Here is a 56,578-nt window from a genome sequence, read left to right as displayed (position 1 = left end):
GCTGCCGGCGATTTCCAAGTCCGACAGGCTCCTAAGCGAGTTAACGCACCCTATAACGCACCCTTGGCGACCGCATGCGCTAGCATCCCTGCTTTCCCGTTTCCATTTCGATTGCAGCATGTCCTCAGCCCTACCCATCACCATCGCCACCCGAGAGAGCCGATTGGCCCTGTGGCAGGCCGAGCACGTCAAAGCGCTGCTGGAGGCTCGCGGTCATGCAGTCCAATTGTTGGGTATGACGACTCGAGGAGATCAGATACTGGACCGAACCCTCAGCAAGGTAGGGGGTAAAGGTCTTTTCGTGAAAGAGTTGGAGGCAGCTCTGGAAGACGGCCGTGCGGACATCGCGGTGCATTCACTCAAGGATGTCCCTATGGAGTTACCTGAAGGCTTCGATCTGGCCTGCGTCATGGTGCGCGAAGACCCTCGAGACGCCTGGGTCTCTTCGGATTGCGCCTCTCCAGCAGACCTGCCGCCTAACGCGGTGATAGGTACTTCCAGCTTGCGCCGCACAGTGTTGCTCCGGGCCATGTTGAGCGCGGCAGGCCGTGACGACGTGCGCATCGAGCCCCTGCGCGGCAACCTGGACACCCGCCTGCGCAAGCTGGATGAAGGCCAGTACGCCGCCATCGTGTTGGCGGCTGCTGGGCTCAAAAGGCTGGGGCTGGAAGATCGAATCCGACACATCTTCAGTCCAGATGAAATGCTGCCAGCTGCCGGGCAGGGCGCGTTGGGTATAGAAACTAGAACCTTGCGCCCTGAATTGGTGCAGGCACTTGCGCCCCTGGCTGATCAGACGACTTGGCTGGCAGTCGCTGCTGAGCGGGCAGTCAGCCGGGCCATGGGGGGAAGCTGCTCCATGCCATTGGCTGCGCATGCCACGCTGGATAACGGACAAATCCAATTGCGCGCCGCCTGGGGCGATCCGGAGGGTGGCCCCACTCTGGTGACTGCCCATGGCGTCGCGCCGGTTGGCGACTTGGCCAGTGCAGAGTCTTTGGGTACTCTGGTAGCCAGTCAGTTGCGGGCCGGCGGCGCGCATTGACCTGCAGCATTTCGAGGTTTTTGCATTGCCTGAGCTTCAACGGACAGCGAGCACCATGCCCCGCTTGATCGTGACGCGCCCTGCAAAAGAGGGAGTTCGCTGGGTATCAGACCTTCAGGGCAGAGGTTTGCAGGCGTGTGCGCTTCCTTTGATCTGCATTGAGCCGCCACTGGAGACCGAGCCTCTCAACCAGGCCATCGAAAAGCTGGCTTCTTATGCCGCAGTGATGTTCGTGAGCGCGAATGCGGTGAGCGGATTTGCCCATGCCTGCATGCAGAGCGGTCACCCCTGCATGGCCGTTCTCAGCCCAAGGGCCAGGGCATGGTCGCCAGGCCCCGGCACGACACGGGCGCTGAAGGAGTCTGGTTGGCCAGATTCCTCTATCGACGCACCAGACTCACACGCTTTGCAATTCGACTCAGAGTCTCTGTGGGAACAGGTTCAGCATCAGGCCACGCCAGGTCAGCGTGTCTTGATCGTACGAGGCGCTGATGCGAAGGGCCAGATCGCCGGGCGAGACTGGCTCGCCGCGCGCTTGCGTGAAGCGGGCGTTCATGTAGAGGAGGTGGCCGCCTACCGACGCGCGCCTCCGGTGCTGGATGAGGCGCAACGGGGCTTGGCAGAAAGTGCGGTGAGCGATGGCAGCATCTGGTTGTTCAGCAGTTCAGAGGCCATATCGAATCTGCGTTTGGTGCTGCCTGGACAAAACTGGGCTGTTGCGCGCGCACTCGCTACGCATGAGCGAATTGCACATTCTGCACGCCAAGCGGGTTTTGGAATCGTCAAACAAGTTCGCCCCACCTTGGATGACGTGGCAGCCTCTATAGAATCCTTTGCATGAACGACGAGCACCCGCTTGCCTTGCCGCCCCCTTCACCTGGCCCTGCGCCAGGTCCTTCTGTGTCCGCTTCTGCACCGCCCACCCCTCAAGCCGCGCCTCCGCTGCCGCCGTCAGGCTATATGCGTTCGCGCCGTGCGGTTTTGAGGCCCGGTTTGATTGTGGCTTGGGTCATGGCAGGGTTGGCTCTTGCAGCCAGCCTTATGCTGTGGCAAAGATTGTCGTCCATCCAGGAGCAACTGGCTCGGCAGAGTGGTGAATCCGGCGCTCGCTCCGTCGAGGCGCGCACCTTGGCGCGTCAGGCAGAAGAAACAGTGCGTGAAACCGCAGCCAAGGTGGCCATCCTGGATACGCGCATCGGTGACCTTTCTGCTTACAGGGCGCAGCTTGAAGATGCTGTACAAAGCGTTGCGCGAACACGTGATGAAAATCTGGCCGTCGACCTCGAAGCCGCATTGAATGTGGCTCAGGATCAGACACAACTGACGGGGCGCATCGAGCCTTTGCTGGCTGCACTTCGTACTGCGGAGAGGCGAATCGCCCGTTCGGGCGACCCCCGTCTGGTCTCGGTAAGCCGCGCTGTGACACGTGATCTTGAACGCGTCAAAGCGGCGAGCATTCCTGATACCGCCGGCCTGCTGGCTCGTATTGATCAGCTATTGCGGCAAATTGACGAGTTGCCTGCCGCTAACGATGTGGGCCGCACAGGAGCAGAAAAGCAGCATGTGGATGCCGTTCGCGATCCAGCCTCCGGTTGGTGGGCGAAGACTTTGCAGGTCGTGCAGTCCGAGGCACGCCAACTCCTCAGCGTGAGTCGGATTGAGCGGCCAGACGCCAGCATGATGAGTGCCGAGCAGGTGTTCTTCCTCCGCGAGAATCTCAAACTGCGTTTGCAAGGTGCACATTTGGCCATTCTGGCGCGCCAGTACGAAGCCGCGCGCTCCAATCTTTCGGCTGCCCAGTTTGCGTTGGGGGCGTATTTTGACCCCGCATCCCGCCGCACCCAGGCTGCTGCCACCTTGCTGCAGCAAATTCAGGCATCCACCAAGTCTGCGGATCTGCCGCGGGTGGACGAAACCCTGACTGCTCTGAGTTCGGCGATCTCGGCCACAGCCAATACCAACCTTCCGGGAGCCAGGTAAACGCTATGCGTGCAGCTCTTTGGTTGGTAGGTTTGTTTGCAGCAGCGGTGGCGCTTGCTTTGTTTGCGGGAGATAACCAGGGCACGGTCACTATTTTCTGGCCTCCCCACCGGGTTGATCTGTCCGCCAACCTGGTGCTGCTTTTGCTGGTGCTGCTGTTCGTCTTGATCTATGCGGCCCTGCGTGCGCTGGCTGCTGTGCTCGAACTGCCGCGTCAGGCGCGCCGTTGGCGGTCTCAGCAGCGAGAACGTGCTGCAAATGCCCAGTTGCTCGATAGCATGGTTCAACTCTCAGCAGGGCGCTATCTTCGCGCGCGCAAGGCCGCGGAAGACGCCTTGGAGCGTGAACACTCAATGGCGGCCTCAGGTGAGGCGCTTCCTCAGGCGGCTACTCTCCGGGCGCTTGCCCATCTGTCATTGGCGGCCAGCGCTCATTCACTTCAAGACCATAGCCTGCGGGATTCCCACCTGAACAAAGCACTGGAGGCCGCCGCACGGGGGTCAGCGCCGCAGGAGTTGCGCGAAGGCCTGCTCATGCGTGCGGCGCGCTGGTCGCTGGATGATCATGATCCTTCGACCTCACTTCAGTGGCTTGAGGGGCTCCCGCAGGGGGCTGGTCGGCGTACGCTCGCATTGCGCATCAAGCTCAAGGCGGCTCGTCAGGCGCGGCAAAGTTCGGATGCGCTTGAAACCGCGCGGCTTCTGGCCAAGCATAGAGCCTTCTCGCCCGATGCAGCGCGAAGCCTGCTGCGCAGCTTGGCGAGTGAGTTGATTGATAGTGCGCAAGACCCGGCACAGTTACGGACCATCTGGGCGTCACTTGATGCCAACGAGCGCGCTATGCCTGAGCTGGCCTTGAGAGCTGCTCAACGAATGATGGCCCTGGGGGGTGAAGGTGCGATTGTGCGTGAATGGCTGCAACCCGTTTGGGAGCAGATGCTGACTTTGCCGGATGGATTTGCTGACGCCCACGGAGCCCGTTTGATCCGAGTGCTGGAAGCCGGGGTCGGTCAAGATGAACCCGGCGAGCGCGATTGGCTTGCCCGGATAGAAGCAGCGCAGCAAGCCAACCCTCGTGACCCCACTTTGCAGTACCTGGCCGGAATGGCCTGTCTGCACAGGCAGTTGTGGGGCAGGGCGCAGCTGTTGCTGTCCCAGGCTGCTCGCCAATTACGCGATAGCGGCCTGCGGCGCAGTGCTTGGCGCGCGTTGGCTGAGCTGGCTGAGCACAAGGGCGACAAAGACGCGGCAGCAGAAGCATGGAAGAAAGCTGCGCTGGAGTAAACCCGGGCCCCCAAACCCCAGGCCACAGTGCCTGAGACTATCTTCAGAAGAAGTTACCCACGTTCAAGAGCGTGAGCACGCCCAGAATGGCAAAAATCGCTGCGGCCACGGAGTGCACCAGCTTCATCGATACTTTCTGGGCAATCTTGTCCCCCAGGAATACAGCAGGTACGTTGGCCAACATCATGCCCAGCGTTGTGCCCAGCACCACTTGGACCACGTCCGGATATCGCGCAGCCAGGGCCACCGTGGCAATCTGAGTCTTGTCTCCCATTTCGGCCAGGAAGAATGTGACCACGGTAGTTCCGAAAGCGCCGTAGGCACGCTTGGTCGTGGCCGAATCGTCATCGATCTTGTCAGGGATCAGCATCCACACTGCCATGGCGAGAAAGGAAATACCAATGATCCAGCGCAAAAGGTCTGGCCCGAGCGCCTGGGCCACCCATCCGCCCACGGCCCCTGCAACGGCATGGTTGACGATGGTGGCGACAAAGATGCCGGCGACTATCTGCCAGGGCTTACGAAATGTGGCGGCCAGAATGATCGCCAGCAATTGGGTCTTGTCGCCCATTTCCCCGAGCGCAACAACGCCGAGTGATACCAAAAATGCTTCCATGACGTGGGTTTTTTATAGGGGGCCGGAAAGACAAAAGACCACGCCGCTTCCCCGGCCCAACCGGAGGCGACATGGTCAAAGGTCTTGCCAGGCAATCAAGGCAACGAATACGATGCCTTAAAGCTGCTTGCGCCATAGCCAAATAAGCCAAGTGTGTTGACGCAAGCTCCTGCATTGCGCAGGTCAGCTACTCCCCAATGACGAGTAAGCTGATTATAAGGGTGCACAAGGCCAGCTCCAGTAACGGTTTAGGCCTGCCTTCGGTACAAGGCCAGAGAGCCGGCCAATACGAGCAGGGTGCCGCCACAAACTCTCTCCAGCCAGAGCGCGCCTTTTGTTCGTAGCACCTTCATTGCCTGGGCCCCGGCGCTTGCGTAGCAAAGCATGACGGCGAAGTCGATGAGTGCGAAGGTGACCGCGAGTGCTGTGTACTGCGGCCACTGGGGCTCCGAGGGAACAATGAACTGCGGCAGGAACGCAGAGAAGAAGAGATACCCCTTCGGATTCGTGACTGCGACGAGCAGGCTACGGAGAAAGACGGCACGCCCGCTGGGCGCTGGGGCTTCATTCTCCTCCGATGGAAGTGCAAAAGATCCGGTGGATCGAATCAGACGCAGGCCCAGATAGGCCAAGTACGCCACACCAACCCACTTGACGACCGAGAACCAGAACTCTGAGGCGGCTAGGAGGGCGCCGAGACCAAGTGCGACGGCGCCAATGAGCACGAAGTCGGATAACACCGCGCCGAACATCCCGGGTACCGACGCCCGGACGCCAAGGCGGGAGCCGTTTGTGAGCGCCAGCAGCATGGTGGGGCCCGGGGTTGCGATACCAATCAACGCGACGAGCGAGAAAAGGAGGATGGTTTCGGACATGTGGCAGGCCTAATTTGTGGTCGCTCCATGTTAACGATTTCTGCCCAACATTTAAGCATCCGTCCGCACAGCAAAAACGTCTGAAGTGATGTCGGCGCGGGCGGCGCACAAGAAGCGCACTGGGGATCGAGTCCACATGGGCAGCCCTGAGTTTCTTCTGCGGAGGAGCGTCGCCTGGTCGTAGCACGTTGAACCCAACCCGGCAGACGTGAGGCCGTTGCGGGTCTCCAGAGGTGGCGCGCCTTGACCTGGATGCGTGCCGGACTTCAGCTGGCGTGACGGGCTGGGATCTATTTGTGTGCGGCACAATACACGGATCCCCGAAGGCGCCTTGTGCCGATCCGCCCAGAACGAACTATTCTTTCGCGAAGGAACAAGCGCATAGCCATGACCATCCAGCTTCGGCACGAAACCCAGGGCGACATCGCGGCCATCGACGCGGTCACGATCGCTGCCTTCGCCAATGCCCCGCACACCAGCCACACCGAGCAATTCATCGTGCGCGCACTGCGCGCTGCGAACGAATTGACGCTTTCCATCGTTGCCGTGGAGCAAGGACGGATCGTCGGTCATGTGGCCCTGTCGCCTGTGACGATCACCGACCCAGAGGGCCGAAGGGCCGAACGCTGGTTTGGCCTGGGACCGATTTCCGTCCTGCCAGACAGGCAAGGACAGGGCATCGGTTCGCGCCTGATTGAACGGGCGCTGTCCGATTTGCGAAGCATGCAAGCCGCAGGCTGCGTTTTGCTGGGTGACCCCGCGTACTACGGGCGCTTTGGCTTCCGGGCCCATGCGGGCCTGCGGTTGCCGGGCTTGCCGCCTGACTACTTCATGGCACTGACTTTGCACGGGTCATTGCCCGAAGGCATCGCGCACTACAGCGATGCCTTCAACGCTACCGCCTGAGCCACAGCGGGTTTCGGGGCGGTCCGGCAATAAAAAGAGCCCGCTATAGGAGCGGGCTCAGGGGCAGAAAGAGGCTGCGCTCAGGCCGCCACAGCTTCTTTGTTTTCTTCTGAAGCGGCTTCCGGGGCAGGCGTGCGGATCAAGTAGTCGAAGGCGCTCAAGGCGGCGGTTGAACCAGCGCCTGCGGCGACCACGATCTGCTTGTACGGCACGGTAGTGCAATCACCTGCAGCAAATACACCGGGCACGTTAGTGGCGCCTCGCGCGTCAACGACGATCTCACCAAACTTGCTGCGCTCGACTGTCGTGCCCAACCATTCCGTGTTCGGCACCAGGCCGATCTGAACAAAAACGCCTTCCAAATCGACATTGGCGTCCGTTCCGTCACCGCGGTGCTTGAACTTCAGGCCGTTGACCTTGCCACTGGCGCCTGTGATCTCCGTCGTCTGGGCATTGGTGTGCACAGTCACGTTCGGCAAACTCTGGAGCTTCTTGATGAGCACCGCGTCGGCTTTCATCTCAGGCATGAATTCGATCACGGTGACGTGCTTGACCAGACCTGCCAAATCAATGGCTGCCTCAACGCCGGAGTTTCCGCCGCCAATCACGGCGACGTCCTTGCCCTTGAACAAGGGGCCGTCGCAGTGCGGGCAGTAGGCCACGCCTTTAGTCTTGTACTCCTGCTCGCCAGGCACATTGACATTGCGCCAGCGCGCGCCGGTGGCCAAAATGACTGTCCGGCTCTTGAGTGTTCCACCGTTGTCCAGCGTAACGGTGATGAGGCCGCCTTCAACTGCAGCGGGCGTCACGCCCGCTACACGCTGCGTATTCATGATGTCGACTTCGTAGCCCCGTACGTGCTGCTCCAGCGCCGAGGCGTAGGCAGGCCCGTTGGTCTCGGGGATGCCTGGGTAGTTGGCGATTTCCATCGTGTCATTGACCTGCCCGCCAAAGCGTTCACTCACGACGCCTGTGCGAATGCCCTTGCGAGACGCATAGATCGCTGCTGCCGCACCGGCAGGACCGCCGCCAATGATCAGCACCTCATAGGGCGCCTTGGCGCTCAGTTTCTCGGCGTCACGTTTGGCGGCACCGGTGTCGACTTTCTGAACGATCTCTTCCACACTCATCCGGCCGTTCGCAAAGAACTCACCATTGAGGAACACGGTAGGAACGCCCATGATCTCGCGTTCTTCGATTTCGTTCTGGTAGAGCCCACCATCAATGACGGTCACATTGATGCGCGGGTTGTAGATGGCCATGAGCGAGAGCGCCTGGACCACGTCAGGACAGTTGTGGCAAGACAGGCTCATGTAGATCTCGAAGGTGAGATCGGCATCCAGCGCTTTGATCTGTTCGATCGTGTCGGCTTCCACTTTCGGTGGGTGGCCGCCGGTCCAGAGCAGCGCCAGGATGAGAGACGTGAACTCGTGGCCCATGGGAATGGCCGCAAAGCGCAGTTTGCTGTCTGTGCCCTTGCGTTGCAAGGTGAATGAGGGCTTGCGTGTGTCGTCTCCGTCCGTGCGCAGGCTGATCATGTCCGGCCGGGCCGCCACGATTTCTTCCAGCAGTTCACGCATCTCGATGGCTTTTTCGCCATCGTTCAGGGAGGCCACCATCTCGAACGGTTCTTTCACGCGCTCGAGATAGGCGCTAAGTTGTTGCTTGATGTCGTCGTCCAACATGGTGATGGCTCCTTGCTTGGTTGCTGACCACCTTATTTGGGGGTGTTCAGCCGAATTTCAGTCAATAAAAAGCCGAACGGCGGGAATTTGCGATCCCCGTCGCGTTCGGCTGTCATGCGCTTACCCGAGGGTAGGCGCGAATGCGGGAATATCCGCTTAGATCTTGCCGACGAGGTCGATGGAAGGCTTCAGAGTCTTTTCGCCTTCTTTCCACTTGGCAGGGCACACTTCGCCGGGGTGGGCGGCCGTGTACTGAGCAGCTTTCAGCTTGCGAACGGTTTCTTTCACGTCGCGAGCGATTTCATTGGAATGCACTTCCATGGTCTTGATGGTGCCGCTTGGATCGATCACGAAGGTGCCACGCAGTGCCAGGCCTTCTTCAGGAATGTGCACGTCGAATGCGTTGGTCAGTGCATGAGTTGGGTCGCCCACCAGGAAGAACTTGGCTTTGCCCACCGCGTCGCTGGTCTCGTGCCACACTTTGTGGGAGAAATGCGTGTCAGTGGTGACGATATAGACCTCAGCATTGGCCTTTTGGAAATCGGCGTAGTTGTCAGCAGCGTCTTCGATTTCGGTAGGGCAGTTGAAGGTAAAAGCTGCTGGCATGAAAATCACGACAGACCAGTTTTTGCCGTTCGAGAGCGTTTGCTCGGTCACTTCTTCGAACTTGCCGTTATGGAATGCCTGTGTTTTGAACGGCTGAACCTTGGTATTGATAAGGGACATGTTTTCTCCTTGAGTTAGTGAAGAGTGATGAAATGATTGGCGATGAGTGAATTATAGGTATGGACTATTGAATCTGCGATTCATTTTGCCTAACCTATCATTAGTCTGAGCCTATGAGGCTGATAGCTGGCGCTGTTCCGACCTGTAGACAAGTCAAATCAGCCCTCTGCCGGAAGACACGCATTCGCTCCTCTCAGCTTACATCAGATCTGTGTGAGAGTTTTGTCAGCTCAGTTAATTCAACACTCAGAACTCTTCGCGGCCTTGGTCTAGTCAGATCTGCCGGAGTCCTTTAGCCGTCATGACCGCCACGCCGTCGAGACGCTCGTATCGGTCACACCTGAAGCTGCAACCAGGGCGCGCGAGCAGAAGAACACTCTTTAATGGTGTCGGCGGCAGGTCGGACGTGACGGCAGCGCTGGCGGAGCGTAAGCGTAGGCAGCGTTGGCTGCCCACCAGGCACTAGCGTACGCGCCGAGCGTGAGGCCCTTCAGAAGGGGCGCTGGCGTGCGGGCACTCGTGTCTCTAGAGAAGGCGAGGTGTAGTTCGGATCGAAGACGCAACCCTGGCCGAATTGCGCCTCAAAGCCAGGACAAGCATTGGCAATGTCGGCTGGCGTAGGCTTCGCGCCGGTGTCCACCCAGCGCAAGAGCGCGGTCATCAGGGTTGGATAGGTCGGATCCGTGATGAAGCTGTGCGTTCCTTTGGTGGTAAAGGTTTGAACCAGGCGCTCACTGCTGCCGCCCTGGAGCATCACGTCGCGAAAGCGCGAATCGAGTTCTACAAAGGCTGTGGGGTCACCGATCCATTTGGTCGAGATCACAGGCACGGGGATTTTTCCAATGGGGTCAGTGTCCGCGGCGAACTTCCGATAGGCCGCCTCGTCAGCCTTGTAGCGCAGCACGCCGGCGTTGAGCGCGGCATCATTGGACGAGCCCCGGTAGAGCACCCCCTCGTTTCCGAATGGACTCGCACCACCAGTGCGCTTGGCGGAGATATCCTGAAAATGCAGCGTGCCCCAGTTCATATGCGACTGGATGGAGCTCTCAGGTATCTTGATCACGTCGACGATGGTCTTGATCTTCGCGTTCTGCTCGGCCGATCGTTCGGCGGGGCGCTTGTTCAGCGCCAAACACTCATTGACACGCGCCGCCACCTCAGTTTGCTTCATGGTCGCATCGGCAGGCAAGCCCAGGTTGAGTGCATAGGGCGCTTCAGTCGGGCGAGGATGGTTGCCGCACAGATACTGGTAAACCACGCGCAGGTCGAGTCGGAAATCATAGGATCGCGTGCCGCCGCCGAGCACCCCGCTTGTGAGCAGCACTGCATCGTAAGGGCGCTCGCCCACAGTGTCTTTGGTGAACATTTCTGCGCCTTTGGCCGCCACGCCCGCACCCCAGGACTGGCCGTGCAGCACGGTTCGCTTGGGCACGGCAACATGCTTGTGGAAGATGCCGCGCAAGCGCTCGGTGTCTTCAGCAGCGGCACGCAATTCCACGCCCCCTTGGCGGTATGACGAGCCTGCCCATGCGTAGCCCGCCTTCACCATAATGGACCAGCGCGTGAGGTCTTCTCGCGAACGCTCCAGATCAGGTGCTTTGAGATCGGGGCCACCGTGGGCATGCATGACAAGCGTCCCGTTCCATTTTGCTGGCACTGCGATCATGTAGAACGCCCCCGCGGAGTCGCGTCCGGAGAGGCATCTGGCATCGAGCGGAACGTCAGCTGGGCAGGTGGCCGCCTGCGGAGCGGCTTCGTTGGATCTGGACGAGGGCTGCTGCACCATCGAACTGCCACCGCAGCCGGCGAGTACCAGGAGAGCCATCAGCGATGCTGGGGATGTAAGAGAGTGCAATGCCATGAAATATGTCTCCTTGGAGGCGGTCGGATTCCATCACTGGCTGCGAACAGTGGTAGAAGCAAATTGGAAGCCGCCGCGAGTTATGGAGACACATTCTGAGGAGTCTTTTGGGATATTTCAAAGATTTATAAAATATCGACTTCATATTTTCTGAATATATGGAACTCAGGCATCTGCGCTACTTTCTCGCCGTGGCCGAAAGCGGACACATCACACGGGCTGCGGAGCGGCTGGGCATCCAGCAGCCGCCGCTGTCCCTGCAGATACGGGCGCTTGAGACAGAACTTGGAACCGCACTGTTCCACCGCCATGCCAAGGGCGTTGATCTCACGGATGCCGGGCGCGAGTTGCGGGGGGAGGCTGAACGCCTGATGGCAGATTTCACTGCCATGACGGGGCGCATGCAGGCCTTTGCTCGCGGCGAGCGCGGCCAACTGCAGGTCGGCTTTACAAGTTCCGCCGCCGCCCATGCGTTCACGCCCGAGGTGCTTCGCACCTGCCGCAAGGAGCACCCTGACATCCTGCTGAGTGTGAGCGAAAACAACGCTGCTGAAATCACTGAAGCAGTGGCTGAGCGGCGCCTGCACTGTGGTTTTCTGCGCGTGCCGGTCGCCCAGCCCGAGGGGCTGATATTTGATGTGCTGCTACAGGAAGAATCGCTGCTTGCAATCCCTGTCGACCATCGGTTGGCGAAGGAGAGGCAGGCTCCGGTACAACTTGACGAGCTTCAGGGCGAACGTCTGGTACTTGTGCGTCGTCCTGGGGCACCGGGGCTCTACGCCAATTTGCTTGCGCTTTGCGCACGAAGCAACGTGCAAGTGGAAATTGCTGCCGAAGTCGAGCGCATGATGACCAACGTGAACCTCGTGGCTGCTGGCGTGGGGCTGTCTATCGTGCCAGCTTCTGTCAGGGGCTCTCACCAGGATGCGGTGGTGTACCGCTCGTTCGAGGCTTCAGTGAATCTGAGCGCGCCGCTCACGCTGGTCCATCGCGCGCAGGACGGCGACGGACCTCTCGGCTCATTTATCGCGCTGGCCAAGAGGCTTTCCCTGCAGCACAGGGTGCGGCCCCGCTAGAAAAGCGTCCTATGCCCACTCGCCGTACCCTATTGTTACTACCGTTTGCGGCAGGCGTGGGCGCGGTGTGGGCCATTCCGACCTGGCCGGTGGGTAGCATCCGCATTCTGGTGGCCTATCCCACTGGCGGAGTGAGTGATCTGGTGGCGAGGGCACTGGCTCGGGAATGGTCAGAGCGGTTGAAGGTGCCCGTTCTGGTGGAGAACCGGCCAGGTGCCGGGGGCACGTTGGCCCTCGAGTTGCTCTCGCGCACCCCCCCCGACGGCCACACGCTGGTTTTCACGGCGTCGGCCGCCATGGGCATGTTGCGTGACGCGGCGGCGAGCCGTTCCTCCAGCCAGAACATAGCGCCAATGCTGGCTGTGCCTGTGGCAGGAGTGATGCGCACGCCGCTCTTGCTGGTGGGGACTTCCGCGCTGGAGGGCCATACGCTGGCAGACATGGTGAGCTATGCACGTCGCCACCCCGGAAGCCTGCGCTGGGCGACGACGGGCGAGGGCACGACGGGTCACAGGGTGCTTCAGCGCATCAGCAGGCAGGCTGACCTGCAGATAGTTCACATTCCCTATAAAGGTGGGGGCCAGCAATTGACGGACGCGCTTGGTGGACATTTCGAAGTGTTGTCCACCAACGTGGCACCCACGCAATTGGCGGCCTTGCGCAAAGGGGGCTTCAAGGCGCTGGCTGTGGGTGCGCCTGCGCGCCTGCCTCTTCTTCCAGACGTGCCCACGTTGGCTGAATTGGGCTACCCCCAGGCCAATCTGGACTCTTTGTTCGGGTTGTTCGCTGCCCATGGAACTCCCCCCGAATTGGTCGAGCGAATCAATCAGTCGATTGAGCAGGCCCTGCGAGCGCCCGCGATTCGAGCCCGTCTGCAGGACGCGAGCAATCAGCTGTTTGAAGGCTCCGCGAAGGAATTTGCTAACCAGGTGGAGCGCGAAACCAGCCGCTGACTTGCTCTGTTCTCAGAGCATTTCCTCGGGGTAGTGGAGACCGCAGCTGAACGGGTTGCATATGTCAAAGATATGCAGATCGCACGTTCAAGATATTTTACTTTTGGGTATGCCGCGCATAGGATGCCTGGACCTGTTGTCAGCCGGCACAGCCATTCCAATAAAGAGACAAACATGAGAGCAAACTTCTCCTGGCGAGCGCTTCTTGCCCTGGCATTAATCATCCCGTCGTTGTGGACTGCTCCCGCATCCGCAGCAGCGTTTACGCCGGGCAACGTCGTGGTTTATAGGGTAGGGGACGGGAGCAGGGCGCTGGTGGCTACAGGTAACCCTGTTTTTCTTGATGAATTCACCCCGAGTGGAACGCTGATTCAATCGATTGCCATGCCGACGGTCGCCAATGGCCTTCAGCAGCCTTTCGCCGGTGGGGGCACCGCCACATCGGAAGGGTGGCTGACCCGATCGCAGGACAAGAGCTGTCTGGTCGTGCCGGGTTATGGGCGCGATCCTTCAGTCACCAGCGGAAATCTGGTGAGCGCGACTGGCATCCCTCGGGTCGTGGCCATCGTCTCCCGGACCGGGGATATCGATACATCCACAGCGCTCACAGATTTGAGCAACACCGGCGCCAACAATTTTCGCGGGGCCGCCAGCACCAACTGTTCCAGTGTTTGGGTTACAAGCAGTCTGGATGGCACGCGTGCAGCAGCATCTGGCGCGAGCACGTCAGCTCCAGTCGCATCGACGCCTGTGGGCGGTCGCTCGGTGGCGGTGGTTGACGGTCAGCTCTACAACAGCTCGAACACGGGCACCAACACCTTCAAGGGCGTCAATCGGATTGGCTCCGGCACGCCTGTAACGATAGCTACGGCCACGCGCTTGCCTGGCTTGAGTGATGCGCTCACACCGAGCCCGTACGCCTTTGTCTTGCTTGATCTCGACGGCTCGCCAGGCGCGGACACTTTGTATGTGGCCGATGATGACAAGGGCATCACCAAGTTTTCTCTCAAATCCGGAGCCTGGGTATCCAATGGAACTGCCGGCGTGGCAGACGATGATTACCGGGGATTGACGGCTACAGTGACAGGCAGCACGGTAACGTTGTTTGCGACCCGCGGTGCTGACACCCTGGTTTCGATGGTAGATGCCAGCGGCTTCGATGGAGTCTTCGCTGGCACTCCCACCATTCTCGCTTCAGCGGGCTCCCTGCGGGCGTTTCGTGGTGTGGCATTGGCTCCAGAGGTCAGTGTGACAGCCACTGCAACGGCAGGCGCAAACGGCAGCGTCAGTCCGTCCATCCGGACTGTATTTCATGGACAAACCACCACTTTCGATGTCACCGCCAACTCTGGCTACACCGCGGTAGCTGGTGGTACCTGTGCTGGCACGTTGAGTGGCGGTATCTACACCACCCAGCCTCTCACTGAAAATTGCACGGTCAACTTCAGCTTCGCCCAACAGGTCACCTATACAGTGACCCCGACAGCTACTGCAGGCGGCACCATTTCGCCTTCCGTGCCTATGACGGTAATCGGTGGCCAGACTTCCAGTTTCGTGGTTACGCCGCAGAGCGGTTATATAGCGCAGATTGGAGGCACCTGCGGAGGCACGTTGAGCGGCACCACTTATACGACCTCGCCAGTTAATGGCAACTGCACAGTCGATGTCACGTTCGCCCTGCAGAACTTCACGGTGACGCCGAGCGCCGGGGCAAACGGCTCGATCAGCCCCAGTACCGCGCAAACAAGGCCCTATGGCAGCACGGCTCAATTTACGGTCACGCCTCTGCCAGGGTATTCGGCATCTGTGGGCGGCACTTGCGGCGGGACGCTTTCTGGCTCGACTTATACGACCCAACCCATTACCGGTAACTGCACGGTCTCCGCTTCGTTCACAGCACTGCCAGTGTTCAGCGTCACGCCCACCAGCCAAGGACACGGAACTATCGCCAACAGCGCGCCCCAGAACGTGATCCAGGGCGATACGGCCAGCTTTACGCTGGTGCCCGATGAGGGCTATGCAGTCGCGGTGCGTGGCACTTGTGGTGGTCAATTGCAAGGCACCACCTACACGACCAAGCCCGTTACCGAAGCGTGCACGGTTGATGTCAGGTTTGCGAGAAAGGTCATCCTTTTCCTAGGCAACAGCTATACGTTCGGCCGGATGGATCCGGTCATGAGCTACAACACCAGCAATGTCACAGACCTCACAATGCCCATGTGGCAACGCGACGCGACGGGCTCCAACCCTGATGAGCCGCACCCCTGGGGCGGCATTCCCGGCGTTTTCAAGAAAATGGCGGATCAGGCAGGACTCGACTACGACGTGTCCATCTCGGCGCGCAATGCAGCCTCTCTTCGTGGACACTTTCTGAACTCCAATCCTGCAGGCTGGGATCTGCGGGGTAACGCTGCGTCGCAGCGATGGACTACCGTCGTGCTGCAGGATTTGAGCGACGAGCCGTTGCCTCCAGGCCGCAGCCACAATGCCAATCTGCCGTATTTCAACGCTTATGCCGACAAGTTCCAACAGTGGATTCATGAAGGCGCGGGCGGCTCTTTCACTGAAACCGAACTTTTCGGCCCGAATTGCCCGACCATCACCGGTGCATCACAAAACACCTGCAATGTCGTGCGCACGGTGCCGGGCTCGAATCTGAACGCCAATGCCAACGCAGATATTTATCTGTATCAAACTTGGGCGCGCCCCGACCTGATCGGGCCGAATGGCTCGAACGTGAACGGCACTACTTACACAGCGGCCGAAGGGCTTGAGGCCATGACGGCCGACTTCCACGCGGGCTACTTCGGTCGTGCCGCAGCGAACACACGCTTTCGCGGAGTCTCTCCAGTGGGAGATGCCTTCCTGCGCGCGGTGACTTCAGGCGTCGCGATGCGTGATCCGTACGTCCCCGACCCAGGCAAGATCAATCTCTGGTACATCGACTACTTCCATCCCAGCAAATATGGCTCCTACCTGAGTGCGCTGGTGCATTTGGGACGTATTGCCGGCGTCGACCCCACTTCGCTTGGTGCGGGTGAGCTCGCGGCAATCGATCTCGGTATTTCATCAGCAGACGCCGTTGCGCTGCAGCAGGTGGCCAAGGCGACGCTGGTTCCGCCTGCGCCGACCATCACCGGCGTAACCGCAGGCGACGGGCAGGTGCAAGTGGCATTCACCCCTGCAGACAATGTCGGAAATCTTGAGCTGCTGGGTTTTACCGTTACCTGCGGCACACAAACCGTCAGTGCTGTGGCCTCGCCGACGGTCGTTTTGGGCTTGACCAACGGTGAGCCTCTGAATTGCACGGTCTCCGCGCGCAACGTCATAGGTACGGGCGAACCATCGGTGGCATCCGTGACCGTCACTCCGGCCGCAGCAGCGCCAGCGCAATGCGGTAGCGCGCAGGGCGCCGCAAGTGTGGTGCCGCCGCGCTCCAATCTCTGCATTGGAGGCCATGCCACGGCGGTAACCTCGGCCAACGGCCAATACCAATGGGGTTGCGAGGCAGCTCCATGGCCATCTACGATGTGCTCAGCTCCCTGGGCTCAGACCCCAACGTCTTCCGGGCCAGCCACGGCTGACGTGAGCGCCGGATGGACGTTCCGCTCTGCGGCCTTCATCTCCGCAGCGTCTGTGGGCTCATTGCCAGTCAACGTATCCTTCCCACATGGCCTGTTCGATTTCGTGCTTGAGGGGGGTACTCCGGGCAGCGCCGCCGAATTAACGGTGACTTACCCCTCACCATTGCCTGCGGGCTCCGTGTACTGGAAATATGGTCCAACCCCGATCGGTCACGGATGCGTCGACGCGCCTTCCTGCGCGGCACCACACTGGTATAGGTTCCCTGGTGCAGTCATCGATGGAAACTCGGTGCGCTTGACCATTGTCGATGGAGGAATCGGTGACGACGACCTCAGCGCCAATGGCGTCATCGTCGATGCGGGTGGCCCCGGCCTGGTGGCTTCAGTAGCCGGCCCTGGCACAGTACCAGTGCCTACGGTCTCTCAATGGGCTCTGTGGGTGATGGCGGCATTGCTTGCGCTTTCAACTGGCGCGGCAATGCGCCGGCGACCTCCCACCACGCGCTGAACGAAGATTCAACAGAACCTGCCAGTGGGGCATCCTTGAGAATTGATGGGGACCCATCAACGGCAGAGGCAAGTGTCTTTGTTAGCTCAGTGAGGCAACCGACCGAAAGTTTGGAAGCGATGCGCCAGCGGTCGAACAAGCGATGCCTAAAACAAAAAAGCCGGGTTGGACACCCGGCTTTTTTGCTCTGAGCTTTTAAGGTCTCAGTTCGCTTGCTGCTCGAAAGGCAGTTTCATGTCCCGAAGGTCTTTGCGTGTTTCGACCAACACCAATGGGCCATCATCAATTTCTACCAGAGGCTGGCGCTCTCGTGGCACATGGATTGGACGAGGTTCAGCCGCAATCGCTGCTTGCACCGCAGCGACCTTGTCTGCATCAGAATTCACCCATTGCAAGCCAGCCGTGTTGGCAAGTTGAGCCAAGTCGGGCAGGGGCAGGTCAAAGGGCTGAACCTTGGGCAGGCCGGTCTTGCCCGCAACCTGTGTAACCGCAGCAGAAGCTGCAGCCCGCGCCGGTGCCTGTTCGCTCACGACGGGGGCGGGAGCAGGGGCGACAGCGGGGGCAGCCACGGGTGCCAGCGCTGGCGTTGCGATGGGCGCAGGCGAAGGAGCTACAGCAGCTTCAGGCCAAGGTGCTGGCGCTGGTGCCGCTGCCTCTGGTGCCTGCGTTGCCGCGGCTGGTGCCTCGTTTCCGCGATTGAAGTACGAGCGTCCGGCCGGACGATCTGCAACGGCTTCAGGCGAGAGGTCAGGCGCGCTGACTTCGGATTCACCATTGAACTCCGCCCGTTCGGTGCGCTCGGGACGTTCTGCGTTGCGTTCGCCACGATCCTTGCGGTCACGGCCATAACGATCCCTGGACCTGCGTTCGCGGCGTTCCTCACCTTGGACGCCGTTGCCATTGGCGTTTTCTGGCGAATCAGGGGATTCAGCGCTCAGCGTCTGCACATCAGCGATATCGGCTGGTTGTTCCGCGCGGGATTCAGGGGCACGCTCGTTACGGTCACTGCGTTCACGGCGGCCACCTTCACTGCGTTCACCCCGACTACGGCGGTTGTCGTTGCGTTCACCCCGCTCACCACGTTCGGCGCGCGACGATGGCGCTCCTTCTTGTGATTGGTTGGCAGTCTCTGGGAGCAGATTGTTGCCTGTATCCGAGAGGGCTGGAAGCTCGCGTTTCTCACGTGAACCTTGGCGGTCACCACGCTCGGCACGTTCACCGCGTTCGCCTCGCTCACCGCGTTCTGCACCGTTGCGACGATTTCCGTCTCGGCCAGGACCGCGGCCTTCAACTCGACCTTCACCCTGGCCTTCGCCGCGGCTTTCGCCTCGGTTTTCGTTACGGCGGGCTTCTCCGTTTTCATTGCGACGGCCTTCGCCGTTGCCAGAGCGACCCTCACCACGGCCACGTCCGCCACGGCTACCGCGACGCTCGCCATCTCGACCACCGCGTGCTTCACGCTTTTCTTCGGTCGGTTGAATGGCTGGCACGGGTGCCACAACGGGTGCGGGAGGCGGAGCGACGCCAAACAGATTTTTGAGCCAACCCACCAGACCGGCAGGCGCCGGAGTCGGTGCTGGAACGGCTGCCGCAGGGGGCGCCGCCTTGACGGGCTCCGGCTTTGGCACAGCTTGCGGAGCTGGAGCATCAGGGAGAACGCCTTTGATGACGGGTGTCTGGCGGTTCGTCGGTTCCTGGCTGCGACGCGTGACAGTGGTCGGGTCCTCAAACTCTTCCGCCATCTTGTAGCTGGCGTCCACGTCGTCCAGACGAGGATCATCATGCTTCAAGCGGTCCAGCTTGTAGTGCGGAGTCTCCAGCGTCTTGTTGGGGACCAGAGTTACATTCACACGCTGCTTGAGCTCGATCTTGGCGATCTCGGGGCGCTTTTCGTTCAGCAGGAAGCTGGCCACTTCCACCGGCACCTGTACGTTGACAGCTGCGGTATTGTCCTTCATCGATTCTTCTTGAATGATGCGCAGGATCTGCAGTGCGCTGCTCTCTGTATCGCGCACATGGCCTGAGCCACCGCAGCGAGGGCAGGGGATGGAGGCGCCTTCGGAGAGCGCAGGCTTCAGGCGCTGGCGGCTCATTTCGAGCAAACCAAACTTGCTGATACTGCCGAACTGGACACGCGCACGGTCCTGCCTCAGCGCATCACGCAGACGGTTTTCAACCTCGCGGCGATTTTTCGCCTCTTCCATGTCGATGAAGTCGATCACGATCAGGCCACCGAGATCGCGCAGACGCATCTGGCGTGCTACTTCGTCGGCAGCCTCCAGATTGGTGCGGTTAGCGGTTTCCTCGATGTCCCCACCTTTGATGGCGCGGGCTGAGTTGACGTCAATGGCTACCAGCGCTTCGGCGTGGTCAATCACAATGGCGCCACCTGACGGCAGCTGGACAGTCCGGCTGTAGGCCGACTCGATCTGATGCTCGATCTGGAAGCGGGAGAACAGCGGAGCGTTGTCGCGGTAACGCTTCACACGTGTTGCGTGTTCCGGCATCACGTGGCTCATGAACTGGTGAGCCTGCTCGTACACGTCGTCCGTGTCGATCAGGATGTCGCCAATGTCACTATTGAAATAGTCTCGGATGGCGCGAATCACCAGGTTACTTTCCTGGTAGATCAGGTAAGCGCCTTTTCCGCCTTTGGACGCCCCATCAACGGCATCCCAGAGCTTGAGCAGGTAGTTCAGATCCCATTGCAGCTCAGGTGCGCTGCGGCCGATGCCGGCAGTGCGGGCGATGATGCTCATACCTTTGGGGTACTCGAGCTGGTCCATCGCCTCCTTCAGCTCTGCACGGTCATCGCCTTCGATGCGTCGGCTGACGCCACCGCCGCGTGGGTTGTTGGGCATCAGAACCACATAGCGGCCAGCCAGGCTCACAAAGGTCGTCAGTGCTGCGCCTTTATTGCCTCGCTCTTCCTTTTCCACCTGGACCAGCAACTCCTGGCCCTCTCTGATGACATCGTTGATGCGCGCCTGACTGACGGACACGCCCTCAGCGAAATACTGGCGAGAGATTTCCTTGAATGGCAGGAAGCCGTGGCGCTCTTCGCCGTAATCTACGAAACAGGCTTCAAGGGAGGGCTCGACGCGGGTAACGACGGCCTTGTAGATATTGCCTTTGCGCTGCTCGCGCCCTTCAATCTCGATTTCGTAGTCGAGCAATTTTTGCCCGTCAACAATGGCCAACCGGCGCTCTTCAGCCTGCGTGGCATTGATCAGCATCCGCTTCATGATGCGTTCCTTTTCGTTATCTATCACGTTCGCGTGCCCCCATTGGGGCACAACGATGCCTGGGCATTCGCAGTGAAACGAAAGGAACTGCCGGGTGCGCTCGGGCAGCCGCGTGTACGCTGTTTGTCAGCGACCGAGTGGCGGTTTATCGAGCGGGGGCGCGTGGAAGAAAGCGGGGGCACAAGGCCGTGTGGTGACTCGGCGTGCAGCCATATGCCCATGCTTCACGCCGACAAGCAATTGGCTTGTCTCGCGGAGCTTGCAATTCAACCCGCGCCATTTGGCGGGTAGCGGCATCATAGACACGACGTAGGTCTCGCTTCGATCCGGCAGTGCAGAAGACTATTGAAAAGCAATCTGCACGCCTTGGGTATTCCGTATTCAGTGTTTCATCGCGTCGGCCCGTCCTGCGCTTTTCTTGGCGTGGCTGCCGCGGCATTTGGCTCGGGGCAGGGCGCTTTCTTGTGCAAGAGCGGCATCGACCTGTACTGGCGCTAAGCTAGGGGTTCTGTGGCTTTAAACTCCCGGATAAGGAATTCATTTCCATTTTCAGACATGACATGCGCTTATGAGGTTCATGCGAGGTGTCATTCCAGTGGAACCGACCCGCGTGCATTCCCGTTTGCGTAAGTCCTGTCAAATTCAACCCATTACTGCTGGTTGCCAGTGAATAGAATTATAAGTGTCAAAGACATGGCAATCGTGCCTAAGGAGAAACCCGAGGTTGGTTGGCTGACGGTAGACACCGAAAGTGCAGGCCAGCGGCTTGATAACTTCCTGATCCGCCACCTTAAAGGTGTACCAAAAACTCATGTCTACCGCATCATACGTTCGGGTGAAGTGCGGGTGAACAAAGGTCGGGCGGGTGCTGACACCAGGGTGGAGTCGGGTGACATCGTCCGAGTGCCACCAGTCCGCGTCCCCGAGCGATCGGTCGACAAGCAAGATAGGCCAGGCCCTGCGCGGGAATTTCCCGTTCTGCTGGAAGACGACGTTTTGATGGCCATCGACAAGCCCGCTGATGTCGCGGTGCACGGCGGCTCTGGCGTGAGTTTTGGCGTTATCGAACAACTGAGAAGCGCTCGCCAGTACGGCCAGGTCGGCGGGGTGCGTTTCCTCGAATTGGTGCACCGGCTGGATCGGGAAACCAGCGGCATACTGTTGATCGCCAAGCGGCGTAGCTCCTTGAAGCACTTGCAAGAACAGTTTCGCGAACGCGAAACCGGCAAGACCTATCTGACGCTTGTATTGGGTGAATGGCCTGAAAAACTCAAGGTCATCGATGCGCCGTTGCATAAATATCTGCTGGAAGGCGGGCAGGGCGATGGTGAAAGGCGGGTCAAAGTGGTTTCCAAGGACGACCCGGACGGAATGCGCGCCATCACCCTGGTGAAGGTGCGCGAACGGCTGCCAGGGTTTACTTTGCTGGAAGTGACCATCAAGACCGGTCGTACTCATCAAATTCGTGTGCATTTGCAGTCGGCAGGTCATCCCATAGCTGGCGACGACAAGTATGGTGACTTCGATCGCAACAAGGCGTTGCAAAAGCAAGGCCTCAAGCGAATGTTCCTGCACGCCTGGCGTTTACAGTTCACGCACCCGGTGAGCGCTGAGCGAGTAGAGTTGTCTGCTCCCTTGCCACCAGAGCTTCAAACCTTCATAAACCATGTCCAGCCGCCCGCGCCAATTTGATCTCATAGCCTTCGACTGGGATGGAACTCTTTTTGATTCCACTGCCATCATCGTGCGCTGTATTCAGCAGGCTGCGATCGACGTGGGTGGTGTCCGGCCAAGTGATGAGGCTGCCGCCTATGTGATTGGCATGGCTCTCGCGCCCGCGCTTGCGCATGCTGCCCCTGATGTGCCACCGGAAAAATACCCAGAATTGGGAAAGCGGTACCGTCACCACTATATGGCGCAGCAGAATGTCATCAGCCTTTTTCCGGGAGTTCTGCCCATGTTGGCCGAACTGAAGGCGAGGCACCATTGGCTCACTGTTGCCACAGGCAAAAGCCGCAGGGGATTGGACGACGTTTTGCAGTCACGGCAATTGCAAGGGGTGTTTGACGGCTCGCGCACCGCAGATGAAACTGCGGGCAAGCCAGATCCGCGCATGCTGCTGGAATTGATGCGTGAGTTCGGGGTAGAGCCTGAGCGCACCCTGATGATTGGCGATACGACGCACGATCTTCAAATGGCACGCAATGCTGGTTGCGCCAGCGTGGGCGTCAGTTACGGAGCGCATGAGCCCACTGATTTCGAGGCGCTGGAGCCTCGGCACATTGCCCATTCCGTGGCTGACCTGCATCAGTGGCTGTCTGAACATGCTTGAGCCATCAGGGCATCGCTCTCGGTGTGAACTTAAATAGTGGTTGCTTTCGCATGATTGACGAAGACTCTCAGACTATCGATCTGTGCAACAGTTCCGACTTGCAAGAGGGCGGACTGGCAGTGCCTTTTGACATTGTCTACGGGGGGCAGACCTGTCGCGCGTTTGCGATCCGCTTCGAGGGCGTGGTTCATGCCTACTTGAATCGGTGCACCCACGTGGCCATGGAAATGGACTACCAGGAAGGCAAGTTTTTCGACGACAGCGGCCAGTGGCTGCTTTGCGCCTCCCACGGCGCTGCTTACGCTCCAGACTCTGGCGAGTGCGCCGGCGGGCCATGCCGAGGCGGCCTGGTCAAAGTAGCTCTGTCAGAGAAGGATGGCGTGGTCTCTTGGCACACTTCCTACCTATTGAAGCCACTCGTGTTCTGATGAAATGCCTACCCCATTACCAGCCTCTGGTTGGAAAATTTTGAGCTTACGGAGAACTTAAGTTACCAAGTATGGAAAATGAATTCGCGGTGAAATCAGAATCGAGCTCCTGGGAGCGTGAAGCTATTGAAAAACTATTGCTGGCCGATGTGCGCGAAAGGCGGGCCGCGCGCCGCTGGCGCATGTTCAAGAGTCTGGTCTGGATGGGCCTGTTCGGTGCTCTCATCTGGATGCTGGCCTCCGACCGCCTTTCAACCAATGTTCCGACCGGCCCGCACACTGCAATCGTCAATATCAAGGGCGAAATCTCCGACGGGGGAGAGGCCAGCGCAGAAAATGTGATGACCGCCATGCGCGGGGCGTTGGAAGACGAAGGCTCAAAAGCCTTGGTGCTTCTGATCAACTCACCTGGCGGAAGCCCAGTGCAAGCAGGCATCATCAATGAAGAAATATCGCGTCTTCGCAAGCTTCACAACAAACCGATTTACGCCGTCGTCGAAGAGACGTGCGCCTCGGCTGCCTACTACATCGCGGCCGCGACTGATCGCATTTACGTTGATAAAGCCAGTATTGTGGGAAGCATCGGCGTATTGATGGACGGCTTTGGGTTTGTGGGCACCATGGAAAAACTCGGCGTGGAGCGTCGGCTGCTGACTGCAGGGGAGAACAAAGGCTTCCTGGATCCCTTCAGCCCGCAATCTGAGGAGCAAAGAAAATACGCTCAAGTCATGCTGGACAGAATCCACAAGCAGTTCATCGCCGCCGTCAAAAAAGGGCGAGGTGAACGGTTGAAAGAGACGCCCGAAACCTTCAGCGGCCTGTTCTGGACGGGTGAGCAGGCGGTGGATATGGGTCTGGCAGATAACCTTGGAAGCCTGGATTCCGTAGCGCGAGATGTCGTGAAGGCTGACAAGCTGGTGGATTACTCTAACCGGGACAACATCGCAGAACGCTTGGCCAAGCGTTTCGGAGCTGCCATGGGTGAGGGCGCCGCGGGCGCTGCTTTGCAATCGATGCCCAGATTGCGCTGAGTTTTTTCAGCAATCGTTCGGTTCTCGAGCCATGCGTTGTTGTGGCTCGCTGGTGTACAGCAGTAAACGCCGCTGGCCATGCCTAGCCTGGCGCTACCTGATTTGGCAACGCTTGGGACTTTTAATTGATGACACGCCCGAGAGATCACGAATAGTTTGTGTTCTTCAGATTATGATCCTGCGATTATTTTTCGTGCCCGCACGCAGGGCGTGAAAAAACAAAAATCAATAAAAACTTGAAAGGTCCCGAAAGTGCGCCATCGTTTCTGGAAAGCGGCTCTGCCGTTGGCAGTCCTTGCTACGGCCTCAGCGCCAGCCCTGGCGCAGTCAGACAAGGCGGAGGGTGCTGCGTCAGCTTTATCGGGATGGACCTTCAGCGCGTCCCCCTACACTCTGCATTTCTCCAAGGCCAAAAAAGAGAATGATTTTGAGCCCGACAACCAGGAGCACTCTTACGTGTGGCTCCTGGCGGCTGAAAAAAAGCTGAATGAACGCAACTTTGCTGGTTTCGCGTGGTTCAGCAATTCGTTCGGTCAACCCACACAGTATCTCTACTATGGGTGGCGTTTTCAGCCCCTGTCATCGGCACCCAAGCTGTTTCTCAAGCTGAGTGCTGGTGTGATCCATGGTTACAAAGAGCCATATCACAAGAAAATTCCTTTCAATTCTTCAAGTGGTTGGGGCTTCACCGCAATTCCAGCTATAGGCTGGCAGTTCACGCCTGAGTCCGCCCTGCAGATCAATGTGCTGGGTACTGCGGGCCTGATGTTCCAATACAACTACACCTTCAAATAGGCGTCGTTGGGCACATTAATTTTTCTCAGGGGCCGATAGCGAAGACGCAAGGCAGCTTCAGGTAAGTGTCGGCTTCTGACGCAGTGGCGCCGGAGCGCTTCCATTGGCTGATGGGGCGCATGGAGATCCGCGCGCTTTCCAAGGTGAGCCCGCTCGCCACTGCCAGCCGCGTATCCTCTCGCAATGCTCCTATCAAGGCTTGCAATAGGGCTTGATTCCGGTAGGGCGTTTCTATGAAAAGCTGGGTTTGCCCATATTTCCGGGCAATACCCTCGAGATCGCGGATGCGATGAGTTCGAGCAGTGGGGTCCTGCGGCAGGTAACCCACAAACGCAAAATTCTGACCATTCAATCCGCTCGCGGCCAAGGCTAGCAAAATCGAAACGGGCCCTACCAGGGGTATGACCTCAATTCCTAGCTCGTGCGCCGCACGTGCGACTGAGCTGCCTGGGTCTGCAATGGCTGGCATGCCGGCTTCGCTAACCAGCCCGACGTCCGTGCCTTGCAACGCTGCGGCGAGCAGTGGGCGTGCGTCAAATGGCGTTGAACTGGCACCCGCATGGTCACCTTTCTTATGCACTTCACGGGGGAGTTCCGTGATTTGCATATTTTGTAGAGGCTGGGTCAGCGGCGTGAGCGCATGGACTCTCTTGAGAAAGGCCCGGGTAGACTTCGCGTTCTCCGTAATCCAGTGCGTCAGGCTGGCTGCACGCTTGAGCGTGCCCAGGGGCAACACGTCATCGGCTTGCGTTTGATGTTCACATCCGTGGTCCAGCGGGACGGGTACCAGATAGAGCTTACCTTTCGGTGTGGAGGGTGCGCTCATGGCAGTGTCCTGCCGGCAGCGCGGAGCAGACGTGCGGTGCGAATCAAGGGCAGCCCTACGAGTGCTGTGGGGTCGTCGCTGTGGATCGCGTCAAGCAGCGCGATGCCCAAACCCTCGCTTTTGGCGCTGCCCGCGCAATCGTAGGGCTGTTCTGCCCGCAGATAGCGCTCAATTTCCGTGTCCGCCAGAGAGCGAAATCGCACTTCAACGGCAGCCAGATCGCTTGCTTCGAAGTTTCCATCCAGGCATACGACAGCCAATGCCGTCTGAAAGATCACGGTTTGACCGCTCATGCGGTGCAACTGTTCCACCGCCCGCTCGTGCGTTCCTGGTTTGCCCAAAGGTTCGCCATTCAAGTCAGCCACCTGGTCCGAGCCGATCACGATGGCGTCGGGGTGGCGAGCCGCCACATCACGTGCCTTGGCAAGGGCGAGGCGTTGTGCCAGGTCGCGAGGCGACTCTTTGGAATAGGGCGTCTCATCGACGTTGGGCGCAACGACGCTGAAATTCAGGCCCAGGCGTTCCAATAGTTCACGCCTGTATCGTGAAGTGGAACCCAGAATGAGAGGGCGGACCAGGCTTTGCTCCGCAGGAAGAGGGGAGAGCGGGGAGTTGGGGGGAATCGAAAGCATGAGCTTGATTTTGCGCGAACTAAGTTTGACGACGCGGGACGCAAGGGATTTTTTGCCTGTCGCCCATGCGGAGATCATAAGCACGCTCTTATACTGCTTCGATGAGCAGAATTTTCAATGCGCGACGGCTGGATGTCGCGGCATTCTCCCAAGCGAAAGCCCAATTGTCCGGTCACGATCCGGTGCAGAACTATGAGCGCCTGTCCAATGAGTTGCACGGTCCCGCGCCTGGCGTATTGATTGATTGGCAAGCTGAAGGCGGGCAGCGACGGGCGGTCGACGGGGGGACATATGTTGCACTTCATCTGAATGCAGGCGCCGATCTTCCGCTGACTTGCCAGTTGTGCATGGGCGAAATCATTGAGCCGGTGACGGTAGATCGCCATTTCTTATTTCTGGCAGACGAAGATGCAGCCGCTTCACTGGACGAATCCTCAGAAGAGGACGATGTGCTGGCTCTTTCCTCCGAGTTTGATTTGCAAGCCCTGATCGAGGATGAAATGCTCATGGCCTTGCCTTTGGTCCCGCGCCATGAACAATGCCCTGAGGCGCCTACGCTCGCATCTGACGATGCAGATTTCGAGGCGGCCCTGAAAGATAAGGCCAAGCCCTTTGCATCGCTGGCTTCTCTCAAGGGAAGCCTGAAATCGAAATAATCTCGCGTGTCACTGGCCAAACAAACAGCGTTTTTAGAAAATTCTCGTTTTTCAGGCTATAATCAAAGGCTTAGTGCGCTATAGGGGTGTATCCGTACAAGCCTACAACCCTTTAAGTGCCTTGAAAACTCCATTTCAACCTGGTCCCTGCTGTTTGATCAAAGTCTGATCCTATAGTCGGAGCCCGCATTAGACTTCGAAGGAGCCACCATGGCCGTTCAGCAAAACAAAAAATCGCCGTCCAAGCGCGGCATGCATCGTTCGCACAATGCACTCACCACACCAGGTACTGCTGTGGAGCCAACTACAGGTGAAATGCACCTGCGTCACCATATCAGCCCCAACGGTTTCTACCGTGGTCGCCAGGTGATCAAGTCCAAGGCTGAAGCCTGAGGCTGAATTTTTGACTATGCAGAGAAGTCTGCCGGCCCCGCTGGTCTGATTTCCTTGCATATACTTGCTGGGCCCGAGCCTACGCTCATACGTAGTTTCGGGCTCTTGCTGTTTTTGGGCGGCAAATATCTAATTCAAGGTATACGGCGCTTTCAGGCGCCGAGCTTCATGGGGAATGCATGATCGTTCTGGCAGTTGATTGCATGGGTGGTGACCACGGCCCCAAGGTCACGCTACCGGCCTGCCAGCAATTTCTCGAGAAGCATCCCGATGCAAAGCTTTTGCTGGTTGGTCAGCCTGAAGCTTTGGCATCCCTCAGCCACCCGCGCGCCCAAGTCGTAGCGGCCAGTGAGGTCGTCAGCATGGACGATAGCGTTGAGATCGCCTTGCGCAAAAAGAAGGATTCGTCCATGCGCATCGCCATTCAGCAGGTCAAGGATGGGGCTGCACAGGCCGCGATTTCTGCCGGCAATACCGGTGCACTCATGGCCATTGCTCGCTATCTTCTCAAAACCTTGGACGGAATTGAGCGGCCAGCCATCGCTACGCAGATGCCCAATGCCAAGGGCGGTGCCACAACCGTTCTGGATCTCGGCGCCAACGTGGACTGCACAGCCGAGCATTTGCTGCAGTTCGCCGTCATGGGGTCCGCCCTTGTTTCCGTGCTCAAAAATGATGACCACCCTTCGGTCGGATTGTTGAATATCGGTGAAGAGATGATCAAGGGGAGCGATGAAATCAAGCGGGCAGGGGATTTGCTTCGGTCTGCCGGACGGTCGAATGATTTGAATTTTTATGGAAATGTCGAAGGCAATGACATTTTCAAAGGCACGGTCGATATCGTGGTGTGCGATGGCTTCGTGGGTAATGTCGCACTCAAAACCAGCGAAGGCCTTGCCGGCATGATTGTGAGTTTCCTCAAGGAAGAGTTTTCACGCTCTATCTTTACGAAAATTGCGGCCATTTTTGCCTATCCTGTTCTTAAGTCTCTGCAAAAGCGCATGGACCATAGGCGCTACAACGGCGCGGCACTGCTGGGGCTGCGCGGCTTGGTCTTCAAGAGTCATGGTTCTGCTGATGCAGTGGCCTTCGAGCAGGCCCTCGAGCGCGCGTATGATGCCGCTAGTCGGCAACTGCTGAGTCGCGTTCAAGCGCGAATTTCTCAGGCGGCGCCTTTGCTGACCGCTTCCGCCGTTGGCGCGGGCGCCGAGACACCGGCTTAGCGCAAAGTAGCGCCCCACGTTTGCGTGGTCGCTGCCCCATGGGTGTATGGCTAGGGGCGGCGGCATCGCATGAGAGAGGCAGTTTCATCTCGTTTGAAGGCCACCAATAAAAAATGACCCGTCGCTATTCCCGTATCACTGGCACCGGCAGTTATCTGCCGCCGCGCCGCGTCAGCAACGAAGATCTGGTTTCAGAATTGGCGGAGCGGGGCATCGAAAGCTCTGATCAGTGGATCGTTGAGCGAACCGGTATCCAGGCTCGTCACTTTGTCGACCCCGAAATGATGTGCAGTGATCTGGCTGTTCCCGCTGCTCAAGCTGCCATTCAGGCGGCGGGGCTGCAAGCCTCTGACATTGACTTGATAGTCGTTGCGACATCTACGCCGGACATGGTATTTCCTGCTACGGCTGCAATCGTGCAAAACAAGCTCGGCATCGCGGGCTGTCCAGTGTTTGATGTGCAGGCCGTTTGCAGCGGATTCATCTATGCATTGGCGGTTGCCGACGCCATGATCGCCAACGGCACGGCCAATCGGGCCCTGGTGATCGGATCAGAGGTTTTTTCGCGTCTGCTCGATTTCAACGACCGTACGACCTGCGTATTGTTTGGTGATGGCGCAGGCGCAGTGGTGCTGGAGGCCAGTTCCACGCCAGGAATTCTGGCTACAGATTTGCACGCCGATGGCAAGCACGTGGGCATCCTTTGTGTTCCAGGCCATGTCTCCGGTGGCAAGGTCACCGGCAGCCCGTTGCTCACCATGGATGGGCAAGCCGTCTTTAAGCTGGCAGTTGGCGTGCTCGACAAGGCTGCGCGGGCTGTTCTGGCAAAAGCTGGCAAGACCGAAGCAGACATCGATTGGTTGATTCCGCATCAGGCCAATATCCGCATCATGCAGGGAACAGCCAAGAAGCTGCATCTACCCCCCGAAAAGATGGTAGTCACCGTGCATGAGCACGGAAATACCTCGGCGGCGTCGATTCCCCTGGCGCTGGACCATGCGGTGCGTGCAGGCAAGATATCCAAAGGCCAGACACTTTTGCTTGAGGGTGTCGGTGGAGGCTTCACATGGGGAGCTGTCCTCCTGGAATTCTGATATAGCCCGGGGAAATAGCCCTTGGTACGCCTGACGCGCGGCGATAGTCAGATGCAGCGCTGATAATCGTCTAGCTTTTAGATTTTCCAAAGATTCCATAGAAGATCCAATACTGGGTCCTAGCTTTCATGAAACCTGTAGCATTCGTTTTCCCTGGTCAAGGTTCTCAGTCGGTCGGTATGCTGGACGCCTGGGGCGATCATCCAGCCGTCATGGAAACGCTGGCAGAAGCGTCTGATGCTTTGGGTCAGGACGTTTCAGCCCTCATTCACGACGGCCCTAAAGAGGCTCTCGCTCTGACCACCAACACCCAGCCGGTCATGCTGGTCGCCGGAATTGCTGCCTGGCGTGCCTGGAGGTCTGAAGGCGGGGATCTGCCTGCTGCTCTGGCAGGTCATTCTCTGGGTGAGTATTCGGCACTTGTGGCTGCAGAGGCGCTCACACTTGCCCAGGCCGCTCCACTTGTGAGATTTCGTGCCGCTGCCATGCAGGAGGCAGTACCCGTCGGTACTGGTGCCATGGCCGCCATCCTGGGGCTTGACGCCGAGAAAGTCATCCTCGGCTGCGCTGAGGCCACTCAGGCCATGGGCACAGAGTCCGAAATTGTCGAGGCTGTCAATTTCAACGACCCGGCGCAAACCGTCATTGCCGGTAGCAAGGCGGCAGTTGAGAAGGCTTGCGAAGTGCTGAAAAGCATGGGGGCCAGGCGTGCATTACCGCTACCGGTCTCTGCGCCTTTTCATTCGACCTTGATGAGCCCGGCAGCGGAAAAGCTGAGAGAGAAGCTATCTGAAGTCGAATTGGCCACGCCGCGCATCCCCGTCGTCAATAACATCGACGTGTCCATTGAGGACGAGCCCGCTCGCATCCGCGACGCTCTTTATCGCCAGGCGTTTGGTCCCGTGCGCTGGGTGGAATGCGTTCATAAGATCAAGGCCATGGGAATAGGTACACTCGTTGAGTTTGGGCCAGGTAAGGTACTGGCTGGAATGACGAAGAGAATTGATGCCGGGATGGAGGGCCTTGCGGTCTACGACCCCGCATCCCTTGAACAAACCAAGGCGCTGGTGGCCAGCTTGGCCGGGAGAGACTGAATGTCGGGCAATACTACGGGCCAAGTGGCCTTGGTCACGGGTGCTTCGCGCGGCATTGGTGCGGCCATTGCGGCTGAATTGGCGGCGCTTGGCTTCAAAGTCGTGGGTACAGCCACCACTGATGATGGCGCTGCGCGCATCAGCGCCTCGCTTTCGTCTCATCCTCACTGCCGTGGAGCCCGCCTTGATGTCAATGACGCAACGGCTGTAGAAGCGCTTATCGACAGCATTGTCAAAGAGCACGGAGAGCTGCACGTACTGGTGAATAACGCAGGCATCACGCGCGACATGTTGGCCATGCGTCTGAAAGACGATGACTGGGACGCCGTACTGGATACGAATCTGAAAGCCGTATTTCGCACAAGTCGTGCTGTAATACGGCCCATGATGAAACAGCGTTATGGCCGCATCATCAACATCACGAGTGTGGTGGGTGCGGCAGGCAATCCTGGTCAGGTCAACTATGCAGCGGCCAAAGCCGGTGTAGCCGGTATGACAAGAGCACTTGCTCGCGAACTGGGAAGCCGCAACATTACAGTTAATTGTGTGGCCCCAGGCTTTATCTCTACAGACATGACGGCAGCGCTATCAGAAGAACAGCAAAAAGCCCTCGCAGGGCAAATTCCGCTGGGTCGCTTAGGGCAACCTGGCGACATTGCTCATGCTGTGGCCTACCTTGCCAGCCCTCTTGCCGGCTACGTGACGGGGCAGGAATTGCACGTGAATGGCGGGATGTTCATGGCCTGAACTTGCCCTGCAAGCCAGACCTTATTCAATCCTTTTTATCCATACCGCGGCTCCATCTGAAGTCACTGTAACTTTCTCTACCGGCGCGTCTCAGACCCCAGGCTCTGTAAGCGCGGGTAAAATCCTTTTTTTTATAACCCTTAGAGGGAATCCATGAGCGATATCGAAGCACGTGTCAAGAAAATCATCGCCGAACAACTCGGCGTGGAAGAGTCACAAGTCACCAACGAAAAGGCCTTCGTGGCTGATCTGGGTGCAGACTCGCTCGACACCGTGGAACTGGTGATGGCATTGGAAGACGAGTTCGGCATTGAAATTCCTGACGAAGACGCCGAAAAAATCACTACTGTGCAAGCGGCGATTGATTACGCCACCTCCAAGAAGGCCTAAGTACTGAGATGAGCTTTCCGATGAGCCGGCGCCGCGTTGTCGTCACAGGTCTGGGTTGTGTGAGCCCCGTGGGTAACACAGTGGCTGAGAGCTGGGCCAATTTGCTCGCGGGCCGGTCGGGCATAGATTTGATTACCCAGTTCGATGCCAGTGCGTTCGCGTGCAGGTTCGCTGGAGAGGTCAAGGGATTCAGTGTCACTGACTACATGCCCGAAAAAGAAGCGCGCCATATGGATCGCTTCATTCATCTGGGAATTGCTGCAGCCACGCAAGCGATAAGCGATGCGGGCCTTCCAACGGGAGACGCTCTGACGCCAGAATTGGCAGAGCGAATCGGTTGCAATATTGGCTCCGGCATCGGTGGGTTGCCCATGATTGAAGCCACGCACACCGAGTTGGTCAATCGCGGCCCTCGTCGGGTGTCCCCGTTTTTCGTGCCAGCCTCGATCATCAACATGATCTCTGGGCACGTCTCTATTCAAAATGGCTTCAAAGGCCCCAACATTTCTGTTGTGACAGCTTGCACCACAGGTCTGCATGCCATTGGTGTGTCGGCGCGACTTATCCAGTGCGGCGATGCCGATGTGATGGTGGCGGGTGGCGCTGAGTCCACCGTATCTCCTTTGGGGGTCGGGGGCTTTGCAGCTGCCAGAGCTTTGTCTACCCGCAATGACGACCCCAAAACAGCTTCTCGTCCCTGGGACAAAGGTCGCGATGGATTTGTCCTGGGTGAGGGCGGCGGAGTCATGGTGCTCGAAGAGTACGAGCATGCTCGTCAACGCGGTGCAAAAATTTATGCCGAGCTGATTGGCTTCGGCATGAGTGGTGATGCCTATCACATCACCGCCCCCGATGTCGATGGCCCCAAGCGTTCCATGCAATCTGCGCTGCGCGATGCAGGCGTGAACCCCGATGCGCTTGATTACATCAATGCTCACGGCACATCTACGCCGCTAGGGGACCTCAATGAAACCAATGCCATCAAGGCAGCGCTGGGCGATCACGCCAAACGCGTGGTGGTCAACTCTACCAAGAGCATGACCGGACATTTGCTCGGTGGCGCAGGGGGTATTGAAAGCGTATTTACTGTGCTGGCGATCCATCATCAGAAGAGTCCGCCAACTACCAACATTTTTGAGCAAGATCCGGAATGTGATCTTGATTATTGTGCCAACACCGCTCGCGATATGAAAATTGATGTGGCGTTGAAGAACAATTTCGGATTTGGTGGCACTAACGGGTCATTGGTATTCAAACGAGTCTGATACGACCGCTTCGCGGCTGCTTGAGTGGTTCAGTCTCTGGGCTGGATCGCTTTCAAGCCGTCTGCCGTCTGAATACTCACTCCAGCCTTTTCTCTATCCCATTCTGCGGCTTTCAGTTGTCAAGAAGTACCGCTTGCGGTCCGTTGGGCGCCTGGGCTGTGCTGGGTTAGGTCAGGACAAGGCCACTTGAATCATGCAAGATGAACGAAGTCCCTTTGGTGGTTTATCCAGTCGGGCGCACTCGCCTTCTGGCTGGAGCGCTTCTGGGGCTTTGGCTCATCGCAGCCTTGGTGAGCTTGGGGTGGTTGCTGGCACAGGTTTCAGACCGGGCTTCCTTCATCTGGAGGATAAGCCTGCTTATAACGGTACTGCTTGCCTGCGGCTTTGGCCTGATTTTTTTCTGGCGTGCGCAAATATCTCAGCGGCTGGTCTTCGATGGAGGACAATGGTGGCTTTACGGGCCAGACATGACCCCGCAGGCCAACCATGGCGAGCCTGTCGCCGTCATGCTGGACGCATGGGGCGGAATGCTTTTACGTTGGCCAGGGGTGGGGCATGGTCTCAATTCCCAGGCAAAGTGGCTGTGGGCCGAGGCGACGAGTGTCCCGTCTCGCTGGCATTTACTGCGCTGTGCGCTTTATTCGCCTGCCAATCGGCCTGTGGCCGAGGTGTCCGGTGACCCTACCCAACCCTGATTTTTCAAGCTGCGCCCGCGCAGGTAACTTTATCCTTGTCTCTACCATCTGAACCTCCCGTTTCCGCTGCCGACAGCGACGCCCGGCTGGTCGAGCGCGCCGCTGCGGGTGATCATCGGGCGTTCGAGCTGTTGGTCATCAAGTATCAGCGTCGCATCGAACGACTGATCGGCCGCATGGTACGGGACGTCGACCTGATCCCGGATATTGCGCAGGAAACCTTCATTCGTGCCTGGCGTGCCTTGCATCAATTCCGGGGAGATGCCCAGTTCTACACTTGGCTGTACCGCATTGCAGTCAACACAGCCAAGAAAACGCTTCTGGAAATGAAGCGCGATCCCACCGTGACGGAAGCCGCTTTGTTATCTGCTGAGAGCGAAGATGAAACTTCCCGGCCGCAAAACGAACTAACCTCTGAAGCGACCCCTGAAACTGAGTTGGCAGCGCGTGAAATTGCAGCAGCTGTCAATGCAGCAATGGAAGCTTTACCCGAAGATTTGCGCCAGGCAGTGACTTTGCGTGAAATCGAGGGTTTAAGTTATGAAGAGATTTCGGAAGCTATGAATTGCCCCATTGGAACGGTGCGTTCCCGGATTTTCCGGGCGCGAGAAGCTATCTCCGTGAAGGTCAAACCTTTGCTGAGTCACCAGATGGGCAAACGCTGGTAATCTCAGATTGCCGGTAAACATGGGCTCATGAGGCGGGAATTGATGCTGAAGTGCTAATGATGGTCAATATGAAAACTCAAGAACAAACCCAACTGTGTGAACAGGTGTCGGCATTGATGGACGGCCAATTGAGCGGTGCCGAATTCGATGCTGCAGCGCAAAACGCTTCACTAGGCGAGATGCGCGAGAGTTGGCACCTATACCATGTGATCGGAGACGTTCTCAGATCCCCCGAGTTGGCCGATTGCCGGCGTGATGCGCTCTTCCTGGAGCGTCTGGGCGAGCGTCTTAAGCTCGAAACCCCCGTGCCCGTCGCAGTGATGCCGGTCGCTCTCGATGCTTCAATACCCGTTGCGGTCGAAGAGCGCATGGGCCGTTCAGCGGCCAATGATGGGGTGTTTCGCTGGAAATTGGTGGCTGGATTTGCCTCTTTTGCGGCAGTCGCAGCCATAGGGTGGGGCGCTTTGGGCAGCCTGGGGCCGCGACCTGCAGGTCCTCAAATGGCTCAGAACGGAACGCCAGGTCTCAGCTTGGTTCAACCAGCTGTCTCGGTGGCCGAGACTGAACCTCCGGTCATGCTGCGTGACGCCCGTCTTGATGAATTGCTGTCAGCCCACAGGCAAGCCTCCGGTGCATCTGCACTAGGCGATGCCTCCGGTTTCCTGCGCAATGCCACCTTCGAAGGGCCTTCTCGTTGATGATCAGCGTATTGGCGGCCCCGCACCGTATCGCGACCGAATGTGGTCGCACCCCTGCTGGCAATTTGGCGCATACATTACTGCGCGCTGCGTTGGCGTGGGGCGCCGGAGGCATTTTGACTTTGGCTTGTGCCCAGGCTGGAGGGCAATTCGGTCCCGCTGGCACGCAGCCTGCCGGATCGCAACGTTCCAGTCCGTCCACTGGTGCGGGGCAGTTTGGACCTGCGGGGGCGCCCGTCGCGGGTGCTCAACGCTCCGCCCCACCTTCAGGCGTGGGGCAGTTTGGGCCTGGCGGAGCGCAGCTTGTCGGGCCACCAGAGCGCACCGTCTCTGAATGGTTGGTACGCTTGCAGCAGGCGTCACGTTGGCCGGCTTATGCCGGCACTTTCGTCGTTTCTTCCGCGTCCGGGGCGCTATCCAGTGCACGTATCTGGCACGTGTGTGAAGGCGACACCCAGATCGAGCGTGTGGAGTCCTTGACCGGTGCACCGAGGTTGACCTACCGGCGCAATGATTCAGTGGTGACGTTCTTTCCTCAGACACGTGTCATGCAAAACGAACGACGCGAGTCGAACGGAGCATTTCCTTCACTGCTGAATTCGTCTGAGGAATTCGAGACCGAGAATTTTTATAGCGCCCGTCAGCACGGGCACGGCCGTGTCGCGGGCTTTGATGCAGACATCGTGCAGCTCTTGCCACTTGATGAACTGCGTTTTGGCTACCGCATCTGGAGTGAAAAACGCACTGGTCTGGTAGTGAAGATGCAGACGCTCGCCAGCGATGGGCGTGTGCTTGAACAAGTGGCATTTTCGGAACTTCAGCTCGACGCGCCACTCAGTATGGACAAGCTCAAGCAAATGATGGCCCAGACTGATGGCTATCGGCTTGAGAAGTCGGACAAGGTCAAGACCACGGCTACCTCTGAAGGATGGAGCCTGAAATCTCCCGTGCCGGGATTCAGTGCCCAGAGTTGCTACAGAAAATCCCCCGCATCGGCCTCGAGAATGGTGCAGTGGATCTTCTCTGACGGCTTGGCTACGGTCTCGCTGTTCATGGAACCTTTCAATCGCGAACGCCATGTCCGCGAAGGCCAGTCTGCCCTTGGTGCTACGCATACTCTGACGAAACGCCTGGCCGACAAGACTGGTGACTGGTGGGTAACCGCCGTAGGCGAAGTCCCGATGGTCACGCTTAAAGCCTTTACCGACAGCTTGGAGCGTAAGAACTGATGCACCTGTGCCTGCGTCTCGATGACGCGGTCGGTACCGCTGCAAGCGGCCTTGCGACTCTTGCTGAGTGAAGGCCATTGTTTATTCGCAGGGCGAAGTCAATAGGCCAAGCTTTAAGGCTTGAAAACTCGGTCAGAGGGGCAACTTGAAGGTTCATGCCCTAGGCATGCAGTCGTTGGTTCGTTGCGCCACGTATTTTTTGCTATTCATGAGAAGAGAGCATCCTGATATGGTGAATCTGAAAATCAAGAAGTTGGCTTTGGCAACATGGGTTGCTCCGTTGATCGTGAGCGGCACCATGGCAGGCTTGGCAGCTCCTGCGCAAGCTCAGCAGACTCCAGTGGCTGCATCGGTACGTGGGCTGCCTGATTTCACTGACCTGGTTGAGCAGGTCGGGCCTGCTGTAGTGAATATCCGAACCATGGAGCGAGTGCGCGCGGGCTCTGATGGCGCGGGCGGACCGATGGATGAAGAAATGCAGGAGTTTTTCCGGCGCTTCTTTGGTATTCCCATGCCTAATGCGCCACGCCAGCCTCAACGTCCCAACCGCCCTCAACCCGAGCAGGAACAGCCACGCGGCGTAGGTTCAGGCTTCATTCTTTCCGGCGATGGCTTTGTCATGACCAATGCCCACGTGGTCGACGGAGCAGACGAAGTGATTGTCACCCTCCCTGACAAACGCGAATTCAAGGCCAAGATCGTGGGCGTCGACAAACGCACAGATGTCGCAGTAGTCAAGATTGAGGCTACAGGGCTTCCATTCGTCAAGATCGGGGATATCAACCGTTTGCGCGTGGGGGAATGGGTGGTCGCCATCGGGTCTCCTTTCGGGCTTGAAAATTCAGTCACTGCGGGCATCGTCAGCGCCAAGCAGCGAGACACGGGTGATTACCTTCCGTTGATCCAGACCGATGTCGCAGTCAACCCGGGAAATTCCGGCGGCCCGTTGCTGAATATGCGCGGGGAAGTGGTCGGCATCAATAGCCAGATATATTCGCGCTCAGGCGGCTATATGGGCATTTCCTTCGCTATTCCAATTGACGAAGCGATGCGAGTGAGCGAGCAATTGCGCGTCAGCGGAAGAGTCACCCGCGGCCGCATCGGCGTTCAGATTGACCAGGTGACCAAGGACGTTGCCGAATCGATTGGACTGGGTAAGCCACAAGGCGCCTTGGTACGCAGCGTGGAGGCTGGCTCCCCGGCTGAGAAAGCAGGCGTTGAGGCAGGTGACATCATCACGCGCTTTGAAGGCAAGCCGATAGAAAAAGCGTCTGACTTGCCCCGCCAGGTGGGCAATGTCAAACCCGGTTCTCGCAGCACTATTACTGTGTTCCGCCGCGGGGCCAGCCGTGATCTGTCCATCACGGTCGCGGAGTTGGAGCCAGAGAAGACTGCTCGCCGCACTCCCGAACGCGCAGAGACGCCGAAATCCACGGCCTCCGTGCAGGCGCTTGGCCTGACGGTCACGGCACTGACTGATGCTCAGCGCAAAGAACTCAAAGTCAAACGCGGCGTTCGGGTTGAATCTGCTGCGGATAGTGCAGCTAGAGCAGGTTTGCGCGAAGGCGATGTGATCCTGTCGGTGGGCAACACCGAGATCGATTCTGTGAAGGAGTTCGAGGCGGCAGCGGCCAAGACGGACCGAACCAAGCCTGTCACCGTGCTGGTTTTGCGTGGTGACCTGGTCCAATACGTCATCGTGAGGCCCAACCGCTGAAGCGCTTATTACAGGCCTGAGTCCCTAAGGCAGTAGGTGAACTGGCGGCGTTCGGTACCACCAGCCCCTTGAAATTACGGAGATGACGGCTTGAGAAAAGCCCCAGCCCCCAGTCGGGATTGGGGCTTTTTTGCGACGTCCAGTTTGAACAACTGGGTTTGCGAAGGCGGATCACCTAATTGTTTCAACAGGTTCTCATTTGGCTTACATATTGTTTTAGATAGAATCACGCCTAGATTAGCCAACCAACACGCATATGGAGGCACCCTAAATCCACAATGCGGAAATTGGCCTCACCACATTACATGCATTCCACAAAAAGACCACAGCTTGTCCAAAGGGAAGTCCACCCAATCTGTTGATAAGCTGTTGATAAAATTCCGTTGCTGCGTCGCAACGACCGATGATTCGTGATTTGAGGCTTCGAAAAAGGCGCTTTTTGCCTACAATGAAGCTCCAACTATCGCAGTTGCCATAGATTGTTGGTTGAGGGCGCGTCACTTCTTTGGCGCGCCCTTTTTTCATGCGCACTACCCGTTATTTCAAATACTTGGCTCGACTCCTTGATGGACCACATCAGAAATTTCTCGATCATCGCGCACATTGACCATGGCAAATCCACGCTAGCGGACCGCTTGATCCAGCGCTGCGGAGGTCTTGCTGACCGTGATATGGAGGCGCAGGTACTGGACTCGATGGACATCGAGAAAGAGCGGGGGATAACCATCAAGGCACAGACCGCAGCGCTGCAATACAAAGCACGTGATGGCAAGGTCTACAACCTCAATCTCATCGACACGCCAGGCCACGTCGATTTCTCCTATGAGGTTTCCCGTTCGCTTTCCGCGTGTGAAGGCGCACTGCTCGTGGTTGACGCTTCTCAAGGCGTTGAAGCGCAAACCGTAGCGAACTGCTACACCGCTTTGGACCTCGGTGTTGAGGTGGTGCCCGTTCTCAACAAGATGGATCTACCGCAAGCGGATCCAGAAACAGCCAAGCAAGAAATCGAAGACGTGATTGGCATAGATGCCAGTGAGGCCATCGCAATTTCTGCGAAGACAGGCATGGGTATCGAAGACGTTCTGGAGCAGATCGTCGCCAAGGTGCCTGCACCACGTGGCCAGCCAGAGGCGCCATTGCGCGCGATGATCATCGACAGCTGGTTCGATGCTTATGTGGGCGTCGTGATGCTTGTGCGAGTGGTCGACGGGTACCTGAACAAAGGCGAACGCTTCCGAATGATGGCCACGGCCGCTGCCTACGAGGCCAACACGCTGGGTGTATTCACTCCTGCTCCGCAACAGCGCGAAAGGCTGTCTGCGGGCGAGGTGGGCTACATCATCGCGGGTATCAAGGAGCTGAAGGTTGCCAAGGTTGGCGACACCATTACGCTGGAGAAAAAGCTCCCGGGCAATCTGGGGCCTGCTGAAAAAGCCTTGCCAGGTTTCAAGGAAATCCAGCCGCAGGTTTTCGCTGGTCTTTACCCCACCGAAGCCAACCAATATGACGCACTTCGGGACAGCCTTGAGAAGCTGCAACTCAACGATGCCTCCCTGCATTTCGAGCCAGAGGTGTCGCAAGCCTTGGGCTTCGGTTTCCGTTGTGGATTTCTTGGCTTGCTTCACATGGAGATCGTGCAAGAACGATTGGAGAGGGAATTCGATCAGGATCTGATCACCACTGCACCCAGCGTTGTGTACGAGGTGGAAAGGGCGGATGGCGAAGTCATCATGGTGGAAAACCCATCCAAGATGCCGGAGGCGAGCAAGATCAACGAAATTCGTGAACCCATCGTGACCGTGCACTTGTACATGCCGCAGGAATACGTGGGACCAGTGATGACGCTCGCCAATCAGAAGCGAGGTGTTCAGCTGAACATGTCCTATCACGGTCGCCAGGTCATGCTGACTTATGAGCTGCCACTCGGCGAAATCGTGCTCGACTTCTTCGACAAACTGAAAAGCGTGAGCCGAGGCTATGCCAGCATGGACTACGAATTCAAGGAATACCGAGCTTCGGATGTGGTGAAGGTCGACATCATGCTGAATTCGGAGAAGGTCGATGCTTTGTCTATCATCGTTCACAGAAGTCAGTCGCAGTACCGCGGGCGTGCTGTAGCCGCCAAGATGCGTGAAATCATCAGCCGTCAGCAGTTTGACGTGGCTATCCAGGCAGCCATTGGCGCTAACATCATCGCTCGTGAAAACATCAAGGCGCTGCGCAAGAACGTGCTGGCCAAGTGTTACGGCGGCGATATCTCGCGTAAACGCAAGCTCTTGGAAAAGCAGAAAGCGGGCAAGAAGAGAATGAAGCAGATTGGTTCGGTTGAAGTGCCTCAAGAGGCGTTTTTGGCAATCTTGCAGGTGGAAGAATGATGCCGTTTTTGACTGCCATCGTTTTGGCCGGATTCGTCGCTTACGCCGGCTCCTGGTATTTCGGAATGATCGAAGGCAATTTCGCGTTGCTTTTGTTCTTGGCGACCGTGGTGACCGGCTTGTACTGGTTGGCCGAACGTTTCATTTTTCTACCCCGTCGGCGTGCCGCAGCCAAAACCCTTGAGGGGCAGGACGAGAGCCGTCGTGCCAAATTGGCTGCGCAAGGCATCCAGGATGCAGACGGAGATGTTTCGACCGCGCGCGAGCGAATCATGGCGCAACCGTGGTGGCTCGATTGGACGGCAGGATTGTTCCCCGTCATCTTGATCGTTTTTCTGCTGCGCTCCTTTGTTTTCGAACCCTTCAAGATCCCATCGGGGTCCATGATTCCGACTCTGTTGATCGGTGATCTGATTTTGGTGAACAAATTCACATACGGCTTGAAGCTTCCCGTACTCAATACCCGCATAACACAGGGAAATCCGATACAAAGTGGAGATGTGGTTGTGTTTCGCTACCCGCCCAAGCCCAGCGTGGATTACATCAAGCGCGTAATTGGTGTACCGGGGGATGAAGTCTCTTATCTGAACAAGAAACTCACCATCAACGGCAAGCCCGTGGTTCAAACTCCCGGTTCGGATTTCTTTGACGAGTCCATGATGAAGTACTACCAATATTTTGACGAGCAGCTAGGCGTCAAGAAGCACGGCATCATCGTAGACGAGACCAGATCCGCTTTTGTTTCCGGGGTCGACGATTTCAAGTTCAAGCAAAATTGCCGCTACAGTGTTGAGGGCGTTAGCTGCAAGGTGCCTGAAGGGCATTACTTTGTGATGGGGGACAATCGCGACAATTCAGCGGATTCACGCTACTGGGGTTTCGTGCCTGACGGCAATGTCGTCGGCAAGGCTTTCTTAGTGTGGATGAATTTCAGCGATCTGAAACGAATTGGCGCGTTCAATTAATCAATGGCACAAAAAACCAAAATGATCAGAAGGCGCATGAACACCGGGCGCATCTCTTCTCAAAAGGGAATATCTTTCATTGGCCTGCTTTTTCTGGGAGTGGTCTTTGCCTTCCTGGCCATCGTGGGAGCCAAGGTAGTGCCCACGGCCAGTGAATTCATGTCCATCCAGAAGGCCGCCAAGAAAGCCGCGGCAGACGGAGATACCGTTCCTGCCGTACGTGCTGCCTTCGATCGCACTGCATCGGTGGACTACATCAGTTCCATTTCTGGCAAAGACCTCGATATCACCAAAGAAGGTGACAAGATTGTGGTCAGGTTTGCCTATGAGAAGGAAATTGCGCTGTTTGGCCCGGCCTATCTTCTTATTAAATACGCCGGCTCCTCTGCTGGGGGCTATAACTGAAGCCGCTTTTGTATCGTTATGCAGTCCGCGCTTGATACCCTGCAGGCGCGCCTGCAGCACCGTTTTAAGGAGCCAGCCCTGCTGGCTCGAGCCCTTACGCACCGCAGTTTTTCAGCCGACCACAACGAGCGGTTGGAGTTTCTAGGCGACTCGGTTTTGAATCTGTGTGTGGCTCATTTGCTTTATGAAGCCTTGTCCGATCTGCCGGAGGGCGATCTCTCCCGGGTACGCGCCAACCTGGTCAAACAGGACACTTTGCACCGCCTCGCCCTGGAGCTGGATTTGCCTGAACAACTGCGTTTAGGTGAGGGTGAATTACGCTCTGGCGGTCAAAAGCGACCTTCTATTTTGGCCGATGCGGTGGAAGCACTGATTGGCGCGGTGTATCTTGATTCAGGCTTTTCAGCAGCGCAGGCTCTTGTCGGCAGACTGTTTGATCAGGTGGAAATCAATCCTGGAATGCAGGCTGCGGCCAAAGATCCTAAAACTGCCTTGCAGGAATGGCTGCAAGGGCGCAAGATGCAGTTGCCTCAGTACAGCGTGGCAGGAATCCACGGCGCTGCTCACCGTCAGACCTTTGATGTGCAGTGCACCATCGTTGAATTGAATCTTCACCAAATCGGCAGCGGCCCGTCGCGCCGCGCGGGTGAGCAAGCTGCAGCAGCAGCCATGCTGAAGCTCGTGAACCAGACCCAACATGACAGAAACAAAAAAAAGCACAGCTGACGGCCAGGAGCCATCAGAAGTTCAAGCCCACGTTGAACCTGCCGGTACGCAAGGTGCCACCCAACGCTGTGGACTGATCGCCATCGTTGGTAAGCCCAATGTCGGTAAGTCGACACTCCTGAATGCGCTTGTCGGCCAGAAAATCAGTATCACCAGTCGGAAAGCGCAGACGACACGCCATCGCATCACCGGCATCCGTACATTGCCTACGGGTGACGGGGGAGGGACACAGTTCGTCTTCGTGGACACACCAGGGTTCCAGACTCGACACAGCACAGCGCTGAACAAATCGCTCAACAAGACTGTGGTCGGGGCCATTGATGGCGTCGATCTCGTGCTGTTCGTTGTCGAGGCCGGAAGCTTCACCTTGGGCGATGCCAAAGTGCTGGCATTGCTGAACGAACGCACGCCAACGCTATTGGTCGCCAACAAGCTCGATAACGTACACAGGCGCGCTGAAATTGCCCCTTGGCTGAAGGATATGCAGGAGCGGCACGCTTTTACAGAGTTTGTGCCCATGTCGGCCAAGAACTCCAAGGATGTGGCACGCCTGCTCACGATCTGCGAACGCTACCTTCCGGAGCAGGGCTGGTGGTATTCCGAAGACGAGCTTACCGACAAGAGCGAGAAGTTCCTGTGCAGCGAAGTAGTGCGTGAGAAGCTGTTTCGCTTGACGGGCGATGAGTTGCCCTATACCTCGACGGTCATCATCGACAAATTCGATGAAGAAAAGAGCAAAGCTCACGGGCGCATGGTGCGCGTGGCCGCAACTATTGTGGTTGAACGCGACGGACACAAGGCCATGATCATCGGCGAGAAAGGTGAGCGGCTCAAGCGCATAGGCACGGAAGCCAGGCAGGAACTTGAGAAGCTTATGGATTGCAAGGTGTTTCTTGAGCTTTGGGTCAAGGTCCGCTCCGGTTGGGCAGACGATGAGGCGAGACTGCGCAGCTTTGGATATGAGTAGGCCCATCCTGGGACCCTTTGTGCCTTCCCGCTGCGCTAGGGCCCCCTATGCCGGGCGCCCCCATGCCGGGTGCCCTTACACAAAAGCAATCAGCTCTACGGCCACCGCTTCCGGCCTGCTCCGCAGCTTCCTGATTTTTACCCTCTCTCCCGCCGGCGGGAGAGGGCAGGGGTGAGGGCCAGTGCGTTCAATTCCACACGCGTGCCACCCATGCACGCACGTCCACCTCGTTAGCCCATCGAACCCTAACCGGCTGACGTATCGGGGTGGAGCTCGAATGCACATACGGTGAAACGCGTCAATCACGAACCGGGGTTCGTCCTGCACCACTATGACTGGAGTGAATCCAGTGTCATAGCGGAGGTCTTTACCCGCGCCTATGGTCGGATGGCGCTGGTTGCCAAGGGTGCCAAGCGCCCGTCTTCGAACTTCCGTCCGGTCCTGTTACCGCTGCAGCCTCTGCTGCTCAGCTGGGGTGGAGATGCGGAAATCCGGACCCTCAAGAGCGCCGAATGGGCAGGTGGCCATGTCATGCCGACGGGTGATGCCTTGCTCTCTGGCTATTACGCCAATGAATTGCTCATGCGCCTGCTGGCGCGTGAGGATGGGCATGCTCGGCTGTTTGACGTTTATTCCGCTCTAGTTCATGTGCTTGCAGCCGAGAAAGGCGAGACGCTTCATGCGTCAGCTCTGCGAGCGTTTGAATTGCTTCTGCTTCGCGAAACGGGACATCTGCCTGCGCTCGATGCTCAGACTCTCACATTTGAGCCTTTGGCACCTCAAGATCGGTACAGCCTGGTTGCTGAAGGTGGGTTACGCAGCGCACAGGGTGAGCAGAGTGGGGCGTGGCTGCTTGGCCGCCATTGGTTGAGCCTGGCTGCCGCATTGGATGATGAAGCACCTTTCACTGCCGCGCTCAACGTTTGCGCCGGCTTGCCTGGTGAATCGCGTTCAGGCCTGCGGCAGCAGTTGCGCGAATTACTGCACTACCATTGTGGGGGTGGCATTTTGCGCACCCGCCAGATGATGATCGACCTGCAATCCTTTACATCGTGAAAACCAACCTCTCCGTCAATGTCAACAAGGTCGCCCTGGTGCGCAATACGCGCCATTTGGGCATTCCCAGCGTCACTAAAGCTGCTCAAGCTTGCCTGCAGGCGGGGGCGCATGGCATTACGGTGCATCCCCGCCCCGATGAGCGCCATATCAGAGCTCAGGACGTGCATGAACTGGCTGCGCTAATGAAGCAATGGCCGGGGCGTGAATACAACATTGAGGGAAATCCGACCCAGAACCTCATGGAATTTGTCAGTGTCGTGCGTCCTGATCAGTGCACCTTTGTGCCTGACAGCGAAGACCAGTTCACAAGTGACCATGGGTGGAATCTTGAGGACACCGCGACAAGAGAGCGACTCGCGCCCTTGATTGCGGCGGCCAAGGCCAGCGGGGTTCGAGTGAGCTTGTTCATGGATCCGTTACCCCAACAGATGGCGGCGGCACGCGCGCTAGGCGCTGATCGCGTCGAGTTGTATACGGAGCCCTATGCGGCAGCCTGGGCGAGTGAACGGGAATCCCAGCGGACAGAGCAACTGCAGCGCTATGCAGCCGCTGCGCGCGCCGCATTGGACGTGGGCATGGGTGTCAACGCCGGCCACGATTTGAATCGTGACAATCTTGCTGAGTTTCTCAAGCAGGTGCCCGGTGTGGCTGAAGTGTCCATTGGCCATGCGCTTATCGCAGACGCTTTGGATCTAGGCTATGCCCAGGCGGTTGCCGAATATCTGCGCTGCATTGAAGCAGGCAACCAGGTCGCGTGAGCAGCATGACTCACGCTGCACTCGTTGTCGATATTGCGGGTCACACCTTGACCGCAGACGATCGCCGTCGGCTGGCACACCCGCTGGTGGGTGGCATGATCTTGTTCAGTCGTAACTGGGAAAGCCGAGAGCAACTTACGCAACTGACGGTCAGTATCAAAGAACTGCGTCCCGATTTGCTCATCTGCGTGGACCACGAAGGCGGCCGTGTGCAGCGTTTTCGTACAGATGGCTTTACTCATCTGCCGGCCATGCGCAAATTAGGTGAAATCTGGATGCAGGACGCCATGCGTGCCCAGGAGGCTGCTACCGCCTGCGGATATGTCCTGGCAGCCGAACTGCGCGCTTGCGGCGTGGATTTCTCATTCACACCTGTGCTCGACCTCGACTGGGGGCCCTCGGGCGTGATCGGAGACCGCGCCTTCCATGAAGACGCTCGCGTCGTCAGCATGCTGGCCAAAAGCGTGATGCACGGGTTGCTGCGAGCAGGTATGGGCAACTGTGGGAAGCATTTTCCCGGCCACGGCTTTGTGGCGGCGGATTCCCACACCCACTTACCACGAGATACACGTGGTCTGAAGGCCATACTGGGCGCGGATGCCGCGCCCTATGGCTGGCTTGGCACTGCCCTGGACGCCGTGATGGCTGCCCATGTGGTTTATCCGAAGGTGGATTCCAGACCGGCAGGATATTCTGCCCGGTGGCTACAGGCCGTGCTGAGGGGCCGCATGGGGTTTGAGGGTGCCATTTTTACGGACGATCTGAGCATGGAGGCGGCGCGGCATATAGATGGGCGTACCGTCACCCCGCTGGAGGCCATACTGGCCGCCTTGACCGCTGGCTGCGATCTTGCTCTGTTGTGCAACCAATCTTTGCATGGAGGGCGGGTCCTGGATGAGGCGCTCGCCGGCCTTGCTGAGGCGCACGCTAGTGGGCAATGGGTACCCTCTGAGCAAAGTGAATCAAGAAGGAAGGCCTTGTTACCTAGGCAACCCGCCCCCAACTGGGAAGAGCTGACGCGGTCTTCGGAGTATTTACGCTCCCTGGCATTGATTGCCGGTTAATGAAACGCGCCAGAAATTGAACTTCAAAGCCTGAAAGTGGTCCATTTCTTATGAGCCAGATGTTTTCCCAACAATTGCCGCCCCCTTACAACCGCAATACCAGCAGCCTGGAGCGCATTGCTTCGCGCGTGCTTGGACTGATGGTGTGGGCTACGCTGGCGCTGGTTGGCCTGCTTTTTGCACTTAGCCTGCTCGTTTGGCTGGCGTTTGGAGTCATTGCCAGCCTGGTCATGAGCGTATTCACCGGCCGCCCGGCCACAGTGACCTTGCTTTGGCGCCGTTACCGTGAGATGACCCGCCAGCGTTGGCCGTCGCGCCAACCAGCGGCAAGCGCCACCCCGAGAGCAGATACTGCCAGTGCGACGGGCGCTTCAGTGCCGACAGGCGTGCAAGATGTATCGTGGCGTGAAGTCTCTGAGAATCAGACGGCAGAGCCGCCCGCTCGCTGAACGCTGTTAAAACCCAGGCGGGAAGTGAAGGGCTCATTCAAAGCCTCTTTCTTCCGGTTTACCGCCTATGTCGAGTCTCGGTCGATCACTACGAAAGCCGTTCGGGCTGAGGCTCTATGGTTTCTGTCAACCGAAGAGTGAAGTTGAAACAGGAAAACCGTTTGGCCTGAGCCTGTCGAAGGCTTGCGCAACGCTTCGACCCTTCGTCAAGCTCAGGACAGGCCAAGCTCAGTGTGAACGGTTTGTTGGTTTTGAGAGCAAATCAGGCTTCCCGGCGCAATGCGGGGAACAGAATCACATCGCGGATGCTCGGCGAATCGGTCAACAGCATCATGAGACGGTCTATTCCAACGCCGCAGCCACCTGTGGGAGGCATGCCGTATTCCAGTGCACGCACGAAATCTGCGTCATAGAACATGGCTTCATCATCCCCGGAATCTTTCGACGCCACCTGTGCTTGCAGACGAGCTGCCTGGTCTTCAGCGTCATTCAGCTCGCTGAAGCCGTTTGCGATTTCACGGCCGGTGATGTAGAGCTCAAAGCGCTCCGTCACTTCAGGCCGCTGATCGTTGGCGCGCGCCAGAGGGCTGATCTCCGTCGGGTGCTCCATGATGAAAGTAGGCTCCCACAGCTTGTCTTCCACGGACTCCTCGAAATACATCACCTGCAGCGAAGGCAGGCTTCGGGTCGAAAGCCTGTCCTTTTCTTCTGAGAGTCCAAGTTTTTTCAGGCGGTTGATCAACTCTGCAGAGTCATCTACCTGGGCACCGATGTCTGTGTGGGTGTTGATGGCTTCGCGGATGGTCATGCGCTTGAATGGTTGACCCAGGTCCACACTGCGGCCTTGGTACTCCAGCTGCAAAGTTCCCACGGCTTTCTGGGCCGTGTTGCGCAAAAGCGCTTCGGTAAAGTCCATCAGGTCCAGGTAGTTCCAGTATGCGGCGTAGAACTCCATCATGGTGAACTCAGGGTTGTGCCGCACGCTGATGCCTTCGTTGCGGAAACTCCTGTTGATTTCGAACACGCGCTCAAATCCGCCCACAATGAGCCGCTTCAGATAGAGCTCAGGCGCAATGCGCAGGAACATTTCCTGTTCGAGCGCATTGTGGTGCGTGACAAAAGGCTTTGCATTGGCGCCACCGGGGATAGGGTGCAACATGGGTGTTTCTACTTCCATGAAGCCGCTTTCGGTCATGAAGGCTCGCATGGCGGCCAAAGATTGGCTGCGCGCCACGAAACGGGCCCGCGCAGACTCGTCCATGATGAGATCTACATAGCGCTGACGGTATTTCAGTTCCTGGTCCTGCATGCCATGGAATTTGTCAGGCAGGGGACGCAGGCTCTTGGTGAGCAGGCGAATGCTGGTGGCATGGATAGAGAGTTCGCCCGTCTTGGTCTTGAACAGATACCCTTCGGCCGCGACGATGTCACCCAGATCCCAATGCTTGAAGGCCGTATAGGCTTCTTCGCCTACTTCGTCCCTGGCAATGTAGAGCTGCATGCGTCCTGAGGCGTCTTGCAGTGTGGCAAAGCTGGCTTTACCCATCACGCGCTTGAGCATCATGCGGCCCGATACGCTGGCTGCAATTTTCTTGCCTTCCGCGATGTCCGCGTCCATGGCTGGCTTTTCAGCAGCGCCGTGGGCTTCATGAAGTTGCGCCGCCCTGTCTTTGGGCTTGAAATCGTTGGGGAAGGTCACCCCGCCGTTTTGCGCCTGGGCTTCCCGCAAGGCCTTGAGCTTCTCGCGGCGCTCTGCAATCAGTTTATTCTCGTCTTGTTCGGGGGCGGCTGAGCTGAGTGCGGTGGGTTCTGACATGATCTACAGATTGGAATGGGGTAGGGCGCGGGGATAATCCCTGGCTGGCAAACCCATCATTTTAGGCGCCGTCTGCCAACTTCATGTTCTTGGCCTACTTCAACCGCATTGCTGGAGCTTTCTTGAGCGCACGCTCGGGGAAATCGCTGCGCGTGTTCAAGGCATGAAAACGCCTTCTTCCTCACTTTTACGGGCTACCGTCACACTGTTGACGGGAGGCGCGCTGGCACAACTGCTGCCACTGCTGCTGGGCCCGTTCATTGCCCGCATTTTTTCACCGGAAGCGATGGGTCTTTTCACCCAGTTCACTACCGTTGCCGCGGCCATTGCAGTGGCGGCTTGCCTGCGCTACGACTGGGCGCTGCCCATGGCCAGGCAAGACGACGAGGCGAGCGCATTGCTCGCGCTGGCTTTGCGTATTGGTTTGGCAGTGGTTTTACTTTGTATTCCCATGGCCTGGGGCCTGCACGGGGCGGGCTTGCTGCCTTTGCCAACCCTGTTGCCGCTGGCCGTGGGGTTCTCGGCAGCGTTGCAGTTGCTCATGATGTGGGCGACCCGCGCCCAACGATTCCAGGCGGTCGCCGCGGGACGAGTGGTCCAATGGGGCGGAGCGGCGGTGGCTCAATTGGCTCTGGGTTACCTGCTGTGGCGCGGGGCCGGTGGGCGGCCTTTGGGTGCGGACACCGCGTGGGCCCTTGTGGTGGCGACGTTGTTGGCCCAACTGATAGCCAGTCTATGGCTGTTGCGGCCCAGCCCCTTGGGGGGGTGGCGCTCGGTGTTGAAGCCCGCGTCCGCCTCCATGAAGTCCGCCATGCGCGCCACGGCCATCAAGCACAAGGATTTCGCGCTCATCAACACGCCCCATGCATTTCTGGGGACCTTGCAAGACGCGGTGGCCGTTGCGCTTCTGGTGGCCTGGACCGGTGAGGCCGCGGCTGGTTTCTGGGGCCTGGCCTTGCGTTACCTCAAGGCGCCTTCCACGTTGGTCGGTGCGGCCGTGTCGCAGGCGCTTTATCCCCGGCTGATCGGCGCTGAGCCAGATGCGGCAAGGGCGATGGTGCGCCAGTTGATGGCGCTTCTGGGCGTGCTGGGGTTGGCTCTCATGGGGCTGCTGCTGATAGCCGGTCCATGGATTTTCGAGTTGATATTTGGACCCACCTGGCGGGAAGCTGGTGAGTTGGCGCGGGCGCTTTCCCCCTATATTGCAGCGCATTTCGTCGCCGCTCCACTTGCCGTGGTAACCATGGCATGGCAGGCACAGAGATGGGCATTTCGTTGGGCCCTGGTAGGACAGGTCGCTTTTGTGCTGGCAATGGCGCTAGGACTTCGCGCCGGTGGGTTGCAAGGGGGAGCGTGGGCCGTTTCGGGCGTCATGCTGCCTTACTTTGGTTGGTACTTTTATCGGTTGGCTCGGTGGCCTCACGTCCCGACTCCTCGCGAAGCCTCAGAACAAAAGGGTGATCACTCATGAACGCGATCCGTGCGTGGGTCAACCGATGCCGAAGGAACTTATGGCACGGTTTATTTTTCCGTATTCTTTTTGGTGAACGTCACCAAGGCCTGATTCTGCCAGGCACCCGCATTTCACCTAGCACCTGCATTGAGCATGAGCAATTCCTGCATCTGGGTGATGACGTGTTCATTGGCCACTTCAACTTCATAGAGGCCAGTGCCGGCGTCAGGATAGGGCGTGGGACGCAAATTACCAATTTCGTGAGCATAGTCAGTCACAGCACCCATCGCAGCGTTCGCGTGGCAGCAGAACTTTCAGGGCAGGATTTGAAAGAGGCGGAGGGCGCTGTGCTGCGGGCGCCCATATCGATTGGCGAGCGGTCTTTTATTGGTCCACACAGCACCATTGAGGCGGGCAGCACACTAGGACATGGAACCTTGGTTGCTTCTCACAGTCGTGTGCGCGGTGTGTTTCCTGATTTTTCCGTGCTGGCGGGCAGTCCAGCAGAGGTGGTAGGTGACACGCGGGAGGCGGATGAAGTCTGGCTGGAGCAAAGACCGTCCTTGCAGGCCGCCTATGCGCGGTGGCGTGCGGCGCTGAGCTCTGAAGGTACTGATCGATGAGCCATCATTTGTGCTTGCTAGGCGACGCCAACAGCGTGCATGTCCAACGATGGGCAGGCGAAATGCTGGCGCGGGGCTGGCAGATTTCACTGGTCACTGCGCGCCCGCAACCCATTGCCGGTGTTCGGCAAATCGTGTTGCCCCCGGTCACTCGTTCACTGGATTGGCTCGCACGCGTGTCTCCCGCGCGGCGGGCCATCGCAGCTTTGAATCCCGACATCGTCCATGCACACTATGTCACTTCCTACGGATACCTGGCTGCACGTTGTGGCACGAGGCCGCTGATCATGACAGCCTGGGGCAGCGATTTACTGGTAACACCCCGGCGCAACCTCGCATTGCGCCTGTTGACTGGGTGGACTCTGAGTCAGGCCGACCTGATTACAGGCGATTCGCCAGACCTTCTGGCTGCGGCTCGCAATCTGCGACATGGATTGCGTACAGAGCTGATTCATTGGGGCGTGGATCTGAATCGGTTCAAGCCTGAACCATGGGAAGCCAAACCCAGCTTTGAAGCGGTCAGCCTTCGCAGTTGGGAGCCCAATTACCGCATTGACGTGATCTTGGAAGCTTTCGCAAAAGTCCACGCCGAGCGAAGTGAAGCGCGCCTTCATCTTTTGGGTGGCGGATCACAGGAATCTGCCTTGCGCGCGCAGGCCAATTCGCTTGGCCTGGCCGATGCTGTGCAGTTCCATGGTCGACTGGACGACGCAGGTATGGCGGAGGTGCTCGGTCGGTGCCGGCTGTCCATCAGCGTTCCGGAGAGTGATGCCACTTCTGTGTCCGTTCTTGAAAGCATGGCGTGCGGACTGGCCGTGTTGGCTTCTGACCTGCCTGCCAACCGGGATTGGCTGGGCGCCGATGCGCTGGTGCCAGCGGGCAATGCAGACGCACTGGCGCAGAAATGGCTGTCATTGATGAACGATGGCAGTCAGGCGGCCTATCTCGGGCAATCCAATGGCGAGCGTATCGCCCGTAATGGCGACCGGCGGGCGCAAATGGATGCCATGGATCGCCTCTATCGGCAACTGTTGGCAAGTGGACCTGGACGTGGACGCGGTACTCACCATGCCGGGTAAAGAGGGGCAAGGAGACGTCTCTGGGGGCGCCGCCGAACAACTGGTGAGCGTGATAGCGCCATGCCGCAACGAACGCTCTTACGTCGAAGCCTTTTGCGACCGGGCTCTTGCGCAGCAACTGCCTCCTGGATGGGTTTTGGAGTTGTTGGTGGCAGACGGTGGCAGTGATGATGGGTCTCGCGAGTACTTGCAGGCGCGGTCATTGCAGGACTCCCGCCTGTTACTCGTAGACAACCCTGGCCGGATTGTGTCCACTGGCCTGAATGCCTGTCTGAAGCGCTCGGGTGGGTCGGTTGTGGTGCGTATGGATATTCATACTGAATTCGCGCCGGACTATGTCGCCCAATGTATTGCTACGCTGGATCAAAGCGGGGCCGACAACGTCGGCGGACCGTGGGTTGCGCGCGGCACAGATGCCACGAGCCGAGCCATCTCTGCCGCATTTCAGTGCAGATGGGTGGTGGGTGGCGCGCTCTCGCGTGATGCCAATTACGAAGGTCCGGTAGATACGGTCTACCTGGGGTGCTGGCCACGCGGTGTGTTTGAGCGCATAGGGACTTTCGACGAAGATCTGGTGCGCAATCAGGATGACGAGCACAACCTTCGCTTGCGCCTGGCAGGCGGGCGTATCTGGCAAAGTGGCCGCATACGATCCTGGTATCAATCCCGGAACTCCCTGGCGAAGCTGTTTGCGCAGCAATATCAGTACGGGTACTGGCGCCCCTTTGTGATGCGCAAGCACGGCCAGCCGGGTTCCTTGCGTCAATTGGTTCCCGCCTTTTTTGTGGCTGCGCTCATGGCCTCGGGGGCAGCTTTGTTCTGGAGTGCGCTTCCCATGATGGTACTTGTGGGCAGCTATGTGGCGTATCTTGCCCTGGCTTCGTGGTCGGCCACAAACGGCGCTACTAAGGTCATGACGCAGACCACTACCCAGGATGGTGCTGCCGGCACAGTACCAACGTTCGCGGCTTTGGTCCCTCTGGCGATTGCCAGCTTCCACTTGGGATACGGGCTGGGTACCTGGCGCGGTTTGCTCGATATGGTCTGCGGCCGGCGCGTTTCGGCCGCGTCGGCGAAAATCACCCGTTGAATTGTTCTTCCTTACCTTATGTCCACAGCTGACAATTTCATTCCCTTTGCACGACCTGACATAGGTGAGGCCGAAATCGATGCGGTGGCTCGCGCCATGCGCTCTGGTTGGGTCACGACCGGGCCCGAGACACGGGCGTTCGAGCAGGAGTTTGCTGCCTATTTGGGCGGCGGTCTTCATGCCATTGCCGTCAACTCGGCCACTGCTGGACTGCACCTGGCTCTGGAGGCCGTCGGCGTGGGCCTCGGCGACGAAGTCATCGCGCCTACGCTAACCTTCACCGCCACAGTGGAGGTGGCCCGTTACCTCGGGGCAGACGCGGTGCTCGTGGACAGCGACCCGGCCACTTTGAATATCGACGCTTCCCGGATTGAAGCAGCCATCACGCCGCGAACCAAAGCCATTCTTCCCGTGCATTACGGCGGTCTGGCCTGCGACATGTCACGGATTCACGACATTGCACGAAGACATGGCCTGCATGTGGTGGAAGATGCCGCCCACGCACTGCCGGCGACAAGTGAAGGAGTACTCATTGGCCAGTTGCCAAGTGCGGCGACGGTGTTCAGCTTTTATGCCAACAAGACCATGACCACGGGAGAGGGCGGCATGGTTGTCACCAAGGATCAGGCACTGGCAGACCGTATGAAGGTCATGCGGCTGCATGGCATCAGCCGTGACGCGTTTGACCGTTTCTCCAGCAAGACGCCTTCCTGGTATTACGAGATCGTAGCGCCGGGCTTCAAGTACAACATGACGGATATGGCAGGGGCACTGGGCCGCGTGCAGTTGCAACGGCTACCGGACTTTGTACAGCGTCGGCAGCAATTGGCTGGGCGCTACCTGGCTGAGTTGCAAGACTTGCCCCTGATTTTGCCGGCGCAAGCCCCTGCCGGCCAGACGCACGCCTGGCACCTTTTTGTGCTTAGACTTTCAGATGATGCCAAAGCTACTCGGGACGAAGTGATTCAGGGCCTGTCTGATGCCGGGGTCGCTACCAGCGTGCACTATGTGCCCCTGCACCGTCAGCCTTACTGGCGTGACCGTTACGCGCTTTTGCCTGAGCAGTTCCCTGTGGCTGAGAAGGCCTACCAGCGCATGTTCAGCATCCCGCTGTTCACCGCCATGAGCGATGACGAGCAGAGCCGAATCATCGCGGCGCTCAAGGCCGTGGTTCGGTGACCCACTTGACTGTCATCATCGGAATTCTGGCGCGTTCGGGTCAGAAGTGCGTGGCGTCTGCTGGCGGTCATCGCCTTACTGCATGAGCTCTTCCGGCTCGGCCGCTGCCAAAAGGGCTTTGGATCTCGGCCTCACCTTGGCCGCTCTGCCTATTGCGCTGCCGTTGATGGCACTTGTGGCTCTCTGGGTGCGATTGGATTCGCCTGGTCCGGCGCTCTTCAGGCAAGAGCGCGTTGGGAGAGGAGGGCGCCTGTTTCGCATCCACAAGTTTCGCACCATGCGCGTACATCAGTCAGGTTCCGGACCTCAAGTGACCGCGGCGGGCGATGCGCGCATTACACGCGCTGGATACTGGCTGAGACGAAGCAAGCTTGATGAGCTGCCGCAGTTGATTGATGTCGTCAGGGGCGACATGAGCCTTGTGGGGCCACGCCCGGAGGTGCCGAGTTATATGGCCAAGTACCCTGATCAGGCACGTCAGCGAATTTTGTCCATTCGCCCCGGTATTACCGACCGAGCAGCGATTGAGTTTCGCCACGAAGAGCAACTGCTTGCGGCCAGCGATGATCCAGAGACGACCTACGTCCAGGAGGTCATGCCCATCAAGCAACGCTATTACCTGGACTACGTGGACAACCACTCCGTCGCGGGAGATTTGCGCATCATTTTTGACACGCTTCGGAAAGTGTTCGATCTTTGAAGGTCAGAGCACGATGGCGACTGGCTATCAGGAGAAGGTCTTCCAGAGATCGGTGCCTAGCAACCAGGGGTTGATGACACTGGATTCCAGCCGGATCGTGTCGAAATCCGTGACTTCAGCCAGCAGTTTGTGTTTGGCGCCTGAGTTGTCAAAAATATAGGCGCGGTGCGCAACCTCGCAAGCCTCTGTCATCAGGGCGATGGACTTGTAATATCGGTCCATGACCTTGTCATCGGGCACCGAATGGCCGCCCTGCAGCACGCGCCGGTGTACACGGTCGATATTGATCGCCGGGTCATCGGTCGCCATGAAGTAGAGGTAGATGCGATAGCCGTGCTCCCGGGCTTTGCGCATGAAGTTGATCTTGGACCGATGAGACATGACAGTCTCAAAAGTGAAGGTCTTGCCTTCGTGAAGCAATTCCTGGCGGATGGCTTCCGCAAGCGAGGCGGCCAGGTAAGAGTGGTGAGGCCCGGGTATCCAAAGAGTCAGCTCTTCGTTGAGTGTGATTCCGGCAAGCAGTGCCTGCATATCCAGGTGCTTGTCCAGCCCGAACGTCTGAAGGGTATTTTTGATCCGGCTCAGCACTTCCCCAGATTCGCCAGTGATACCAAGCTCGCGCAGGGCCAAAAACCCACCGGAGACACGGAGAGCTTTTTCAATTTCGTCGGCATTGATGAACGCGCCTATCCACTGAGGCTTCAACTCGGGTTTGATGGTGCTTTTGCCCGAGCCATTGGGGCCTGCCAGTACGCGAAGGCGGGGCTGCGCCAGTTGGGCCGGCGCTGGTTTAATGGTGGTAGCTGCCGGATAGGCTTGAGCAGCCTTACTTGACACGCCTGAGGATAGTGCCAGGCTTGACTCGCTTACCAATCGCCATGTTCTTGATGACGGTGACGCTGCCATCAAGCATGCGCTCAACGACTTGTCCATTTGCCATTTTTACCGTGACCGCGCCCGTATCCCGGAGCGTGGTCCAATAAGCCTCATGACCTGCCTTTGCGGCCATCGTAGGAATGCGTCGCTCTGCGATTTGCATTCCTCGTTCGGTCAGAATGGTTTGGTGAGCTTTGGTAGACATAGGTGGCATTGCGTATACCTGTAAGTCTATCAGGAACAAGGAAAAACGGCAGGGCGCTGCATGGATAGCCCCCCGTGGGGGTGTTTTTATCTCGGGAGCGGCCCTTCGCTAAAAAATGAGGCCCCCACGCTTACCTGCTTCGCATGGAACGCTGCCCCCCGTGGGGGTGTTTTTCATCTCGGGAGCGGCCCTTCGCTAAAAAATGAGGCCCCCACGCTTACCTGCTTCGCATGGAACGCTGCCCCCCGTGGGGGTGTTTTTCAGCTCGGGAGCGGCCCTTCGCTGAAAAATGAGGCCCCCACGCTTACCTGCTTCGCATGGAACGCTGCCCCCCGTGGGGGTGTTTTTCATCTCGGGAGCGGCCCTTCGCTGAAAAATGAGGCCCCCACGCTTACCTGCTTCGCATGGAACGCTGCCCCCCGTGGGGGTGTTTTTCAGCTCGGGAGCGGCCCTTCGCTAAAAAATGAGGCCCCCACGCTTACCTGCTTCGCATGGAACGCTGCCCCCCGTGGGGGTGTTTTTCAGCTCGGGAG

The 56,578-nt window shown here is 58.2% G+C and carries 52 protein-coding genes and 1 riboswitch; of the genes, 41 read left to right on the top strand and 11 right to left on the bottom strand.

Translation table 11 applies throughout. The annotated features are described in order from the left end of the window. The first annotated feature begins 118 nt into the window (after positions 1-118). Genes hemC through ABIE13_RS07195 form a run of 4 tightly spaced genes read left to right on the top strand, consistent with a single transcriptional unit; the run spans position 119 to position 4,308 of the window. Positions 119-1,045: a hydroxymethylbilane synthase gene (hemC, locus tag ABIE13_RS07210; RefSeq protein WP_354442456.1), complete on the top strand. Its 927-nt coding sequence runs from the start codon at positions 119-121 to the stop codon at positions 1,043-1,045. A gap of 55 nt (positions 1,046-1,100) precedes the next feature. After that, positions 1,101-1,886: a uroporphyrinogen-III synthase gene (locus ABIE13_RS07205; protein WP_354442455.1), complete on the top strand. Its 786-nt coding sequence runs from the start codon at positions 1,101-1,103 to the stop codon at positions 1,884-1,886. Further along, positions 1,883-3,025, top strand: coding sequence for a uroporphyrinogen-III C-methyltransferase (locus ABIE13_RS07200; RefSeq protein WP_354442454.1), 1,143 nt, complete (start codon positions 1,883-1,885; stop codon positions 3,023-3,025). Before ABIE13_RS07205 ends, ABIE13_RS07200 begins: the two co-directional genes overlap by 4 nt. Positions 3,026-3,030: 5 nt before the next feature. Continuing rightward, positions 3,031-4,308, top strand: coding sequence for a heme biosynthesis protein HemY (locus ABIE13_RS07195; RefSeq protein WP_354442453.1), 1,278 nt, complete (start codon positions 3,031-3,033; stop codon positions 4,306-4,308). A gap of 43 nt (positions 4,309-4,351) precedes the next feature. Here ABIE13_RS07195 and ABIE13_RS07190 read toward each other — a convergent pair whose 3' ends face one another. Further along, positions 4,352-4,924 carry a TMEM165/GDT1 family protein gene (locus ABIE13_RS07190; protein WP_354442452.1) on the bottom strand — a complete coding sequence of 191 codons (573 nt, stop codon included), beginning with the start codon at positions 4,922-4,924 and terminating at the stop codon, positions 4,352-4,354. A gap of 11 nt (positions 4,925-4,935) precedes the next feature. Beyond that, positions 4,936-5,132, bottom strand: a riboswitch (yybP-ykoY riboswitch). Between the two features lie 40 nt (positions 5,133-5,172). Further along, positions 5,173-5,799, bottom strand: coding sequence for a LysE family translocator (locus tag ABIE13_RS07185; RefSeq protein WP_354442451.1), 627 nt, complete (start codon positions 5,797-5,799; stop codon positions 5,173-5,175). A 387-nt stretch (positions 5,800-6,186) separates the two neighbouring features. Between ABIE13_RS07185 and ABIE13_RS07180 the strand changes: the two genes are divergently transcribed. Further along, positions 6,187-6,705 carry a GNAT family N-acetyltransferase gene (locus tag ABIE13_RS07180; protein WP_354442450.1) on the top strand — a complete coding sequence of 173 codons (519 nt, stop codon included), beginning with the start codon at positions 6,187-6,189 and terminating at the stop codon, positions 6,703-6,705. Between the two features lie 80 nt (positions 6,706-6,785). Here the strand turns inward: ABIE13_RS07180 and ahpF are convergent, their stop codons facing one another. The 3 genes from ahpF to ABIE13_RS07165 form a co-directional block, all read right to left on the bottom strand. Continuing rightward, positions 6,786-8,390, bottom strand: a complete 1,605-nt coding sequence (gene ahpF / locus ABIE13_RS07175; RefSeq protein WP_354442449.1) for an alkyl hydroperoxide reductase subunit F — start codon at positions 8,388-8,390, stop codon at positions 6,786-6,788. Positions 8,391-8,546: 156 nt separating this feature from the next. Continuing rightward, on the bottom strand, positions 8,547-9,116 hold the full coding sequence (gene ahpC, locus ABIE13_RS07170) for an alkyl hydroperoxide reductase subunit C (protein ID WP_354442448.1): 570 nt from the start codon (positions 9,114-9,116) through the stop codon (positions 8,547-8,549). Between the two features lie 490 nt (positions 9,117-9,606). Continuing rightward, positions 9,607-10,977, bottom strand: a complete 1,371-nt coding sequence (locus tag ABIE13_RS07165; RefSeq protein ID WP_354442447.1) for a hypothetical protein — start codon at positions 10,975-10,977, stop codon at positions 9,607-9,609. A 158-nt stretch (positions 10,978-11,135) separates the two neighbouring features. Here ABIE13_RS07165 and ABIE13_RS07160 point away from each other — a divergent pair, with 158 nt between their 5' ends. The 3 genes from ABIE13_RS07160 (at position 11,136) to ABIE13_RS07150 (ending at position 17,098) form a co-directional block, all read left to right on the top strand. Next, positions 11,136-12,053 carry a LysR family transcriptional regulator gene (locus tag ABIE13_RS07160; RefSeq protein ID WP_354442446.1) on the top strand — a complete coding sequence of 306 codons (918 nt, stop codon included), beginning with the start codon at positions 11,136-11,138 and terminating at the stop codon, positions 12,051-12,053. Between the two features lie 11 nt (positions 12,054-12,064). Next, positions 12,065-13,006 carry a Bug family tripartite tricarboxylate transporter substrate binding protein gene (locus ABIE13_RS07155; RefSeq protein WP_354442445.1) on the top strand — a complete coding sequence of 314 codons (942 nt, stop codon included), beginning with the start codon at positions 12,065-12,067 and terminating at the stop codon, positions 13,004-13,006. A 174-nt stretch (positions 13,007-13,180) separates the two neighbouring features. Further along, positions 13,181-17,098: an IPTL-CTERM sorting domain-containing protein gene (locus tag ABIE13_RS07150; RefSeq protein ID WP_354442444.1), complete on the top strand. Its 3,918-nt coding sequence runs from the start codon at positions 13,181-13,183 to the stop codon at positions 17,096-17,098. 203 nt (positions 17,099-17,301) lie between these two features. On the opposite strand, the gene ABIE13_RS07145 is transcribed toward ABIE13_RS07150, so the two are convergent. Next, positions 17,302-20,343 (bottom strand): Rne/Rng family ribonuclease, encoded by a 3,042-nt coding sequence (locus tag ABIE13_RS07145; RefSeq protein WP_354442443.1) that lies wholly within the window; start codon positions 20,341-20,343, stop codon positions 17,302-17,304. Positions 20,344-21,036: 693 nt separating this feature from the next. Here ABIE13_RS07145 and ABIE13_RS07140 point away from each other — a divergent pair. The 5 genes from ABIE13_RS07140 to ABIE13_RS07120 all read left to right on the top strand — a co-directional run bounded on the left by ABIE13_RS07140 (position 21,037) and on the right by ABIE13_RS07120 (position 24,929). After that, positions 21,037-22,035, top strand: a complete 999-nt coding sequence (locus ABIE13_RS07140) for an RluA family pseudouridine synthase (RefSeq protein WP_354442442.1) — start codon at positions 21,037-21,039, stop codon at positions 22,033-22,035. Further along, a complete protein-coding gene (locus tag ABIE13_RS07135; RefSeq protein WP_354442440.1) occupies positions 22,010-22,675 on the top strand; it encodes an HAD family hydrolase in 666 nt (221 codons plus the stop codon). Before ABIE13_RS07140 ends, ABIE13_RS07135 begins: the two co-directional genes overlap by 26 nt. Positions 22,676-22,725: 50 nt before the next feature. Further along, a complete protein-coding gene (locus tag ABIE13_RS07130; RefSeq protein WP_354442438.1) occupies positions 22,726-23,103 on the top strand; it encodes a Rieske (2Fe-2S) protein in 378 nt (125 codons plus the stop codon). Between the two features lie 71 nt (positions 23,104-23,174). Further along, a complete protein-coding gene (locus ABIE13_RS07125; protein ID WP_354442436.1) occupies positions 23,175-24,134 on the top strand; it encodes a S49 family peptidase in 960 nt (319 codons plus the stop codon). A 252-nt stretch (positions 24,135-24,386) separates the two neighbouring features. Continuing rightward, positions 24,387-24,929, top strand: coding sequence for a hypothetical protein (locus tag ABIE13_RS07120; protein WP_354442434.1), 543 nt, complete (start codon positions 24,387-24,389; stop codon positions 24,927-24,929). Between the two features lie 25 nt (positions 24,930-24,954). Here the strand turns inward: ABIE13_RS07120 and ABIE13_RS07115 are convergent, their stop codons facing one another. Together ABIE13_RS07115 and ABIE13_RS07110 are read right to left on the bottom strand one after the other, a co-directional pair. Beyond that, the gene (locus ABIE13_RS07115; RefSeq protein WP_354442432.1) at positions 24,955-25,755 is read right to left on the bottom strand and encodes an SAM-dependent methyltransferase; all 801 of its coding nucleotides are present in this window, start codon (positions 25,753-25,755) and stop codon (positions 24,955-24,957) included. Then, on the bottom strand, positions 25,752-26,387 hold the full coding sequence (locus ABIE13_RS07110) for a Maf family protein (RefSeq protein WP_354442430.1): 636 nt from the start codon (positions 26,385-26,387) through the stop codon (positions 25,752-25,754). The genes ABIE13_RS07115 and ABIE13_RS07110 overlap by 4 nt, the downstream gene beginning before the upstream one ends. Before the next feature lie 101 nt (positions 26,388-26,488). Here ABIE13_RS07110 and ABIE13_RS07105 point away from each other — a divergent pair, with 101 nt between their 5' ends. The 22 genes from ABIE13_RS07105 to ABIE13_RS07000 all read left to right on the top strand — a co-directional run bounded on the left by ABIE13_RS07105 (position 26,489) and on the right by ABIE13_RS07000 (position 47,024). Continuing rightward, positions 26,489-27,043: a YceD family protein gene (locus tag ABIE13_RS07105; RefSeq protein ID WP_354442428.1), complete on the top strand. Its 555-nt coding sequence runs from the start codon at positions 26,489-26,491 to the stop codon at positions 27,041-27,043. 210 nt (positions 27,044-27,253) lie between these two features. Then, complete coding sequence (gene rpmF / locus ABIE13_RS07100; protein ID WP_354442426.1) at positions 27,254-27,436, top strand: 50S ribosomal protein L32; 183 nt, start codon at positions 27,254-27,256, stop codon at positions 27,434-27,436. A gap of 179 nt (positions 27,437-27,615) precedes the next feature. After that, on the top strand, positions 27,616-28,659 hold the full coding sequence (gene plsX / locus ABIE13_RS07095; RefSeq protein WP_354442424.1) for a phosphate acyltransferase PlsX: 1,044 nt from the start codon (positions 27,616-27,618) through the stop codon (positions 28,657-28,659). A gap of 113 nt (positions 28,660-28,772) precedes the next feature. Further along, positions 28,773-29,753, top strand: coding sequence for a beta-ketoacyl-ACP synthase III (locus ABIE13_RS07090; protein WP_354442422.1), 981 nt, complete (start codon positions 28,773-28,775; stop codon positions 29,751-29,753). A 128-nt stretch (positions 29,754-29,881) separates the two neighbouring features. Beyond that, the gene (gene fabD, locus ABIE13_RS07085; RefSeq protein WP_354442420.1) at positions 29,882-30,847 is read left to right on the top strand and encodes an ACP S-malonyltransferase; all 966 of its coding nucleotides are present in this window, start codon (positions 29,882-29,884) and stop codon (positions 30,845-30,847) included. Continuing rightward, on the top strand, positions 30,848-31,594 hold the full coding sequence (gene fabG / locus ABIE13_RS07080) for a 3-oxoacyl-ACP reductase FabG (RefSeq protein WP_354442418.1): 747 nt from the start codon (positions 30,848-30,850) through the stop codon (positions 31,592-31,594). A 153-nt stretch (positions 31,595-31,747) separates the two neighbouring features. Continuing rightward, on the top strand, positions 31,748-31,984 hold the full coding sequence (acpP, locus tag ABIE13_RS07075; protein ID WP_028603046.1) for an acyl carrier protein: 237 nt from the start codon (positions 31,748-31,750) through the stop codon (positions 31,982-31,984). 20 nt (positions 31,985-32,004) lie between these two features. Beyond that, a complete protein-coding gene (fabF, locus tag ABIE13_RS07070; RefSeq protein ID WP_354442415.1) occupies positions 32,005-33,249 on the top strand; it encodes a beta-ketoacyl-ACP synthase II in 1,245 nt (414 codons plus the stop codon). 200 nt (positions 33,250-33,449) lie between these two features. Beyond that, positions 33,450-33,944, top strand: a complete 495-nt coding sequence (locus tag ABIE13_RS07065) for a hypothetical protein (RefSeq protein WP_354442413.1) — start codon at positions 33,450-33,452, stop codon at positions 33,942-33,944. Between the two features lie 35 nt (positions 33,945-33,979). Continuing rightward, positions 33,980-34,612 (top strand): RNA polymerase sigma factor RpoE, encoded by a 633-nt coding sequence (gene rpoE, locus ABIE13_RS07060; protein ID WP_354442411.1) that lies wholly within the window; start codon positions 33,980-33,982, stop codon positions 34,610-34,612. 68 nt (positions 34,613-34,680) lie between these two features. Continuing rightward, positions 34,681-35,310 (top strand): sigma-E factor negative regulatory protein, encoded by a 630-nt coding sequence (locus tag ABIE13_RS07055; RefSeq protein WP_354442409.1) that lies wholly within the window; start codon positions 34,681-34,683, stop codon positions 35,308-35,310. Further along, a complete protein-coding gene (locus tag ABIE13_RS07050; RefSeq protein WP_354442407.1) occupies positions 35,310-36,539 on the top strand; it encodes a MucB/RseB C-terminal domain-containing protein in 1,230 nt (409 codons plus the stop codon). The genes ABIE13_RS07055 and ABIE13_RS07050 overlap by 1 nt, the downstream gene beginning before the upstream one ends. A 229-nt stretch (positions 36,540-36,768) precedes the next feature. Next, the gene (locus ABIE13_RS07045; RefSeq protein WP_436278381.1) at positions 36,769-38,256 is read left to right on the top strand and encodes a DegQ family serine endoprotease; all 1,488 of its coding nucleotides are present in this window, start codon (positions 36,769-36,771) and stop codon (positions 38,254-38,256) included. 566 nt (positions 38,257-38,822) lie between these two features. Continuing rightward, positions 38,823-40,631 carry a translation elongation factor 4 gene (gene lepA / locus ABIE13_RS07040; RefSeq protein WP_354442405.1) on the top strand — a complete coding sequence of 603 codons (1,809 nt, stop codon included), beginning with the start codon at positions 38,823-38,825 and terminating at the stop codon, positions 40,629-40,631. Beyond that, the gene (lepB, locus tag ABIE13_RS07035; protein ID WP_354442924.1) at positions 40,631-41,596 is read left to right on the top strand and encodes a signal peptidase I; all 966 of its coding nucleotides are present in this window, start codon (positions 40,631-40,633) and stop codon (positions 41,594-41,596) included. The genes lepA and lepB overlap by 1 nt, the downstream gene beginning before the upstream one ends. Before the next feature lie 36 nt (positions 41,597-41,632). Then, positions 41,633-42,001: a DUF4845 domain-containing protein gene (locus ABIE13_RS07030; protein WP_354442403.1), complete on the top strand. Its 369-nt coding sequence runs from the start codon at positions 41,633-41,635 to the stop codon at positions 41,999-42,001. An 18-nt stretch (positions 42,002-42,019) separates the two neighbouring features. Next, on the top strand, positions 42,020-42,727 hold the full coding sequence (rnc, locus tag ABIE13_RS07025) for a ribonuclease III (RefSeq protein WP_354442402.1): 708 nt from the start codon (positions 42,020-42,022) through the stop codon (positions 42,725-42,727). Further along, on the top strand, positions 42,699-43,694 hold the full coding sequence (era, locus tag ABIE13_RS07020) for a GTPase Era (protein ID WP_354442401.1): 996 nt from the start codon (positions 42,699-42,701) through the stop codon (positions 43,692-43,694). Before rnc ends, era begins: the two co-directional genes overlap by 29 nt. Positions 43,695-43,982: 288 nt before the next feature. Beyond that, the gene (gene recO / locus ABIE13_RS07015; protein ID WP_354442399.1) at positions 43,983-44,750 is read left to right on the top strand and encodes a DNA repair protein RecO; all 768 of its coding nucleotides are present in this window, start codon (positions 43,983-43,985) and stop codon (positions 44,748-44,750) included. Then, positions 44,747-45,511, top strand: a complete 765-nt coding sequence (locus ABIE13_RS07010) for a pyridoxine 5'-phosphate synthase (protein ID WP_354442397.1) — start codon at positions 44,747-44,749, stop codon at positions 45,509-45,511. The genes recO and ABIE13_RS07010 overlap by 4 nt, the downstream gene beginning before the upstream one ends. Before the next feature lie 5 nt (positions 45,512-45,516). After that, on the top strand, positions 45,517-46,575 hold the full coding sequence (gene nagZ / locus ABIE13_RS07005; RefSeq protein WP_354442395.1) for a beta-N-acetylhexosaminidase: 1,059 nt from the start codon (positions 45,517-45,519) through the stop codon (positions 46,573-46,575). 59 nt (positions 46,576-46,634) lie between these two features. Further along, positions 46,635-47,024 (top strand): hypothetical protein, encoded by a 390-nt coding sequence (locus ABIE13_RS07000; protein WP_354442394.1) that lies wholly within the window; start codon positions 46,635-46,637, stop codon positions 47,022-47,024. A 262-nt stretch (positions 47,025-47,286) separates the two neighbouring features. Here the strand turns inward: ABIE13_RS07000 and lysS are convergent, their stop codons facing one another. After that, positions 47,287-48,840 (bottom strand): lysine--tRNA ligase, encoded by a 1,554-nt coding sequence (gene lysS, locus ABIE13_RS06995; protein ID WP_354442393.1) that lies wholly within the window; start codon positions 48,838-48,840, stop codon positions 47,287-47,289. A gap of 163 nt (positions 48,841-49,003) precedes the next feature. Between lysS and ABIE13_RS06990 the strand changes: the two genes are divergently transcribed. From ABIE13_RS06990 to ABIE13_RS06965, 6 genes are all read left to right on the top strand, one after another. Next, positions 49,004-50,311: a lipopolysaccharide biosynthesis protein gene (locus tag ABIE13_RS06990; RefSeq protein WP_354442391.1), complete on the top strand. Its 1,308-nt coding sequence runs from the start codon at positions 49,004-49,006 to the stop codon at positions 50,309-50,311. Beyond that, the gene (locus ABIE13_RS06985; protein WP_354442389.1) at positions 50,308-50,916 is read left to right on the top strand and encodes an acyltransferase; all 609 of its coding nucleotides are present in this window, start codon (positions 50,308-50,310) and stop codon (positions 50,914-50,916) included. The genes ABIE13_RS06990 and ABIE13_RS06985 overlap by 4 nt, the downstream gene beginning before the upstream one ends. Beyond that, the gene (locus ABIE13_RS06980) at positions 50,913-51,995 is read left to right on the top strand and encodes a glycosyltransferase (protein WP_354442387.1); all 1,083 of its coding nucleotides are present in this window, start codon (positions 50,913-50,915) and stop codon (positions 51,993-51,995) included. Before ABIE13_RS06985 ends, ABIE13_RS06980 begins: the two co-directional genes overlap by 4 nt. Next, the gene (locus ABIE13_RS06975) at positions 51,985-53,085 is read left to right on the top strand and encodes a glycosyltransferase family 2 protein (protein WP_354442923.1); all 1,101 of its coding nucleotides are present in this window, start codon (positions 51,985-51,987) and stop codon (positions 53,083-53,085) included. The genes ABIE13_RS06980 and ABIE13_RS06975 overlap by 11 nt, the downstream gene beginning before the upstream one ends. An 18-nt stretch (positions 53,086-53,103) precedes the next feature. Continuing rightward, positions 53,104-54,264 carry a DegT/DnrJ/EryC1/StrS family aminotransferase gene (locus ABIE13_RS06970; RefSeq protein ID WP_354442385.1) on the top strand — a complete coding sequence of 387 codons (1,161 nt, stop codon included), beginning with the start codon at positions 53,104-53,106 and terminating at the stop codon, positions 54,262-54,264. A gap of 82 nt (positions 54,265-54,346) precedes the next feature. Then, positions 54,347-54,964 (top strand): sugar transferase, encoded by a 618-nt coding sequence (locus ABIE13_RS06965; protein ID WP_354442383.1) that lies wholly within the window; start codon positions 54,347-54,349, stop codon positions 54,962-54,964. Positions 54,965-54,991: 27 nt separating this feature from the next. Here ABIE13_RS06965 and ABIE13_RS06960 read toward each other — a convergent pair whose 3' ends face one another. Together ABIE13_RS06960 and ABIE13_RS06955 are read right to left on the bottom strand one after the other, a co-directional pair. Beyond that, positions 54,992-55,801: a zeta toxin family protein gene (locus ABIE13_RS06960; protein ID WP_354442381.1), complete on the bottom strand. Its 810-nt coding sequence runs from the start codon at positions 55,799-55,801 to the stop codon at positions 54,992-54,994. Next, positions 55,791-56,045 carry a hypothetical protein gene (locus ABIE13_RS06955; protein ID WP_354442379.1) on the bottom strand — a complete coding sequence of 85 codons (255 nt, stop codon included), beginning with the start codon at positions 56,043-56,045 and terminating at the stop codon, positions 55,791-55,793. Before ABIE13_RS06955 ends, ABIE13_RS06960 begins: the two co-directional genes overlap by 11 nt. Positions 56,046-56,578: the final 533 nt, after the last annotated feature.

It is taken from the genome of Ottowia thiooxydans (assembly GCF_040548795.1).
GTDB lineage: Bacteria > Pseudomonadota > Gammaproteobacteria > Burkholderiales > Burkholderiaceae_C > Ottowia > Ottowia thiooxydans_A.
Note: the sequence above shows the minus strand (reverse complement) of the source record. Positions and strands in the feature narration are given on the sequence as shown.

What these genes read in the sequence shown, in the direction of transcription:
- ABIE13_RS07130 (WP_354442438.1), top strand. Translation starts at nt 22,726, where the DNA reads ATGATTGACGAAGACTCTCAGACTATCGATCTGTGCAACAGTTCCGAC.
- lysS (WP_354442393.1), bottom strand. Translation starts at nt 48,840, where the DNA reads ATGTCAGAACCCACCGCACTCAGCTCAGCCGCCCCCGAACAAGACGAG.
- ABIE13_RS07135 (WP_354442440.1), top strand. Translation starts at nt 22,010, where the DNA reads ATGTCCAGCCGCCCGCGCCAATTTGATCTCATAGCCTTCGACTGGGAT.
- ABIE13_RS07115 (WP_354442432.1), bottom strand. Translation starts at nt 25,755, where the DNA reads ATGAGCGCACCCTCCACACCGAAAGGTAAGCTCTATCTGGTACCCGTC.
- era (WP_354442401.1), top strand. Translation starts at nt 42,699, where the DNA reads ATGACAGAAACAAAAAAAAGCACAGCTGACGGCCAGGAGCCATCAGAA.
- ABIE13_RS07205 (WP_354442455.1), top strand. Translation starts at nt 1,101, where the DNA reads ATGCCCCGCTTGATCGTGACGCGCCCTGCAAAAGAGGGAGTTCGCTGG.
- ABIE13_RS07150 (WP_354442444.1), top strand. Translation starts at nt 13,181, where the DNA reads ATGAGAGCAAACTTCTCCTGGCGAGCGCTTCTTGCCCTGGCATTAATC.
- ABIE13_RS07155 (WP_354442445.1), top strand. Translation starts at nt 12,065, where the DNA reads ATGCCCACTCGCCGTACCCTATTGTTACTACCGTTTGCGGCAGGCGTG.
- ABIE13_RS07190 (WP_354442452.1), bottom strand. Translation starts at nt 4,924, where the DNA reads ATGGAAGCATTTTTGGTATCACTCGGCGTTGTTGCGCTCGGGGAAATG.
- ABIE13_RS07200 (WP_354442454.1), top strand. Translation starts at nt 1,883, where the DNA reads ATGAACGACGAGCACCCGCTTGCCTTGCCGCCCCCTTCACCTGGCCCT.
- ahpF (WP_354442449.1), bottom strand. Translation starts at nt 8,390, where the DNA reads ATGTTGGACGACGACATCAAGCAACAACTTAGCGCCTATCTCGAGCGC.
- ABIE13_RS06965 (WP_354442383.1), top strand. Translation starts at nt 54,347, where the DNA reads ATGAGCTCTTCCGGCTCGGCCGCTGCCAAAAGGGCTTTGGATCTCGGC.
- ABIE13_RS06985 (WP_354442389.1), top strand. Translation starts at nt 50,308, where the DNA reads ATGAACGCGATCCGTGCGTGGGTCAACCGATGCCGAAGGAACTTATGG.
- ABIE13_RS06990 (WP_354442391.1), top strand. Translation starts at nt 49,004, where the DNA reads ATGAAAACGCCTTCTTCCTCACTTTTACGGGCTACCGTCACACTGTTG.
- ABIE13_RS06955 (WP_354442379.1), bottom strand. Translation starts at nt 56,045, where the DNA reads ATGTCTACCAAAGCTCACCAAACCATTCTGACCGAACGAGGAATGCAA.
- ABIE13_RS07030 (WP_354442403.1), top strand. Translation starts at nt 41,633, where the DNA reads ATGAACACCGGGCGCATCTCTTCTCAAAAGGGAATATCTTTCATTGGC.
- ABIE13_RS07090 (WP_354442422.1), top strand. Translation starts at nt 28,773, where the DNA reads ATGACCCGTCGCTATTCCCGTATCACTGGCACCGGCAGTTATCTGCCG.
- ABIE13_RS07050 (WP_354442407.1), top strand. Translation starts at nt 35,310, where the DNA reads ATGATCAGCGTATTGGCGGCCCCGCACCGTATCGCGACCGAATGTGGT.
- plsX (WP_354442424.1), top strand. Translation starts at nt 27,616, where the DNA reads ATGATCGTTCTGGCAGTTGATTGCATGGGTGGTGACCACGGCCCCAAG.
- ABIE13_RS07195 (WP_354442453.1), top strand. Translation starts at nt 3,031, where the DNA reads ATGCGTGCAGCTCTTTGGTTGGTAGGTTTGTTTGCAGCAGCGGTGGCG.
- lepA (WP_354442405.1), top strand. Translation starts at nt 38,823, where the DNA reads ATGGACCACATCAGAAATTTCTCGATCATCGCGCACATTGACCATGGC.
- ABIE13_RS07180 (WP_354442450.1), top strand. Translation starts at nt 6,187, where the DNA reads ATGACCATCCAGCTTCGGCACGAAACCCAGGGCGACATCGCGGCCATC.
- ABIE13_RS07045 (WP_436278381.1), top strand. Translation starts at nt 36,769, where the DNA reads ATGGTGAATCTGAAAATCAAGAAGTTGGCTTTGGCAACATGGGTTGCT.
- fabF (WP_354442415.1), top strand. Translation starts at nt 32,005, where the DNA reads ATGAGCCGGCGCCGCGTTGTCGTCACAGGTCTGGGTTGTGTGAGCCCC.
- fabG (WP_354442418.1), top strand. Translation starts at nt 30,848, where the DNA reads ATGTCGGGCAATACTACGGGCCAAGTGGCCTTGGTCACGGGTGCTTCG.
- ABIE13_RS07055 (WP_354442409.1), top strand. Translation starts at nt 34,681, where the DNA reads ATGAAAACTCAAGAACAAACCCAACTGTGTGAACAGGTGTCGGCATTG.
- ABIE13_RS07105 (WP_354442428.1), top strand. Translation starts at nt 26,489, where the DNA reads ATGAGCAGAATTTTCAATGCGCGACGGCTGGATGTCGCGGCATTCTCC.
- ABIE13_RS07140 (WP_354442442.1), top strand. Translation starts at nt 21,037, where the DNA reads ATGGCAATCGTGCCTAAGGAGAAACCCGAGGTTGGTTGGCTGACGGTA.
- ABIE13_RS07065 (WP_354442413.1), top strand. Translation starts at nt 33,450, where the DNA reads ATGAACGAAGTCCCTTTGGTGGTTTATCCAGTCGGGCGCACTCGCCTT.
- ABIE13_RS07125 (WP_354442436.1), top strand. Translation starts at nt 23,175, where the DNA reads ATGGAAAATGAATTCGCGGTGAAATCAGAATCGAGCTCCTGGGAGCGT.
- hemC (WP_354442456.1), top strand. Translation starts at nt 119, where the DNA reads ATGTCCTCAGCCCTACCCATCACCATCGCCACCCGAGAGAGCCGATTG.
- ABIE13_RS07185 (WP_354442451.1), bottom strand. Translation starts at nt 5,799, where the DNA reads ATGTCCGAAACCATCCTCCTTTTCTCGCTCGTCGCGTTGATTGGTATC.
- ABIE13_RS07000 (WP_354442394.1), top strand. Translation starts at nt 46,635, where the DNA reads ATGTTTTCCCAACAATTGCCGCCCCCTTACAACCGCAATACCAGCAGC.
- ABIE13_RS07110 (WP_354442430.1), bottom strand. Translation starts at nt 26,387, where the DNA reads ATGCTTTCGATTCCCCCCAACTCCCCGCTCTCCCCTCTTCCTGCGGAG.
- ABIE13_RS07165 (WP_354442447.1), bottom strand. Translation starts at nt 10,977, where the DNA reads ATGGCATTGCACTCTCTTACATCCCCAGCATCGCTGATGGCTCTCCTG.
- acpP (WP_028603046.1), top strand. Translation starts at nt 31,748, where the DNA reads ATGAGCGATATCGAAGCACGTGTCAAGAAAATCATCGCCGAACAACTC.
- ABIE13_RS07160 (WP_354442446.1), top strand. Translation starts at nt 11,136, where the DNA reads ATGGAACTCAGGCATCTGCGCTACTTTCTCGCCGTGGCCGAAAGCGGA.
- ABIE13_RS06970 (WP_354442385.1), top strand. Translation starts at nt 53,104, where the DNA reads ATGTCCACAGCTGACAATTTCATTCCCTTTGCACGACCTGACATAGGT.
- ahpC (WP_354442448.1), bottom strand. Translation starts at nt 9,116, where the DNA reads ATGTCCCTTATCAATACCAAGGTTCAGCCGTTCAAAACACAGGCATTC.
- rnc (WP_354442402.1), top strand. Translation starts at nt 42,020, where the DNA reads ATGCAGTCCGCGCTTGATACCCTGCAGGCGCGCCTGCAGCACCGTTTT.
- lepB (WP_354442924.1), top strand. Translation starts at nt 40,631, where the DNA reads ATGCCGTTTTTGACTGCCATCGTTTTGGCCGGATTCGTCGCTTACGCC.
- fabD (WP_354442420.1), top strand. Translation starts at nt 29,882, where the DNA reads ATGAAACCTGTAGCATTCGTTTTCCCTGGTCAAGGTTCTCAGTCGGTC.
- ABIE13_RS06980 (WP_354442387.1), top strand. Translation starts at nt 50,913, where the DNA reads ATGAGCCATCATTTGTGCTTGCTAGGCGACGCCAACAGCGTGCATGTC.
- ABIE13_RS06975 (WP_354442923.1), top strand. Translation starts at nt 51,985, where the DNA reads ATGCCGGGTAAAGAGGGGCAAGGAGACGTCTCTGGGGGCGCCGCCGAA.
- nagZ (WP_354442395.1), top strand. Translation starts at nt 45,517, where the DNA reads ATGACTCACGCTGCACTCGTTGTCGATATTGCGGGTCACACCTTGACC.
- ABIE13_RS07145 (WP_354442443.1), bottom strand. Translation starts at nt 20,343, where the DNA reads ATGAAGCGGATGCTGATCAATGCCACGCAGGCTGAAGAGCGCCGGTTG.
- rpmF (WP_354442426.1), top strand. Translation starts at nt 27,254, where the DNA reads ATGGCCGTTCAGCAAAACAAAAAATCGCCGTCCAAGCGCGGCATGCAT.